Below are 56731 nucleotides of genomic sequence, written 5' to 3'. Positions count from 1 at the left end.
GGAGATTGACTGGCCGCTCGCCCCCACCGAGCTCTCCGCGGCGGATGAGGGGCATCCGATGCTTGCCGACGCTTCCCCGGTACCACCCAAGAGAATCCTGGTCACCGGCGCGAACGGCCAGCTCGGCAGGGCGCTGCGCAAGGTATGGACAGAGCGCGAGGCGCACTTTGCCACCCGCGCGGAGTTTGACATCACGGACATCCCGGAGACCGATTTCTCTCAGTACTGGGCGATTGTGAATTGCGCGGCGTACAACGATGTCAACGGCGCGGAGCAAGACCGTGGGACAGCCTGGGCCGTGAACGCGGACGCCCCGGCGCGCCTGGCCGCGATTGCGAACGCGCACGACCTGACTTTGGTGCATGTGTCGAGTGACTACATCTTTGACGGGAGCGTGGACACGCACACCGAAGCGGAGACCGCGAGCCCCCTGAGTGCGTACGGTGCGTCCAAGGCCGCGGGGGACACGGCTGCGCAGGTGGCGCGGAAGCACTACGTGGTGCGCACGTCCTGGGTGTTCGGCGACGGCGCGAATTTCATGGACACCATGGCGCGCCTGGCGGAGAAGGGCGCGGAACCAAACGTGGTGGCGGACCAGCGCGGGCGTCCGACATGGGCGGAGGACCTGGCCAAAGGCATCGCGCACTTGCTGGCTACGGGCGCGGAGTACGGGGTGTACAACATCACCTCCGAAGGTGATGCGGTGGGGCGCGACGAGATTGCCATGGCCGTGTTCATCGGCCTGGGCGCGGACCCGTCTTCGGTGCACCCCGTAACCACCGAGCAGTACGCGGAACTGGCCGGCCCGGAGGCGCGCCGCCCGGCGGAATCCACGCTGGACCTGACAAAGATCACCGCCACCGGCTTCACGCCCACGAATTGGCGCGCAGCACTCGCGTTGTATCTAGCAACCTATATCTAGCAACACGGCAGGGCGATGGGCTAAAACTATGGGGAGCAACGCGTCTGTATAAGGAGCCCACCATGACCGCAAAGTCCACCTTCCGCACCGCCGCCGCAGCAACGCTGGCGGCCACCATGTGCGCCACCGTCCTGGTGAGCAACGCCGGCGCCGCCACCGAAACCGCCACGCCGGCCAGCGGCGCGTCCAGCGTGACCTCCTCCGCGGCCGCCACGGCGACTAGCTCCCGCCCCACCGTCACCCAGACCGTGACCGTCACACCGACCGTGACCGCGGGCAAGACCACCACCACGGCGGCAACCACCACAACCACCACCAGCGCGAACTCCCAGCTGGAAATCCTCCAGGCGTTCTCTTCCGGGGACTTCTCCAAAGTCCGCACGTCCTCGGTGATCCTGTTCGTGCTCAGCATCATCACCGGCGTGCTCACGCTGATCATGAACCTGGACACCCCGCAGAACCGCGAGATGCTCAAGCAGTTCGGCATTACCCTGCCGTTCTAGCCCATGAAGGGCATCATCCTCGCGGGCGGCTCAGGCACACGCCTGTACCCGATCACCAAAGGCATCTCGAAACAGCTGATGCCGATTTATGACAAGCCGATGATCTACTACCCGCTGACCACCCTGATCGGCGCCGGCATCCGCGAGATCTTGATCATCACCACACCGGAGGACAGGCCCGCTTTTGAGCGCTTGCTTGGCGACGGCTCCCAGCTCGGCCTCATGCTCCATTACGCAGTGCAGCCGTCCCCCGAAGGGCTGGCGCAGGCGTTTCTGATCGGCGAGGAGTTCATCGGCGAGGACGACGTGGCCTTGGTGCTGGGCGACAATATTTTCGACGGCACCGAGCTCACCCGCATTTTGGGCGAGACCCGCGGCGTTGACGGCGGCGCCATCTTCGCCTACGAGGTCTCCGACCCCCAGCGCTACGGCGTGGTGGAGTTCGCTGCCGACGGCACGGCGCTGTCCATCGAGGAGAAGCCGGCGGATCCGAAATCCAATTTCGCCGTGGTGGGGCTGTATTTCTACGACAACCAGGTGGTGGACATCGCCAAATCCATCACACCCAGCGCGCGCGGGGAGCTGGAGATCACCTCCGTGAATGAGGCGTACCTGGAGCAGGGGCGCCTGAAGGTGCACCGCCTGCACCGCGGCGACGTGTGGCTGGACACCGGCACCATCGATTCGATGACGGAGGCCAGCGCGTACGTGGAGGTGCTGCAGAAACGTACGGGCACGGTGATCGGCTCTCCCGAGGTGGCCGCGTTCCGCGAAGGCTTCATCGACGCCGCGGCGCTCGAGCGGCTGGCAGAGCCGATGATGAAGTCCGGCTACGGCCGCTACCTGCTGGACGCGGCGCGGGACTAGGGCTGACGACTAGGGTGGTGCCGGTGACTTCTATCGCGGCATTGATCACCGCTTACCACGGCACCAAAGCGGGCGACTTCGAGCGCGCGCTGAACTCGTTGGCTGCGCAAACGCGACCGGCGGATGAGATTGTGATTGTGCTCGACGGCCCCGTTTCGGATGGGGTTTTGGGCGTGGTGCAAGCGAACGTCGAAAAGCACAATGCCCGGGTGGTGTGGCTTGCGCAGAACGTGGGGTCTGGGCCGGCGTCCCAGGCGGGGCTGGAGACGATCGAGGCGGAGTTCACTGCGCGGCTGGACTCGGACGATGTGGCGAAGCCGGAGCGCTTTGCGGTGCAGGCGGAGTTTTTGGAGCGTAACCCCCAGGTCGGCGCGGTGGGCACGGCCGTGGAGGAGTTCCGGGAGGTGCCCGGGGATGCCGGCAAGGTGCGGGCGCTGCCCGAGGACCCGGCCGGTTACGCGAGGGTGAACTCGCCGATCAACAACCCGTCGGTGATGCTGCGCACGGCGGCTGTGAAGGAGGTCGGCGGGTACCGCGACGTGCACTTTATGGAGGATTATGACCTCTACGCGCGGCTTTTGGCCGGCGGGTGGCAGTTGCGCAACCTGCCGGAGGCGCTGACGTATTTCCAGGTCACCGACGCGCAGTTTCAACGCCGCACCGGGAAGGAAATGTTTGCCGCGGAACGCCAGATGCAGCGCAACCTGGTGGAATATGGCCTGGTGAGCAGGCCGCGCGCGGTGTTCAACTTGGCCGCCCGCACCGCGTACAGGGCGCTGCCAGCTGGGCTGCTTCGGCGCGTGTACGCGCTCTTGTTCCACCGCGAGGGGTAACCTAACGGCTGACATGAGCGGATACGAGGACACTTGGCTGATCGTGCCTTGCTACAACGAGGGCACGGTCATTTTCGACGTGCTCTCCAACGCGCGCCAGACGTTCCCGAACATCGTCGCTGTCAACGACGGGTCCGCCGACAACTCTGCGGAGGCGATCCGCGCGTCCGGGGCGAAGCTGGTGAACCACCCGGTGAACCTGGGCCAGGGCGCGGCGATCCAAACCGGCGTGGAATACGCCCGCAAGCAGCCCGGCGCGCAGTACTTTGTCACCTTCGACGCGGACGGCCAGCACCAGGTGAAAGATGTGGTGGCGATGGTGGGGCGGCTGCGCACCGAGCCCTACGACATCATTGTGGGCACCCGCTTCGCTGGCCAGGACAACTCGCAGGTGCCGTGGATCAAGCGCATGGTGCTGCAGATTGTGGTCATGCTCTCCCCGCGTACCCGCCGGCTGGGGCTGTCGGACGCGCACAACGGCCTGCGCGCCTTTAACAGGAAGGTGGCGGATGAGATGAACATCCGCATGAACGGGATGTCCCACGCCTCCGAGATTGTCACCATGATTGATGAGAAGGGCTGGCGCGTTACGGAGCAGCCGGTGGACATCCTGTACACCGATTACTCCATGTCCAAGGGCCAATCCCTGATCAACGGCGTGAACATCCTCGCGGACGGCATTGTGGCAAGGAGGCTCAAGTGATTCAGCTCGTCCTGATCATCGCCACCGTTGCGCTGGCGGTGTACTTCTTCCAGAACCGCAAGAAGGCCAACGCGAAGGCGTGGGTGAAGATCGGCTTCGTGGTCCTCATCTTCGCAGCCCTGTGGGCCATTTTGCGTCCCGACGATGTGACGGTGCTGGCCAACTGGCTGGGCGTGGATCGCGGCACGGACTTGATGCTCTACATCCTGATCATCGCGTTCTTCTTTACGACGATCTCCACCTGGACCCGCTTCCGCGAGCAGGAGCTGCGCTACGCCCGCCTAGCCCGCGCGGTGGCGCTGCAGAACGCGGAGGCGGAGGACCTGCGCGCGGGGGATTCGCGCTAGGACGTTTGGCGCGCGGTGCCGCAGGCGCGCGCTAGGACGCCGCGATCACGCCGGCGACGTGCTGGTGGCCGCGCGCGTTGACGTGGATGGGCAGGTTGCCCGGGCCACCGTAGAAGTCCACCAAGCCAGCCCACATGCGCATGTGGTCCGGGGCGCACATGTTGTTGTTCCAGGTGGATGGCTTGAGGTCCAGGAACTCAACACCCGTTGCCCGCGCGAGGTCAACCTGCGCCCACTGGATCGAATCCTCCCAGCTCGCAACCGCCGGGAACGGGGTGGTGTCGTGCCTGTTCGGCGCGATGTGGAAGAGGCAGACGTTGCCGTTCCAGGTGATCTTGGGGTAGCCGACGATCTGGATGCGCGCGTTCGGCGCGGCGGCCTTGATGCGGTTGATCTCCGGGATCATGGCTGCGACCCAGTCGCGGCGGAAGGCTGCGGCGTCGCGGCCGTCGTTGTGATAGGTGTCGTTGAACCCGGTAGAGATGATGACGCGGGCGGTGTTGCGGTTCAGGCCGCCGTCGTTCACCGCGCGGGTGACCTGGGAGGCGAACTGCGGGCCCTTCTGGATGCTCACGGTGCCGGTGCAGGAGTAGTCCCACGCAGGCAGGCCCAGCTGGTTGGCTGCCTGGCGGCCCCAGTTAGTGGGCGAGGTGGGGCACCACGTGTTCACGTTGGAAGAGCCGCGCGGATCCAGCCCCAGTTTGCCGGCCGCCCATTGCGGGCCGTTCGGGTCCGAAATCACGGAGTCACCGAAGATGACTAGGTTGCGCTGCTGGGCGGATGCCTCCGGCGCAGCGGACACAGCGATTCCGGCGACGGCGCACAGCGTGACCAGCACGGCGGCGGCGACCGTAGCAAGTTTGTTGCGAAGCGCGATAGTTTGCATGAGAAAACCCTTTCCTCCCGAGGGTAAGGCCGCCGCTTAGCGCGACACGCACCCTTGTCACACCAGTAACATACGCAACAGTAACCTCTTTCGCTACTTTGATACCATGCGCCCCACAGAACATCCCGCATTTCTGCTGAAATCGTTCGCCCGCTTCGTGCCGGCCGTCGTCCGCTCCGGCATCGTCAGCGCCGAGGGCGGCCCGCGCGCCGCAGCCGCGCTGCTACCCAACCTGTCCCGCTACTGGTTCACCACCGCCCGCGAAATCGAGCAGGGCGCAGCGGCCGTGCCGGATCGCACTGCCCTGATTGACGATGACGGCGTGCTTTCCTACCGCCAACTCCGCGCCCAAACGCGCATACTCGCGCACTGGCTCTTGGGCGTGCAGCGGGACCGCGGTCTAGAGGAACTGCGCATCGGTGTCATGGCCCGCAACGGCCGCGGCATCATCCTGCCGCTGGGCGCCAAGGGGTACGCCGGCGGCCACATCTTCCTGCTCAACATCGGCTCCTCGCCGGAGCAGCTGCGCGGCATCTTCGAAGAAAACAACATCAACGTCCTGTTCATCGACGATGAATTCGCAGACCGCCTCCCCACCTCCGCACCCGTCATGGACGGCATCACCGTCGTCCGCGCCTTCACTGAGGGCGGAGCGGACGGGCTGTCGATTCGGGATATCGTGGTGCAACCGAACGTCGATACGCAATTGCCCCGAAAGCCCAAGCACGGCAACCTGGTGCTGATGAGCTCCGGAACCACTGGCATCCCGAAGGGCATCGTGCGCCCCGAGCCGCGGATGCCGTTTGTGGTGGCCGGGTACCTGGAGGCGATTCCGTGGCGCGCGGGCGACACCGTGCAGCTCTCCGCATCGATCTTCCACACGTGGGGCTGGTCCGCGCTGCAGGTGGCGCTGGCCACGCGCTCCACAATTGTCACGCGCCGCATCTTCGACGCGGAGGCCTGCTACCGACAGATTGAGGATTTCCGCTGCGACGGGCTGATCTCCTCCCCCATCTTTTTCAAGCAGATGCTGGACCTTGAGGGCAACGAGAGCTTCGACACCTCCAGCTTGCGCTACCTGGCCACCGCCGGCAACGCCGTCACCCCCGCACTGCTGCGCCGCACCACCGCGCGCTTCGGCCCCATCCTGGCCAACATCTACGGCTCCACCGAGCTCGCCCTCGCCGCCGCCGCAACCCCCGCACAGATGCAGGCGGACCCCTCCATCGTGGGCAAGGTACCGCCGGGCACGATTCTCAAGCTTTACGACGATGACGGCAACGTTGTCCCCCAAGGCGAAACCGGCCGCATCTTCCTGTACAACGAGACGGCGCTGAAGGGCTACACCAACCCCAACACCGAGATGGTGACCATTGACGGGCTGGTGGAGATCGGCGACCTGGGTTACTTCGACGAGGACGGCTTCCTGCACGTGCTCTCCCGCAACGACGACATGATCATCGTCGGCGGCGAGAACGTCCACCCGCAATCCGTGATGGAAGTGCTGGAAGACATGCCGGGTATCGACGACGTGTACGCATACGGCGTGGACGACGACACCACTTTTAAACGCATCGCCGTCTGGGTGGTTCGCGGCGGCGACGAGCAGGGCGAGCACCTGCGTGCCGACGCCATCCGCGAGTGGGTGCGCACCCGCCTGGCGGACCACTCCATCCCGCGCGACGTCCACTTCGTCGACGAGCTGCCCCGCAACGCCGTGGGCAAGGTTGTCCCGCGCTTCCTGCCTGGAGTGGGCAAGTAGAGCCGCGGCCGATAGCGATCCTGGGCGCCTCTGGCCCGGAACGAGTTTGTCATCCCCCTTGCTGTCAGGCTGGTTGTGAACGAGAGACCTGAGGAGGTTTGTTCATGGCCACGTTTGATGTTCCTCGCTTGGTGCCGCAGCCGGTGTCGTTTGGTGCCTGCTCGGATTCGCAGGAGGTAGCGGTGCCGTCTAATGGTGACAGTTCACCGCGCCGGCGTCGGGTGGCGGTGCGGGCTGGGGATGTGCTCGGTATTCCGGTGACGTATTTGGATCCGGGTGAGCTACTCGATGATGCGGTGGTGGTGACACTTGCCGCAGGCTCGTTCGTGTTTGCTCCGTGTGTGAAAAAGGGGTGGGGCCTTGATTTCACCCCAGCCCAGAAGGCGCAGATGGTCGCGATCTACCGCAACTTGCCCTATGGGGCGAAAGGGAAATGGATAGCCCGCCACGGGCTCAGTAACGCCACGATGTTCAAGTGGGGGCAGCGTCTCGGGTTACCGTCTGCGGCTGAGGCCAAACTCGACGCGCTGACAGAAGACATCTCTAGCCGCCTCTCGCCGCGTGCGATGACGTACCTCGTGCGCAGTTATGCGGCACTTCCTGCCGGGGAGAAGGGTGCGTTTTTGGTGGCGCTGGGGCTGACGCATATGGAAATGTCGAAATGGATCGCCAAGGTGGCGGACGGATCAATCGAGCAATACGCGCTGAAACGGAAGGCAGATATTGTGGGCTCTGGTACGCATGACGACCCAACGCGCAGTCGTAAGCAGGTTGAGCGGATGCTCGCCGAAAACGACCGGCTGAAGCGGGAGTTGGCGAAGGCCAACCAGAAGCTTCAGCGCCAAGACGCGGAGTTGGATAAGTGGAGGCAGACCAGTGATGCGCTGGGAAAAGCTTTAGCGTCCATGCCCGATCTTCCTGGCGTGGACTACGACGCGGAGGAAAATCCTTATCCGAAGACGAAACACGCCGCTATGAAACTGGTCTCAAGGAAGAACAACGCCTCATCGACGCCCTCGTCTCCTACGGACACTCCCTAACCAAAGCCCAGCAACTGCTTCGCGTCAGCCGCAGCCGGGTGTTCTACGCCCGTAAACCCCGCCCGACGAAGCCCAATCCCACCCCGCACACCGCCCGCAACATCCCCCGTCTGAGCGAGCAGCAAGTCGACGACATTCTGGCGCTGCTCGACGCCAACCCGTATTCAAGCGTCGACGACGCGTACTACAACGCCTACAACCACGGGTTATACATCGCCAGCTTGAGCAGCTTCTACCGCACCGCCCGCCAACACCAGCGCCTGCTTAAACAGCGCTCCCACACCCGCAGACGCAACAACACCAAACGCGGACGCACAACACCCCCACACGTCATCGCCACGGCCCCGGGACAAGTGCTGTGCTGGGACATCACCTTCCTACCTGGACCATGCATCAGTCAGAACTACGCCTGCCTAACCGTGATCGACCTGTACTCGCGAGCCGTAGTAGGCACCAGCATCACCCCGCGCGAACAAACCCGCGCCGCAACCGAGCTGTTCACTCGCATCCTCAGCCAATACCCCGACGTGCACACCGTGCACTCCGACAACGGCCCCTCGATGACCAGCACCACCATCGCCGAGCTGTTTCACTCCCGCGGCATCACCCAATCCTTCAGCCGCCCCCACACCAGCAACGACAACCCCCACATGGAGTCTTTGTTTCACACCATGAAAGGAAGTCCCTACTACCCGCCAGTGTTCGCGTCCATCGACCACGCCACCAATTGGGTCAGCACCTTCACCACCAACTACAACAGCCGGCCAAACAGCGCGATCAACTACTACACCCCACAAAGCGTCCTCGACGGCACCTGGCGCACACTGCAAACCAGCCGCCACCACGCCATCCAGGATGCCCTAGAAGAAGGACGCATCCACACACCACCCAAAACCCCAACCGGACTGCCCAGAGAAGTCACCATCATCCGCACAACCACCACCACACACCCCAGCCCCCAACCACTAACCACCAACCCATAACAAAAACGGTTCACAACCACTTGACACAAAGCGTCCGAAAATGTGACCTGCGGAAACGTGGGCCATCCGGAACGAGTTTGTCAGATCGTTCCGGGCCGGGCCACAGAGCGTGACGGCGGAGGAGGAAGCGTTGTGCACAAGTGGGTCGCGAACCGCCACGGCGACGACAAAGCCCCGCCGCAGGCACCAATATGGCCGCGACGGGGCGAAAAAATGGAGCCACCTGCGATGTCTGGGTTCACGACATATTTGACACGGTGTGCCTGCGGCGATGGTTGTGATGCTTGACAGGTGAGCCGGGACATCCTTGACACTTAGGCCTGCCTCGCTTCGACGGGTGATGGTTGACAGGTGAGTCGGGACATACTTGACACTGCCGTCCGCATTTGGGCCCCGCACACAAACACCCAGACACCCTCTGGCCCGGGTGGGCGTGGCGCGGCAGGAAGACAGATCCGCCGCGCCATCGTTGGCCAATGAACAGCCCCAACCGCAACCTCGCCATCGTCAAAGCCGTGCGCGACCAAGGCGAACCCGTCGCTAAAGTCGCCGCACGATTCGGCATCTCCCGCCAGCGCGTCTACCAAATCCTGTACAAGTACGACGCTGGCGGGCCCGAGGCGATTGCGCCTAAAACCCGCGCCCCGCACACCCACCCACAAGCAGTGCCGAAAACGCTGCGCAACCACATCATCGACATGCGCAAAGAGCTGGTGAAATCCGGCCTAGACGCAGGCCCCGACACCATCGCCTTTCACCTCGAGCAGCAAGGAATGCGAGTGCCGTCCACATCCACGATCCGCCGCATCCTCACCGACGCCGGCCTCGTCACACCGCAACCGAAGAAGAAACCGCGCAGCGCCTACATCAGATTCGAAGCCGCCATGCCCAACGAATGCTGGCAAGCAGACATCACCCACCTCTACCTCATCGACGGCACCCGCATCGAAGTCCTCGACTTCCTCGACGACCACTCCCGCTACCTGCTATCCATCACCGCCAAACACGCCTTCACGGGCACCGCCGTCGCCGCCGAACTCGAGCGCCTCATCACCATCTACGGTCCACCAGCATCCACCCTCACCGACAACGGCCTCGTCTTCACCGCCCGCCTAGCCGGAGCCAAAGGAGGGCGCAACGCCTTCGAAAAAACCCTCAACCACCACCGCATACAGCAGAAAAACGGCCGCCCAGGACACCCCCAAACCCAAGGCAAAATCGAACGCTTCCACCAAACCCTCAAAAAATGGATAGCCGCCAAACCCCCAGCTGAAACCCTGCCCCAACTCCAGCGCTACCTCGATGAATTCGCCGACTACTACAACACCACCCGCCCCCACCGAGCACTCGGCAGAAAAACCCCCGAACAGGCCTACACCACCGGCCCGAAAGCCGAACCCAACGACAACCCCAAAGAAGAATGGCGAATCAGAAACGACATCGTCACCCCAGGCGGCAAAGTCACCGTCCGCTACGCCGGCAAACTCTACCAACTCGGCATCAGCCGCAAATACGCCGGCGAACCCGTCCTCATGGTCATCACCGACAACCACATCACCACATCACTGAAAGAAACCGGCGAGATCATCACCGAGCACTACATCGACACATCCCGCAACTACCAAAAACCATATTGGAAACACGGCCAACCACCCCTGACCTAAAAACAACAAAACCGGCACCCTGGAAAACCAAAAACCAGAGCGCCGGTTTGTCCACCATGTCGCGACTCACATGTCAAGCATGTCGCGACTGATGACAATGGAGCCACCTGCGAGAATCGAACTCGCGACCTTCTCATTACGAGTGAGATGCTCTGCCGACTGAGCTAAGGTGGCCGGCCGCACGCGAAAGCGAGCGTACCGATGCAATAGCTTAACCCAGCGCGGGCGCAGGGAAAAACCGCAGGCTGCAGACCCGCGAGATAGGCAGACCGCAGCGCATCACCGCCCCAGCGCCGCCGGGCAGCTAATCCACCTTGCAGGCGCGGCGCAGGTGGCCAACCATGCCGTTGAACGCCACCAGCGGGGCAACCTGCTGGTGGAGGCGCTCCCGGCATTGGGTGATTGCATCCTGGCAGGCCACCAGGCCGGCTTGATCAACGCGATCGGCGAGCTCGCGGGCGAGGCCCTCGAAGTCCGGATGGGTCAAAGGCACCGTCGGGCCGCTCGGCCCTGCGACTGTGCTCGCGGAGCCACCCTCGCCACCAGTCCCAGCCCCAGCCCCGCTAGCCCCAGCCCCACTAGCCCCAGCGCCGGACTGGATCACCAACGCATCGCGGTAGATGCCTGCAAGGTCCACCAGGACGAGGTCGAACACGTCGCGCTTGCGGCGGGTGCCGCGCGCTTTCTGCTGCGCCTCGAGTTCCTTCAACGCGGTCGCAGCGCCGGACGTCGCCTTGGCGGCACCCTTGCCCTTGGCGCCGACGCCGAAGGCGCGCTCGAGCTTCTCACGCTCTGCGGCATCGGCCTCGGCGTGATCCTCCACAGCTTCCTTCTCCGTCGCTTTCACCAGCGTCGCCACGGCTTGGAAAGCCTGGGAGCCGAAGAACACCAGCTCCGCCAGGTTGATGCTGTTGGCCCGGCGCGCCTGGATGGCCTCGGAGTGCACCAGCTTCCGGGCACGCCCCAAATGCCGCAACGACGTAGCCGCCGCCAGCCGGGCGTTGGACTCGGACGCCCCCTCTTCTTCCATGAGGATGCGCACCACCTCTTCCTCCGACGGGGAGGGAATGTAGAGGTGCCGGCAGCGCGATTTCAACGTCTGGGAGATGTCCTCCGGGTCCGTCGACGGCGCACAGAGCACGATCACGGTGCCCTCCGGCGGCTCCTCCACGGTCTTCAGCAGCGCATCAGCGGCTTCCTCGGTCAAGCGATCGGCGTTTTCGATGATGACAATGCGGTGGGAAGCGATCGTCGGCAAGCGTGCAGCCTTAGCCACGATTTCTTGGCGGACGAACTTCGCCGCGATGGTCAGCTCCTTGGGCACGACGTGCACAAGATCGGTGTGCTGGCCCGCGAGCGCGTCGCGGCAACCCTTGCAGCGGCCGCAGCCGATCTCGGCCGGATCGGTGCACACTAGCGCGGCGGCGAAGGCCAGCGCAGCGTTGGAGCGGCCGGAACCGGGCGGGCCGGTGAACAGCCAGGAGTGTGCAAGCGCGCGCGGATCGGTGCCTTCGAGGCCACGCGCGGCGGCAGCGGCGGCGAGGATGGTGTCGCGGACCTTTGGGGTGTCGGCGAGACGCTCGCTCACGCTGCGGTTAGTCACAGCGCCCAAGCCTACTCGGTCATCGCTGGCGCACCCGTTCGGCGCTAAGGTGATACACCATGGAACGACTCTGGCGCGGCTTGCGGTGGTTGGGGGGCACGTCGTGGCCCCTCTACGCAGCGACCGTGCTGGGCACCAACGTGCTGGGCGCGGTGCTGATCATGCTGTTCGTGCGCTACCTCATCCCCATGCCGGAGGTTGCGGAGCTCAGCCTGAACCACCTTGGCTTGGGCACCATCGGCCTTGTGTACGTGATCCTGGCTGTGGTTGTTGGGGTGGTGGTTACCGCACTGCTGTTCCGGCCGGTGCTGGAGTGGCAGCTGCGCCCGGATGATCATGACCCGAACATGGTGCGCACCCTGGTGCTCCGCCTGCCGGTGCTGCAGACGGTGATTGTGGTTGGGGTGTGGGCGATTGGCATCGCCATCATCACCATCGCGGCGGCGCAGATTTCGGGCCCGCTGGCCCTGGCCATTGGCGTGTCCACGTCGCTGGCGTGCTTCGTGGTGGCGGTGCTGACCTACCTGCAGGCGGAGCGCCTTGTGCGCCCCATCGCGGCATCCGCACTCGCGCGCCGCTTCGAGGATTCGACGCTGGAGCCGCCGATCAAGCACCGCCTGTACATGACGTGGTTCACCACCTCCGCGGTGCCGATGATCGGGGTGCTTCTGCTTTTTGACGCGCAGCGGCGCGGCTTCTTCACCGACACACCAGGCGAGCTCCTGCCCGCTGTCTTCGCGCTTACCATCGCGGCGCTGGTCACCGGCTTGGTGGGCACCGCGTTTGTGATCATGAGCGTGGTGGACCCGATCAAGGAGCTGCAGGACGCGATCAACCGGGTCCGCCGCGGCGAGGCGAACACGCAGGTGGATATTTACGACGGTTCCGAGATCGGCGTCCTCCAAGCCGGCTTCAACGAGATGATGCGCGGCTTGAACGAGCGCCAGCGCGTCCGCGACATCTTCGGCCGCTACGTGGGCACCGAGGTCGCCGCGAAGGCGCTGGAAGAAAAGCCGGAGCTGGGCGGCGAGGACCGCCGCGTCGCGGTGCTGTTCATCGATGTCATCGGCTCCACCACCTTCGCCGTCCACCACACGCCGGAAGAGGTCGTGGAGGAGCTGAACAAGTTCTTCGAGATTGTGGTCGAGGTGGTGCACCGCAACAAGGGCGTGATTAACAAGTTCCAGGGCGACGCCGCGCTCGCCGTCTTCGGGGCTCCCGTTTCGCTTCACGACGCTTCCTCGCACGCCCTCCAAGCCGCACGCGAGCTCAACGACGATCTCGCGGGCCTGGAATTGCAAGCTGGCATCGGCGTGGCTGCCGGCCATGTGGTGGCTGGCCACATCGGCGGTTCGGACCGCTTTGAATACACCGTGATCGGCGACGCTGTGAACGCCGCCGCGCGCCTGACGGAGCTGGCGAAGGACACCCCCGGCAAGGTGCTCACCAACGCCGCGACGCTGCGCAGCGCCAACGAGGTGGAGCAGCAGCGTTGGACTCTGATGAAGTCCGTGGAGCTGCGCGGCCGCAACAAGATGACGCAGCTTGCCCGCCCGGTGCGCTCCACCATGGCGGACCGCTCCTAGCGCCGCGGCCGCGCTGGCCACGGCAGGTGTCGGGCCAGGGCACCTCGCCCTTAGCTCTTCTTCGCGGCCTTCTTGGCCGTCTTCTTCGCCGTGCGTTTCGCGGTCTTCTTGGTCGCCTTCTTCGCGGTGCGCTTCGCAGCCTTCTTGGTGGCCTTCTTCGGGCCATCCTCGGCTTCGCGGGCGCGGCGGGCGGAGAGCAGCTCGTTGGCGCGGGCATCCGTCATGGTCTCCGGGGTATCGCCGCGCTGCAAAGACGCGTTGGTCTCGCCGTCGGTGACGTAAGCGCCGAAGCGGCCTTCCTTGATGCTCATGGGCTTGCCGGAAACGTCGTTATCCCCAAGCATCTTCAGCGGAGGGCGGGCGGCGGCGCGGCCGCGGCGTTTGGGCTCTGCGTAGATGCGGCGGGCCTCCTCCAGCGTCACGCTGAAGATCTGGTCCTCGCTGGACAGGGAGCGAGAGTCCGTACCCTTCTTCAGGTACGGGCCGTAGCGGCCGTTCTGGGCGGTGATCACTTCGCCGTCCGCCGGGTCCACACCAACCTCGCGCGGCAGGGAGAGCAGCTGGAGCGCCTCCTCCAGCGTCACGCTCGCCGGGTCCATCGACTGGAACAGGGACGCGGTGGCGGGCTTCAGCTGCTCCTCCACTAGCGCTTCGATGCGCTTTTCCTTCTGCGCCTGAGCGGTCTTGGTGTCCCAGTTCTTCTTGCGCTTGCCTTCCTCGGCGCGTTGCGCATCCTCGGCTGCGCGCTCTTGGGCAACCACGTCTTCGGCGCGCGCCTCGGCGCGCGTTCTTTCGTCGTCACGCACGAGCTCCGTGACGTAGGGGCCGTACCTGCCCTCCTTGGCCACCACGGCGCGGCCGTTTGCCGGGTTCACGCCTAGCTCTCGGCCGGACTGCGGGGTGGCAAAGAGCTTCTCCGCCATGTCCAGGGTGATTTCGTCCGGTGTGGCGGATTCGGGCAGGTTGGCGCGCTGGTACTCCGGCTCTCCATCTGCGGTCACGCCCACCTGGCGCTCGATGTAGGGACCGTAGCGGCCCACGCGAACGTGGACGGGGCGGTCTTGAGAATCGTCGAAAAGCTTGAGCGAGTTCGCCTCGCGCGCGTCAATGTTCTCCAGATTCGCCTCGATGAGGTGCTTCAGACCGCCGCGGCGCGCCACGGCCTCCGCCATGGAATCATTCGCCTCGGCGTCGCCGAAGTAGAAGCTGGTGAGCCACTGCGTGCGGTCCTCGTTGCCGTGGGCGATCTCATCCAACTCGTCCTCCATTGAAGACGTGAAGTCATAGTCCACCAACGCGTCGAAGTTGTTCTCCATGAGGCCAACCACGCTAAACGCCACCCACGTGGGCACGAGCGCGTTGCCGCGAGTGACCACGTAGCCGCGGTCCTGGATGGTCTTGATGATGCTGGCGTATGTGGACGGGCGGCCGATGCCCAGGTCCTCCATCTTCTTCACCAAGCTGGCCTCGGTGTAGCGCGCCGGCGGGTTGGTGGTGTGGCCGTCCGCCGTGACCTTGGCGGCGTCCAGCACGTCGCCCTCCGCCACCTGCGGCAGGTGCGTCTCCTTATCCTGCGTGTCCGAGTAGGCGCGCAGCCAGCCCGGGAACGTGATGGTGCGGCCGGTGGCGGCGAATTCTGCGGTCTCGCTGCCGTTTTGCCCGCTGGCGGTTGCCTGGAGCGTCACCTTGGTGGAGTTTCCGCGTGCGTCCTCCATCTGGCTGGCCACGGTGCGCTGCCAGATCAGCTCGTAGAGCTTGAACTCCTCCGCATCCAGCGACCCCGCCAGCTGGCCCGGGGTGGCAAAACGCTCGCCAGCCGGGCGAATCGCCTCGTGCGCCTCTTGCGAGTTCTTCACTTTGCGGGCGTACACGCGCGGGGACTTGGACACGTAGTTCGCGCCGTACAGCTCCGTTGCAGCAGATCTTGCTGCGTCTAGGCCCTGCTTGGACAGCGCCGTCGAGTCCGTTCGCATGTACGTAATGTGGCCGTTTTCGTACAACCGCTGCGCGATGCGCATCGTGCGCGCGGACGTGAAGTGCAGCTTGCGCCCCGCCTCCTGCTGCAGCGTCGACGTCATGAACGGCGCGTACGGCCTGCGCGTGTACGGCTTCTCCTCCACCGAAGTGACCGCGAAATCCGCACCGTCCAGGTCCGCGGCCAGCGCCTGGGCCCGCTGCTTATCGACGATCACAACATCCCCAGCCTTCACCCGACCCCGGTCATCGAAGTCGCGCCCCTGCGCAACCCGGGTGCCGTCGAGCGCGGTGAGTTTTGCTTCGAACTCCGTCTTCTCGCCCGCCTGCGGGCGCACGGTGGCGGTGAGGTCCCAGTACTCCGCGGCGATGAACGCCATGCGCTCGCGCTCGCGCTCCACGATCACGCGTGTGGCCACAGACTGCACGCGGCCGGCGGACAGGCGCGGCATGACCTTCTTCCACAGCACCGGGGAGACCTCGTAGCCGTAGAGACGGTCTAGGATACGGCGCGTTTCCTGCGCATCCACTAAGTCCATGTCCAGCTCGCGGGTGTTCTCCGCGGCTTCGCGGATCGCGGACTCCGTGATCTCGTTGAACACCATGCGCTCCACCGGCACGGTGGGCTTGAGCGTTTCCAGCAGGTGCCAAGCGATGGCCTCGCCCTCGCGGTCCGGGTCCGTGGCCAGGAGCAGCTTGTCCGACTGCTTCAGCTTCGCCTTCAGGTCCGCGACCTTCTTCTTCTTGTCCGGGCTGACCACGTAGATAGGGGTGAACGCATCTTCCGGGTTCACGCCCAGTTTCGCCCACGGCTCATTCTTGTACTTGGCCGGGATGTCCGCCGCACGGCCGGGAAGATCGCGGATGTGGCCCACAGAGGCCTCAACGATGTAGTCATCGCCCAGGTACTTCTGGATCTTCTTGGCCTTCGTTGCGGACTCGACGATAACAAGCGTCTTGCCGTTGGCCTTGCCGTTTGCAGCCACGCTGGGTGACACCTCACTTCACAACCCGAAAACTCACTTATTTGTAGCAGACATATTTAATACGGAACTTATGGTGACTCCCCCAACCCGCATTCTCGGGGGGACTACACTCGCGTGAGTGATGTGCAAGGAGGTGGCCCACAAATGGTGGATAGCCTGATTGGGTTCCTGCACGAACTCATGGCGATGCCGGTCTTTTACCCGCTGGTCAGCTTGCTGATCGTGGGCGATGCGTTGATCCCGTTCATCCCCAGCGAGACCGTGCTCAACCTCTCCGGCGCATTCGCCGCGTCCCAAGGGGTACCCAGCATCCGCGGTGTCATGATCGCGGCAATCATCGGCGGCATAATCGGCGACAACCTCTGCTTCGCTTTCGGCGGGCGCCTCATTGGCGTGGTTAACCGCCTCGACCCGGAATCCAAGGCCGGCCAGGCGATTAGCTGGGTGCGCCGCAACATGAAACGCGGCGCCGGCATCACCGTCCTGGTTGCTCGCTTCATCCCGTGGGCCCGCTGGGTGGCAACCATTGTTCTCGGCTCAGTGCGCTACAACTGGTTCGCGTTCTTTATCTACGACACCATCGGTGTCATCATCTGGGCCGTCCTCGGCGTGGGCCTGGGATACATCGGCGGATCCCTGCTTTCACAGTTCCCGCTGCTGGGCATGGCCGCCGGCCTGCTGCTGGGTTCTTTCGTGGGCTTCTTGATCCAGCGCGCCCAAGCCAAACTGTTTGAGTGGTACGACGTGCGCCGCGGCATCTCTGCCGTGTAGGCGGTGGGCTGAGTGGCCGGCCATCTTCCCCGTTATGCGCTATCACGGTGAACTAATAGCGCACAACGCAGCCATCAGGCCCCAAACCAAGCCCGTTCGACCCCGTTATGCGCTATCACCGCCAGCTAATAGCGCACAACGCAGCCATCAGGCCCCAAAATGGGCCCGTTCGACCCCGTTATGCGCTATCACGGTGAACTAATAGCGCACAACGCAGCCATCAGGCCCCAAACCAAGCCCGTTCGACCCCGTTATGCGCTATCACCGCCAGCTAATAGCGCACAACGCGCCACAGCCACCCACCCGTTCAGCCCCCGCACCCCCTAAAACGCAAAATGCCCCGCACAGAGGCGGGGCAGCAAGCGGGCGAAAACCTAAATCGCGCGCACCTGCTGCGCCTGCGGACCCTTAGCGCCCTCGCCGATCTCGAACTCAACCTGCTGGTTTTCCTCGAGGGTGCGGAAGCCGGAGCCCTGGATCTCGGAGTAGTGGACGAAGACGTCAGAGGAGCCGTCGTCCGGTGCGATGAAGCCGAAACCCTTTTCGGCGTTGAACCACTTCACGGTGCCGGTTGCCATGGTGAAGACCTTTCGAAAAATGAAGAACTGTTGCTTTGTAGTAGCCGTCCACCAGGAAAAGACCTGGTGCCCGCGTACACAATCCCCGCGAGCACCTGTTTAAGGGCGCACACAAAAGCTGTGACCGCCCACCAGTCTGCCACGAAACGCCCGCGCGGGCACGACAAAGTTGTGTGCGCTGGCCTACGTTATCTCCCATGGTTGATTACGGGGCCTCACTAGTAGAAACGCTGCGGCGCCACTTTCCCGACTCCGCAATCACTCACCTCGAAACCGTTCCCGCGTCCCCCGCCACCTACGCACCGTGGCCGGAGTGGGTGGAGCCGTCCTTGAAGCACTTGCTTATCGACGCCGGAATCCAACGCCCCTACTCCCACCAAACCGCCTGCGCCGAATTGGCGTGGGCGGGGCGCGACGTGGTGATAGCCACGGGCACCTCCTCCGGCAAGTCCCTGGGCTACCAACTTCCGGTGCTTTCTGCCCTGGCGGCGGACCCGCGCGCATGCGCCATGTACATCACGCCGACGAAGGCGCTGGGCTCGGACCAGCTGGCGGCGACGATGAAGATGGTGCACAGCACCATTGGGCCCCTCGAGGAGATCTACCCAGCGCCCTACGACGGCGACACCCCCACTGAAGCCCGCGCTGGCATCCGCGAACAAACCCGCTTTGTGTTCACCAACCCGGACATGCTGCACGCAGGCATCCTGCCTGGGCATGCCCGGTGGGCCCGCTTGCTGCGGCACCTGAAGTACGTGGTGGTGGATGAGTGCCACACCTACCGCGGCGTGTTCGGCGCAAACGTGTCGCTGGTGCTGCGCCGCCTGCTGCGCATCGCTGCGGCGTATGGCGCGCAGCCCGTGGTCATCTTCGCCTCCGCCACGGCCGCGGACCCTGCGGCGCAGGCTTCGCGGCTGTGTGGCCGTGACGTGGTGGCGGTGACCGAAGACGGCGCCCCAACCGGCGAACGCACCATCGCCCTGTGGGAGCCCGGATTCATCGAGGGTGCGGAGGGAGAAAACGGCGCACCCGTGCGTTACGCCGCTACCACCGAAGCCGCCGCAATCATGGGCACGCTTGTGGCTGAGGGCGCGCGCACCCTCACTTTTGTGCGCTCGCGGCGGGCGGCGGAAATCGTTGCTATGCGTGCGCAAGAGGAATTAGTCATGCTAGGCCGCCCGGACTTCGCGGCGCGCATTGCCTCCTACCGCGCCGGGTACCTCGCGGAGGACCGCTGGGCTCTCGAGCGCGCCCTAGATAATGGCGATTTGCTGGGGATGGCGACAACGAATGCCCTTGAGCTTGGCATCGACGTGGGCGGCCTCGATGCCGTCGTGATGGCCGGGTTCCCCGGCACGGTAGCCTCCTTCCGCCAGCAGGCAGGACGTGCGGGCCGGCGCGGCCAGCACTCCGTGGTGGTCATGGTGGCCCGCGATGAGCCGATGGACACCTACCTGGTCCACCACCCGGAAGCACTGCTCGGCCGCCCGGTGGAAAACAGCGTGTTCAACCCGGCGAACCCCTACATCCTGCGCGGTCACGTGTATTGCGCTGCCGTGGAGCGGGCGCTCACACCTGCAGATGTCGCCGCGTTCGATGCCGCCGACGTGGTGGCCGAGCTGGAAGAAGCCGGCTACCTGCGTCGGCGCGGCGACCGCTGGTTCGCCGTCCCCCAGCTGGAGCGCGAGCCCACGCCGGAGACCGCCCACGCAGCGGTCAGTCTGCGCGGCGGCACCGGGCAAGAAATAGCCATCGTGGACATCTCAGACGGCAGGCTGCTGGGCACCGTCGACGCCGGCAAGGCCATGAGCCAGGTCCACGACGGAGCCGTGTACATCCACCAGGGCGAGTACTTCGTGGTGCAGGAACTGAACCTGGAGGACTATGTGGCACTGGTGGCACCCGAGCGGCCCGACTACTCCACGCAAGCGCGCTCCACCACGGACATCACCATTCTCGGCGACGCGCACGCGCTGGTGAACCCGTCCCCCGGCCTGTGGGTGGCCAGCGTGGACGTGGAGGTGACGGACCGCGTGACCGGCTACGTCGTCCGGCTCAACGACGGCACCGTCAGCGAGCACATCCCACTGGACCTGCCGGAGCAGCGCCTGATCACCCGTGCCGTGGCCTACACGATTGACCCGCTCACCCTCGAGGCGATGGGGATCAGCGCAGGCGAGATCCCCGGGGCACTCCACGCTGCGGAGCACGCCGCGATCGGCCTGTTGCCCCTGCTGGCCACCTGCGATAGGTGGGACATCGGCGGCGTCTCCACCGCCCTGCATCAGGACACCCTCCTTCCTACGGTGTTTGTGTACGACGGGCACCCCGGCGGAGCCGGGTTTGCCGACGAAGGTTTCGCCCGCTTCCACGAATGGATCACCGCAACGTATGAAGCGGTCCACTCCTGCGGCTGCGAGGACGGGTGCCCGTCGTGCGTGCAATCGCCCAAGTGCGGCAACGGCAACCAGCCGCTGGACAAGCACGCCGCGCTCAAGCTTTTGGGCGCGCTGGTCACCATGACGGCGGAAGCCTAGGCCGGCCCGGCGCGGGCAGCGGCGTTGGCCCGGCCCCTGGTGACTTTCACCACCACGTCGCCCGCCACCACCTCGCAGGACGCGAGCTGCGCGCCGTTGAGCGTGGCCGTGGTGTCGGCCACCTGGCACGCATCCGCGCCCGCGTAGTAGGCGGTGGCACCGGCCACGGCCGCGAGATCCGCCGCCACCGCCGCGCGGTGCTGGTCCGCAACACCTGCGGCGATCGTGAGCATGGCAAACGCCAGCGCCACAACAGCCGCGATGATTCCGGCGGAGGTGATGGTGGCGGAGCCGTCGTCGTCACGCAAGCGGCAAAGTGCGGACCTCACCGCGCCTCCGCGGGGACGATGGCTGCGGCCCGCATGGTGCCGATCGCGGCGGGCACGCTCGCGGTCACGGTGACCAGACCGGCATGCTCCGTCACGGAGACGCTGCCCCGGGGCGGCTGGTACACCACACCGATTGCGTGGGAGCGGGCCGCGGCGCCGGCGATGTCCACGGCGGAAATGTAGGCGGCCATGGTGGCAATGCCGGCTACGATCGCCGCGGCGACCGCCACCAAGGTCGCCATGGACAGTGCCGTTTCTACCGTGGTCATTTAGCCGGGAGTGTTGGACAGCGCCTTGGTGATCACGCCCTCGATGGCGGAGGTGACACCGTTGCCGTTGACCACCATGTAGAGCACGCCGGCGAGGGCAGCGGCGGCCAAGCTACCAAAGGCATATTCGATGGTTGACATGCCAACATCTTCGTTCAACTTCAGTTTAACCCGGCGGAGCGATTTCCCAATCACCTCCTCGGCGGCGAGCTGGGCGCGGATTGCAGTGGTGGAGAGGTTGAGGTTCATGATGTGGTCCTTTCAGGATGGTTTCGGTGGGTTAGTGGATAAGGCCTGCACCCAGGCTGATCACCACCGGGGCGAGCCCGAGGGCGAAGAACGCCGGGAGAAAGCAGGCAGTCAGCGGGATGGCGATGAGGACGCCGGCACGCTCCGCTTTCGCGGTGGCGCCGTCGGCGGCCTCTGCTCGCAACCGGGCGGCGATGCGGCCGCAGCCGTCCGCGAGAGCAGCACCCGAAGCATTGGACAAGGTGACAAGGTTGGCCAGGTCTGCGCCGCCTGGGACGGCGGCAAGTTCAAACCAGGCGCGCTCGGGGTCTGCCCCGAGCGCCAACAGCGCAGCGGTGGTGTGCCAGGCGGTGTGCTCCCCGCGGTGGGTATCCGCAACCGCGGCCGCGGCCAGGGCCGAAGGCAAGCCGGCGGTGGCGCAGGCTGCGAAGAGGCTGATGTCGCTGGCGCACCGGTGCGGGTCCGCCCCGCGCGTCCCTGCACGTGAACCTGCAGGTGAACCTGTGCGTGGGCCGTCGCGCGGGCGGTTGCCGGCTTCCGCTGTCACGGCGGTAAGGCGCACCGCTGGTCGCGGCGCCGTGACGACGATTGCAAGGGCCGCCAGCGCAGCAGTTGTCAGCGAGATCATGCGGCGGCCCTCCGGATGATTTCCCCGCTGGCTGCCACGCCCGCGCAGACCAGGGCGGTCCCCACGATCAGCAGCACGGAGCCGAAACCGGGCGCGGTGAGCACACCGATGGGGTCCGCGCCCATCGCGCTCCCCATGCCGATCCCGGCGAGCGGCAGCAGCGCCAGGACCACAGCCGTAGTTTTCGGGCCGGCAAGGGCCGCGTCCGTCGCCGCGCGGTGGCGCTGCGCATGGTCGATGTCGTCCCGCGCCGCGGCCAACAGCCGGGCAACGGGCACACCGCGCGAGGTGGAAAGTTCCCACAGCGCCGCCACGCGAGCCAGCTCCGGGGTGGCAAGCTCCGGCGGGGTGCAACCGCGCTGTGCCGCACCGACAAACTGGGCCACGTCCCGGCGCAGCACCTCCGGCGCGTCGGGCGGGATGTGCTCCGCGGCGCGCGCGGCCGCGTCTGCCAGGGTGGAGCCGGCACCCACACCTTCCGCAAGGTGCCCAATGAAGGTGGCCGCGTGGCGGGTGCGGGCGGTGTCCTCCTTCGCAGCGCGGCGAGCACTGAACACGTGGACGACCGTGGCGCCCGCAATCCCACCGGCCACAACCACGCCCGCGCGCCCCACGGTCAAGGCAGCGAGCACCACGGCACACCCACCAACTGGGATCCACACCGGATTGCGCGGGCCCCGCGCCCGGGCACCCAGCCGGTGCGCCGGGCCCGGTGCGGTGACCAGGCACGCCGCGGCAAGCAGCAAGGCGGCAAGCGGCGCGGTACTCACCCCGGTACTCATTGCAGCGCCTCGTAACCATCGGCCGCACCAGTGTCCGCATCCCACACCACGCGCGCTTGCACAGGTTGGCCCTCCAGAACGCCGATCTGCTGCACCCGGCGCGTGCCGTCCGCTTGGCGCTTGACCACCACAACCATGTCCACCGCTGCGGCAAGCTGGGCATGCAACCCAACTCGGTCCAGGCCGCCGAGCGCGGCCAGCGCCTCCAGCCGCGCGGGCACCTCGTGGATGGAGTTGGCATGCAGGGTGCCCGCGCCGCCCTCGTGGCCGGTGTTCAAGGCCGCGAGCAGGTCAATGACCTCGGCGCCGCGGATCTCTCCCACTACAATCCGGTCCGGCCGCATGCGCAGCGCTTGGCGCACCAGGTCCGCAACCGTGATCGCGCCCGCACCCTCCGTGTTTGCGCCGCGGGTGGAAAGGTTCAGCACGTGCGGGTGCGCCGGCGTGAGTTCTAGCGTGTCTTCGATAGCGATGATGCGGTCCGCCGGATCCGCCTCCGCAAGCAGGGCAGATAGCAGCGTCGTTTTGCCGGACCCCGTGCCGCCGACCACTAGGAACGTGCGTCGCCTAGCCACCATCGCGCGCAGCAGCTCGGCGCGTTCCTCATCCACCGAACCGCGCGCAACCAGATCCTCAAGGCTCGCCGTCGCGGTGCGCAGCACGCGCAGCGATAAGCACGTGCCGGGTTGGGATGTCGGCGCCAGCATCGCGTGGAAGCGCAGCAGGGTGCCGTCGGGTCGGGTGATGTGGCCGTCGCAGAACGGGTGGGCGTCGTCAAGCCTGCGCCCGCAACGCAGCGCAAGGCGGGTGGCCAGGCGGCGCACCTCCTCCTCCGATCCGAACACCTCGCCCGCCACCGCTTCGAGGCCGCGGCCGCGGTCCACAAAAACGTGGTGCGGCCCGTTCACGCACACGTCCGTGACATCCCCGCCAGCCAAAAGCGCCTCGAGCGGACCCGCGCCTGCGGTGTCCTCGCGCAGCTTGCGCATGAGGTCTAGGACGTCGATGTCGCTGATCACCACCGCTTCCTCGCGGATCAGCTGCGCCAGCCGCTCCGGCGTGGGCGGGGTCGGCTCATCGGCCAGGCGGCGCTGGACGCGCTCCAGCACATCGCCGCTCATCGCGCCGCCCCCGCAAACCCAGGTGCCCCGGCTTCAGCTAGCACGGCATTCGCGGCCTGCGCCAGCGGGCGGGGCAGTCGCTCCGGCAGGCCGCGGCGCTCCACGGTGCCGGTCAACCCGCGGCAGTTTCGCACCGTGGTCAGCACCGGTGCACCTGCAACCGTGGCCAATTCCTCGCTAGACAGCGACGCCCACGCGCTGTCCCGCACCGCGAGTGCGTGCGGCACGCCCCCAGTTTGCAGCGCCGCCGCAATCCCGGCCGCGGCAGCCGCAGGACGCAGCTGCGGCGCCACCACAATGACGGCGAGGTCGCACCGCGCCGGCACCAGCTCCACCGGCGCATCCAGCACCGTCACGCCGTCTGCGCCAACGGCAGACACCACCGCCTCCACCGCGTCCCTCCCCGGCGCAGGCGGCTCCACAATCGAGCTGCGGCCGCAGGTGAGCACCGCCACCCCGTCGCGAGTCGTCGGCAGCGCACGCCGCACGTCCTCGCGCGCCACCACGCCCTCGCCCAGCTCAATCTCGCCCCAGCGCGCGCCCGGCACGTCCTCAATCCCCATCAGCAGGTCCAGCCCTCCCGAGCGGGAGTGCGCGTCCACCAGGGTTGCCCCGCGTGACGACGCTCTCTTGCACACCGCCCCCGCCAGAGTCGACGCCCCAACCCCTCCGCCAGCGCCAATGACGGCAATGACGGTGCCCGCATCGCGGCCGGACACGATCCCGCGCTGCGCCAGCGCGCCCAGCGCACGCAACAAGTCCGCAGCCTGGGCAGGAAGGACAAACGCGCCGGGCGCTGCGGCATCCGTGCTCGCCGCCACGACAAATGTGGTTGGTGTTGGATCTGGGGGTGCAAAGGAGGCGTCGACAAGCATGGCCCACGCCCGGCCCCTGACCCGCGAGAGTTGGGAGCGGTCGCTGACCTCAAGGACCGGCCGGCCGCACGCCGCGGCGACATGGAGGGCCTCGGGGAGCAGCAGCGGGTCCTCCACCGCGACAACGATCGGCGCCTGGGTGCGCTGTGGTGATTTCATCTGGTCCATGCCTTCACCCTGCAGGGCGGAGCACCAACGAAACAAGAGGCTTCACAAAAGCTGTGGATAACCCCCGGTTTACGCTGACATGTCACCACAATTTCTGTGGATAACTCGGGTTGCGCACGCGGCTGAAGGTGTGCATAGGGCTACACTCGGGCGACATGGCCCCCCACGCAGCTGCGTTCTTCGACTTGGACAAGACGATCATTGCAACGTCGTCCGCCTTTGCCTTCGGCAAAGAGTTCATGAACAACGGCCTGATCACCCGCCAGGAAGCCTTGGACCTGTACCTGACCAAGGCGAGCTACATGCTGGTTGGCCAGTCCAGCGAAAAGATGGACACCACGCGCGACGCGCTGGCGCAGATGGTGGCCGGCTGGTCCGTGGATGAGGTCACCCGCATCACCACCGAAACCATGCGCACCGTGGTCACCCCCGCGATTTACGCGGAGGCGCGCGAGCTCATCGAGCACCACAAGGCCCAGGGCCACGACGTGATCATCATCTCCGCCTCCGCGGCGATTTTGGTGGAGCCGATTGCGCGCGAGCTCGGCGTGGACACCGTGGTGGCCACCGAGCTTGAGGTGCAAGACGGCAAACTCACCGGCACGGTGACGCGCTACCTCAAAGGCGACGCCAAGGCGGAGGCGGTGCGCACCTTCGCCGCGGAGCACGGCTACGACCTGGCGGCCAGCTACGCGTACTCCGACTCCGCCACCGACATCCCCATGCTTGAACTGGTGGGTAATCCGGTGGCGGTGAACCCGGATAGGGCGCTGCGCAAGCACGCTGAGCAGCATGAGTGGGACATTCGCACGTTCAAGAACCCGGAGCCGTTGATCCAGATGCCGGGTACGCGCGAGGTGGGCATTGGCGCAGGCGTGATCGCCGGCGTAGCCGCCGTTGTGACCGCCGGGGTGCTGCTCGCGCGCTCTTTGAAGCGAGACAAACGCTCCGCCTAGCGGGGAGTTGTAGGCACAAACTTCAAATTGTGGCTAGTGTTATCTGGGATAGACGTTATAACGCACCCGGAAGGTACGAACAGTGAGCAAAGAAGGCCTCTACACCAGCGGTTCCACGGCTGTGTCCGCGAAGGTGGACTCTATTCCGCTGCGTGATACTGGCGTGACGCAGCCGGGCCAGGACTCCATTGGCACCCTCATCTCCAACGCCACCGAGCAGGTTTCCACCCTCGTGCGCGGGGAGATTGAGCTGGCGAAGGCAGAGATCGTCGGCGAGGTGAAGAAGGGTGCCATGGGTGGCGGCATGTTCGCCGCCGCCGGCGTGATCGCCCTCTACTCCACCTTCTTCCTCTTCTTCGCCCTGGCGGAGATGTTCGCTTCCTGGATGCACCGCGGCTGGGCATTCCTGCTGGTCTTCCTGATCATGCTTGCCCTGGCCGGCCTGCTGGCGTTCCTGGGCTTCCGGAAGGTGCGCAAGATCAAGGCGCCGGAGAAAACCATCGAGAGCGTCAACGAGCTGAAGAACCTGGTCCCGGGCCAGGCCCAGGCGAACCTGGCGAAGGATGAGTCCGGCCTGTACAGCACCGCACCGGTTGCAGCACCGCGCGCGGAGGCACGCCCTGCCACCGCCGCCACCACGCGCACCACGACCACCCGCACCACCACGCAGCGCCCAGCCAACACCGCTGCCACCCGCGGCAACGTCACCCGCGTGTCCACCACCCGCCCGGCCAACGGCGGCTCCACCGCGGTGACCCGCGACTAACCGGGGCCACCCCAAAACCCGGAAACACGGCACGCAACATGGCTGCGCACCGCACGCGGCCGAACCCGCCAAGTGTTGTTGAGCTTGGCGGGCCTTTTCGTCACCGCATGCTGCACACCCGCGGCATCCGCCTCCACGCAGCAGAGGCAGGCGAGCAGGACGCGCCGCTGGTGCTGCTTTTGCACGGTGCGTTCGGCGGCTGGTTCGACTTCAAGGACACCCTCGCCCCGCTGGCGGAGGCCGGTGCCCACGCCGCTGCGCTTGATCTGCGCGGCTACGGCATGTCCGACAAACCCGCGCCCCGCGCCGGCGACATCCTGCACATCCTCGCCGGCGACGTTGCGGGGGCGATCCGCACCCTAGGCCACACTCAGGCACTGGTGGTGGGCGCGGATACCGGCGGCGTGATCGCGCGGGCGGCCGCGCAGCGCTACCCGGACCTTGTGCCGCGCGCGATCGCGCTGCCCACCTCCCGCGGTCTTGCCACCACCGCGTCGCGCATCCACCCGGGTGTGCTGAGCCGCAGCGAACGCGCCCTAGACGCACTGTGGCGCTCCAACCTGCTGGCGGATACCACCGAGGCATTCCACACGGACCCGCGCTTCAACGAATTCCTCGAGCTGCGGCTGGCCGCCCGCCGCATCGACAACGCCCTGCCCCACATCGTGGCCACCTCGCGCCTGCGCCCCCGCACACCCCACGCGGGCGACCTCCCGGAGCTTGACCCCCGCCGGCTACCGCACGTGGAGGATGCTGGGGCGTTCGCTGCGGTCGTCGTCAAGCAAGTGCCCTAAGCGGCACCAACGCAGGCTTGCGTGTCCACGTTGCCTTCCAACCTCCGAATGTCCCCCACCCGCGCCTTGACCTGGTCAGCCGTAAGCGCGTAGCCAGTGTCCGTGGAATCGAGGGACGCGCCGAAGATCATGCCCACCACGTCGCCCTGCGTGTTCAAGAGCGGGCCGCCGGAGTTGCCCTGGCGGATCACGCCGCGGATGGTGTAGGCCTCCCGGCTCACGCGGCCCTTGGCGTAGATGTCCGGGCCGGAGATGTTGAGCTTGCCGCGCACGCGGGCCGGCGCCGCCTCGAAGGGGCCGGAGAGCGGGTAGCCCATCACCACGGCATCATCCGCCGTTGCCAACGGCACCTGCGCCCACGCGATGGGCGCAATGCCCAGCTGGTCCGCGTGCAGGACGGCGATATCCACGTCCGGGTCGTAGAACACCACGCTCGCTTCCTTGATGCCCAGCACGGTGTCCAGCGCCACGACGTCGGTGCCGGCAACCACGTGCGCGTTGGTCAGCACGTAGTCCTCCTCGATGACAAAGCCGGTGCCCATCAGGCGGCGCTGGCAGGAGCCGGAATCCCCCATCACCTGCACCACCGCGGGGCGCACGCGTTCCACCATCGCCGGGTCCACCGCCGCCGAGTCCGGCGCGTCCACGTGCGAGCCGCGCGGCGTAGCAAAGGGGGAGACCAGCGGCGGCAAGCCGGTCTCATCCAACAGCGCGGCTATGCGGGCGGGCAGCTGCGCCAACACGTCCGGCGAGGCCACGTCAATCGTCGCGAGCACGCGGGATTCACGCACCGCGTCGCCCGCCTTGCCCGGCACCGACGCCGCCAGCGGGATGGAAATGAACCACATCACCAACGCCATGGCCAACGCCTGGAACAGTGCACCCGCCAGCGAATCCAGTGTGCGGGCAGAGGCGCGACGCACCCCGTCGCGCAGCTGGGACCCCGCCGCTGAGCCCACCGCGTTGCCGATGCCTACTAAGAGCACCACCACCGCCACCAGGAGCAGCACGCGCAGGGACTGCGTCTGCGCCAGCCCCATGGCTACGGGCGCCAAGGCTAGGCCCACAACCAGGCCGGCGATCACGCCGATTGCGGAAACCACGGAGGAAAGCGCACCTTGGCGCCACCCCGCGACCAGCGCGAGGACAATGACGGCGACCAAAGCCAGGTCTAACGCAAGCTGCACGCGCCCACCTCCCTAGTGCGATTTCTCGTCGTTGCAGGAGCCTTCAAGAACCTCTGCAAGGCCGCGCGGGGTCTCGTCCCACGGCACAGCCCACCCAGCAAGGTCTAGCAGCACCGAAACCAATACGCCCGTAAACCCCCACACCACGTAGCACCCGGCCCAAAACGCCGGACCGGACCAGCCGCGCCACCCCACAGTGAGGCGGTTCGCCGGGTCGATCAGCTCGGACACGGGGACGAAGAACACATCGTCCGTCTCTTCCTCGCTGGCCGGGTGCACCTCACCTGGGTCCGCGGCGTAACCCAGCACGGGGCGCACGCGACGGCGCGACCCGCCCGTGGTCACCGGCGCCAGCACCGCAAGCGGCGTCACGCGGCCCCGGTCCAAGCCCGTTTCTTCCCACGCCTCGCGCAACGCGGCATCCACCGGACCGCCGTCCGCATCCTCGATGTGCCCGCCCGGAAACGCCATTTGGCCGGAGTGGCTGCGCAGGTTTGGGTGGCGGTGCGTGATCAACAGCCCCGCATCCGCCGGCAGCGTCTCCGCATCCGGGTTGCCTGTGAACAGGATCAGCACAGCGGACTGGTCTTTGCCGCCTCGCTGCGGCACGCGCGTGGCCAAGAGCTCCCGCGCACGCCCGGCGTGCGTCTCGTTCCCAAGCTCCGCCACCAGCGGGCGCAGCCAGGCCGGGGCCAGCTCCGGGCGCAGCGCAGTGTCCTGCCCGTGTGCGTCCGCCACGCTAGAGCACCCCGCTCACGGCGTTTTCCAGCTCTTCCAGGGAGTTGAACGCGTGCGGGAACATCCCCACCGGCTGGCCGTGCTTGTACACCAGGAGAATCGGTACCACGCCCGGCAGGCCGAGCAGGCCGGCGAAACGGTTCACATCGTCCTGGTAGCTGGGGAAACGCACGTCCAGCTCATTCATCAGCGCCACACCGTTGGCCGCGTTCTGGTCCGCGTGCACACCCACCACGCTGATCTCCGGATGCGCGTCCGCGAACGCCTGCATAATAGGCAGCTCGCGCCGGCAAGGGTCACACCACCACGCCCACAAGTTCACCACGGTCACGTCCGCGTGCTCGCCCGGCACCGTCTTGCCGCCCAGGCACGGCAGGTCAATGCCGCCCACGCCGCCGGCCACGCAGTCCGCGCGCTGCTCCGCGCCGGGGATGAACTGCCGCACCGCGTCACCCTCCGCGGGCGCAGGGCTATTGCTTATCGACGTCTCCTGCGCAACGTCTGCGCCTCCCCCACGCAGCAGCACCACGGCACCGGCAATGACCGCCACGGTGACCAGCACAATCGCGACCACACTGCCCGCAACAGACTTCTTCACTTACTCCCCGTCCTTCGCCGTCTCGATGCCGACCATCCGCAGAATGTGCTCCCGCTCCTCGCCCGTCACCAGCGCCGCCGCCTCCGCGGGATCCGTCGGGCCGACCTTGCCGTAACTCGGGCAGTCGAACGCTATCGGGCACGCCCCACACGCCGCCTTCCGCGCATGGCACACACGCCGGCCGTGGAAAATGATGCGGTGCGAAAACATCGTCCACTCGCGCTTCTCCAGCAACTCCCCCACCGCGTGCTCGATCTTCACCGGGTCCTTCTCCGCGGTCAGGCCCAGGCGGTGCGCAAGGCGCTGGAAATGGGTGTCCACGGTCAGCCCCGGCAGACCAAAAGCATTCCCCCGCACCACGTGCGCCGTCTTGCGCCCCACCCCAGGCAGCCGCACCAAATCCTCTAAGGCCTCCGGCACTTCCCCGCCGTAATCGCTTACCAGCACCTGACCGAGGCCGATGAGGTTGGCGGCTTTCGAACGGAAAAAGCCCGTGGGACGAATAATTTCTTCCACTTCTGCTTGGGACGCGGTGGCGTAATCAGCTGCCGTCGGAAAGCGGCGAAAGAGCTCCGGCGTCACCGTATTCACCCGCACGTCCGTGGTCTGGGCGGAGAGCACGGTGGCGACGAGCAACTCTAGCGGCGTAGAAAAGTCCAGCTCAGCGTGCGCGTCCGGGAACGCCTCCGCCAGCGTGCGGTTAATGCGACGCGCGCGGCGGACCAGCCCCAGCCGGGTCTCCGTCCCCTTAGCCGCAGGGTGGGAACCCGGGCGGCGGACACGGTGAGTTGGCTGCGGAGAAGAAGGCATGCAGCCCATGGTAGTGGCCCGTTTGCCTAGGATGAGCACCATGATGATTCTGGTGACCGTCCTCGTCCCCATCGCCCTGGGCCTGTTCACGGTGGGCATGGAGCGATTGGAACGGACCGTTGTGGGGGTTACCGGCAACGAGAAGTAGCATTCTCGGGTGGCGGGGGCGCGCGGGGTGGTAATGTCGCGTGAGACCGGACACATGTGACAAATTCGTCAAAAACCAGGTCGCGTGATTGATCGCACTGAGGAGGATCAATGGATGACGTGCAGGAGACCCTTGCTCGCGCGGGCATTTTTCAGGGGGTTGACCCGGACGCCGTCTCGGCGCTGATCGCCGATATGGAGACGGTGACCTTTCCGCGCGGCACCACGATCTTCGACGAAGGGGAGCCGGGCGACCGCCTGTACATCATCGTGGACGGCAAAGTGAAGCTTGCCCGCCACGCCCCGGACGGCCGCGAGAACCTGCTCTCCGTCATGGGCCCGTCCGACATGTTCGGCGAGCTGTCCATCTTCGACCCGGGCCCGCGCACTTCCTCCGCTGTGTGCGTTACCGAGGTCACGGCGGCGACGATGGACTCCACCATGCTCAAGCACTGGATCGGCGACCACCCGGAGATCTCCCAGCAGCTCCTGCGCGTGCTGGCGCGTCGCCTGCGCCGCACCAACGCGTCCCTGGCTGACCTGATCTTCACCGACGTTCCGGGCCGCGTGGCCAAGACGCTGCTTCAGTTGGCCAACCGCTTTGGCACCCAGGAGGGTGGCGCGCTGCGCGTGAACCACGACCTCACCCAGGAAGAGATCGCCCAACTTGTCGGCGCGTCCCGCGAGACGGTGAACAAGGCGCTGGCGACCTTCGCCCACCGCGGCTGGATCCGCCTCGAGGGCAAGAGCGTCCTGATCGTGGACACGGAGCACCTGGCCCGCCGCGCGAGGTAGTTGGCTCGCGCGGGATGGCTTGAGCCGCCACGTTATGCGCTATTAGCACGTTGTGCGCTATTAGTTTTCGGTGATAGCGCATAACGTGTCGAAACGGGCCGGTTTTGGGGCTTTCGGGTGCCGTTGTGCGCTATTAGCTTTCTGTGATAGCGCACAACGTGTCGAAACCGGCCAGTTTTGGGGCTTTCGGGTGCCGTTGTGCGCTATTAGCTGCTCGAAATAGCGCATAATGGGTTGAACGGGCCGGATTCGGGCGATCCCAGGCGAATCGGTCGCCGGCCACGGCCGAAAACCGGCTGGCCACAAAGGGGCTGACCACGGCCGAAAACCGACCGACCCGACCGACCCGACCGGCCGCGCCCGGCCGCGCCCCTACCTACTGGTTCCGCAGGTAGCGCAGCGCCACGCGGGTGGACTGCTCGGCGGCGCCGCGGAGGACGGGATCGACATCGTCGTAGATCGCATCGACCAGCGTGTTGATGTCCACGTCGTCCCCGTGCACCTTCAGCGCCTCACGGATCTGGTCCAGGCGCTGGTTGCGGCGGTCGATGTACTTGCGGGCAAACGCAGAAAGGTCCTCGCCCTCCGGGCCGTGCCCCGGAAGCAGCGTGATGTCCTTGCCGTCTTCCTCCAGCTTGGCCAGCGTCTCCATGTACGCGCCCAAGTCACCGTCGGTCTCGGAGATCATGGTGGTGTGGCGGCCGGCAATGGTGTCGCCGGTGATGATGCCCTCCAGGCCAGACTCCCGGTCCGCGCCCTGCTCTACATCACCCGGGTACACGTAGAAGCAACCCGGGTACACGTAGAAGCACACAGAATCGCTAGTGTGGCCCGGTGCCGCCACAACCTTCAAGGTCGGGGTGACGCCTTCGAGGCTGATAATTTCACCGTCGACAAGCGGCTCGCCCCCGATGCAGTACTGCGGATCGAAGGCGCGAACCGGGGCGCCGGTGAGCTGGCGGAAACGCTCCGCGCCGTCGGCGTGGTCGTGGTGGCGGTGGGTGAGCAGGATAAGACCCACCTTGTCCGCCTTGGAGGACAGGACGTTCAGGTGCCCCTCATCCTCCGGGCCCGGGTCCACCACAATGCTCACGGCATCTTCCGGGCCACGGATCACCCAAGAGTTCGTACCCTCGAGCGCCGCGTAGCTGGGGTTCGGTGCCAGGACAACGGCGGCGGAGGCCGTTACCGGGCGCAACTGACTGTAGGCGGGGTGTTTCATACCCCCCACTCTACCGCTTCAGCTCAACGACCAGCTCAACCTCAACCGGCGAATCCAGCGGCAGCACCGCAACGCCAACAGCGGAACGGGCGTGTTCGCCTGCCTCGCCGAAGACTTCCTGCATCAGCTCGGACGCGCCGTTAATCACACCCGGCTGGCCGGTGAACGCCGGATCAGAAGCCACGAAGCCGACAACCTTGAGCACGCGCTCCACGTTATCAATGCCCACCAGCGCATCCACGGCGGCAATCGCGTTCAGCGCAGCCTGGCGGGCGTAGCCCTGCGCATCCTCCGCGCTGACCTCCGCACCAACCTTGCCGGTTGCCGCGAGCTCACCGTTAGCAAACGGGAGCTGGCCGGACGTCCACACCTGGTCCCCCGCCTGCACCGCAGGCACGTATGCAGCTACCGGCTTTGCGACGGCAGGAAGCTCAATCCCAAGCTCCTTCAAGCGCTCAGAATGCAGCATTACTCCGCCTCCCGCTTCATGTAAGCGACAACGTTATCAGGGTTCGGACCCGGAACAACGCTGACAAGTTCCCAGCCGTCCTCGCCCCAAGTGTCAAGGATCTGCTTGGTGGCGTGGCTGAGCAGCGGCACAGTGGCGTATTCCCATTTCGTCATGGGCACCACATTAGCGAAATCACGGCCTAGCCGGTCCGCACCGCAACCCCCGGCGCAAGCGGCCTGGCCGGCCCGGGCCTAGAGCCCCTCGATCTCCCCGCCGGAGGCCAGGTGTGCAGCCCAGTCGGTCACATGCGGGTTCTTCCGCAGCACCGCGCGGCGCTGGCGCTCCGTCAAGCCGCCCCACACGCCGAACTCCACCTTGTTATCTAGCGCGTCTGCGCGGCACTCCATCTGCACCGGGCAGCGGCGGCACACGGCAGCCGCCTTGCGCTGTTCCGCCCCGCGAACGAAGAGGGCATCCGGATCGCCGGAGCGGCAGTGTGCCTGGGTGACCCACTCCCCTCGATCAAAGACCAGGTTGCCGGCGGCGTTGCACTTCCGCGTGGTGGTCGGTGCTGCTGCGTACGCGTTGCGTCCTAGCGTGGCGGTCATCACATCCCCTTTCAGGAGGTCTCCACCCAAACGGGCGGATGCTTGCGGCTTGAACTCGCCTGCAGCGCCAGCTGCCAGGGATTTCTTTCACCGCAACGGTGAGTGCGTTACGCCTGTAAGTGTATTCACACCCCTTGACATCTGTCGAATGGATCACAAAAGCGGGGGGAGTGACTGATTCCCCCACGCCGGCGAATCCTTTACTGTAAGGACGTGTCTGCTGTGAGGTCCCTCGGTAACTTGCTGGCTGCGGTGGTCGCAGCCGGCATCGCGATCGCGCTGTGCATTGCCCCCATCGCGGGGCTCGGGGGCATGGCGGTTGCGCGCACCAACGAGACGATGCAGTCCAACCTCTCCGACATGTCAGGCGGAGATGTCCCCGGCGTGACCACCATCACCGACATCAACGGTGAGCCAATGGCCTGGATTTACAGCCAGCGCCGCTACGAAATTGCCAGCGAGGACATCTCGGAGCACGTCAAGCACGCGCTTGTATCTACGGAGGACCGCCGCTTTTACGAGCACGAGGGCGTGGACATGCAGGGTTTCGCCCGCGCCATGGTCACCAACATCCTCGCGGGCGGCGTGGAGCAGGGCGCGTCCACCATCAACCAGCAGTACGTGAAGAACTACCTGTGGCTGATCGAGGCGGAAGATGATGAAGCCGCCCGCGCCGCCACGGAGCAGTCCATCCCCCGCAAACTGCGCGAGATGCGCATGGCGTCGGACCTGGATAAGACGCTGGAGAAGGACCAGATTCTCACGCGCTACCTCAACCTCGTCTCCTTTGGCAACCACGCCTACGGCATCGAGGCCGCGGCGCAGACGTACTACGGCATTCCGGCGCGCGATTTGAACCCCGCCCAGGCCGCTCTGCTTGTGGGCTTGCTCCAATCCGTGGAATGGCTCAACCCCTACACCAATCCGGAGGGCGCCACGGAGCGCCGCGATACGGTGCTGGCCAACATGGCGTCGGAAGGCTACCTGCCCCAGGAAGAGGCGGAGCGCGCGATGGCGGAGCCCTTGGGTGTGCTGGAGCAGCCCGCCCTGCTCCCCGACGGCTGCATCACCGCCGGCGACAACGGCTTCTTCTGCGACTACGCCCTGGGCTACCTGGCGGACAAGGGTCTACCGCAAGAGGAGATAGAGCGCGGTTCCTACACCATCACCACCACGTTGGACCCCCAGGTGCAACGGGCCACCGTCGATGCGGTGCGCCGCGGCGTCGCCCCGGAAACCCACGGTGTGGCCCAGGTGATGGACGTGGTGCGCCCAGGCACCGATTCGCGCGACATCAGCGCCATGGCCACCTCCCGCTACTACGGCCTCGACCTGGAGCAGAGCCAGACGATCATGCCGCAACCGGCGTCCCTGGTGGGCAACGGCGCCGGCTCCGTGTTCAAGATCTTCACCGCCGCTGCCGCGCTTGAGCAGGGGTACGGGCTGGACACGATGTTGGAGGTGCCCGCCCGTTCCGTCGTCTACGGCATGGGCAAGGGTGGCGCGGAGGACTGCCCGCCGGACGCGTACTGCGTGGAAAATGCCGGCACCTACGCCCCGCGCATGACGCTGCGCGACGCGCTGGCCCACTCCCCCAACACCACGTTCATCGAGCTCATGCAGCAGGTGGGCGTGGCGCCGACGGTGGATCTCGCCGTCCGCCTTGGCCTGCGTTCCTACCTCAACGAGGGCTCGTTCGGGGACGGCCGCTCCATCGCCACCGCGGCGAAGGAGGAAAACATGGGCGCCTTCACCCTGGGCCCCCTCGCAGTGAACGCGTTGGAGCTGGCCAACGTCGGCGCCACCCTGGCCTCCGGCGGCCGCTGGTGCGAGCCCAACCCCATCGCGTCCGTGACCGACAAGCACGGCCAACAGGTCTACATCGACCGCCCCGCGTGCGAGCAGGCCATCGACCCGGAGATCGCCGCCGCGCTGGCCAACGGCATGAGCCAGGACACTATCGACGGCACCGGAGCCCGCGCCGCAGCCGCAAACGGCTGGACCGCCCCCATCGCCGCCAAGACAGGCACGACAGAGTCCCACCAGTCTTCCGCGTTCCTGGGCTTCTCCCTCGGCATGTCCGCCGCCAGCTACATCTTCAATGACGGCGTCCAGACCGCCCCGCTGTGCGGCGGCCCCGTGCGCCAGTGCGTCAACGGCGACCTGTTCGGCGGTGCCGAGGCCGCGAACACCTGGTTCCAGGCCGCGGCACGCATCCCCGGCTCCGCGGCTGGCCTGCCGCCGTCCGCCGCCGCCTACAACCAGGGCACCCGCCGCGCGATGTTGGATGAGACGATCGGCATGGCCTCCGCCGCCGCCCGCGCCAGCTTGGAGGCCCAGGGCTTCACCGTCACCGTGAACACCGTCTTCGGCGACGGCGCACCTGCCGGCACCGTGGTCTCGGCCATCCCGTCGGACCCGAACCTCTCCCGCGGCAGCGTGATCACCCTGAACGTTTCCGACGGCAGCCCAGGCAGCACCACGGCAACATCAACCACGGCCACCACCACCGCGCCCACCTCGCCGGGTGCCGCGCCGAGCGGCGAACCGTCCCCCACCGGCGAGCCCCAACCCGAGCCGGAACCGGGTGCGGACTTGGGCGACATTCAGCGCCAGTTCAACGACATGGCCAACGGCCTCGCCGGACTGTTGAACAACGGCTAGTCGTGTGGCCAGCTAGCCGCACCTAACCACGCGACCTGCGCGCAGCCGCGTGACCTGCGCTTAGCTGCTCAGGCGCGCCTTCACCGCAGCGGAGAGGCGCTTGCCGTCGGCGCGGCCGGCGGCCTTGGCGGTGGCCCCCTTCATCACGGCACCCATCTGGGCCATGGAATCGGCGCCGAGGTCGGTGACAACGCCGTCCACAAGCGCGGCAAGCTCCTCGTCGGTGAGCTGTTGCGGCTGGTATGCCTCGAGGATCGCAGCCTCGGTGAGTTCCTGCCCGGCGAGGTCCTCGCGGCCGTTGGCCTGGTAAATCTCCGCGGATTCGCGGCGCTTTTTGATCTCGCGGGCGATGATCTTCTGAATCTCATCGTCGCCAACCTCGTGCTTGGTGCCCTCGGTCTCGGCGGTCTGGATCGCGGCCAGCAGCATGCGGATCGTGCCTGTGCGCTCCTTCTCCTTCGCCTTCATGGCTTCCTTGAGGTCTGCGCGGATCTGCTCTTTCAATGCACTCATACGCCCAAGGGTACTTGGGCTAGGCTCGGGCGAATGAAGAAGTCGCTGGTCGGTCTCGGAGCCCTTGGCTTATCGACGTTCACTTACGCCAACCTGCAAACCCGCAACTTCACCCTCCAAGAGTATGAGCTGCCCCTGCTCGCACCCGGCGTGCTGCGGGGCAAGGCCTCCTTTGACGTGCTGCACGTGTCTGACCTGCACATGATCCCCGGGCAGCGCGCCAAGGTGGAGTTCGTGTCCGGCCTGGACGCGCTGGAGCCGGACCTGGTGGTGAACACCGGCGACAACCTCTCCGACAAAGCCGGCGTGCCGTGGGTGTTGGAGGCGCTGGGCCCGCTGCTGGACCGCCCAGGCGTGTTCGTCTTCGGCACCAACGATTACTGGGCGCCGCGGCCGGTGAACCCGCTGAAGTACGTCACCGGGGGCAAGCGCGAGCCGTCCTATGAGGATCTGCCGTGGGAGGGCATGCGCGCCGCGTTCATTGAGCGCGGCTGGCGCGACGCCACCCACCAGCGCCTGGAGTTCAAGGCTGGCGACGTGCGCCTGGCGCTGGCGGGCGTGGATGACCCGCACCACGATCTTGACGATTACTCGACTGTTGCCGGTGCCCCCAACCGCGACGCGGACCTGGCGATTGGCGTACTCCACGCCCCCTACCGGCGGGTTTTGGACGCGTTTGAGGCGGACGGCTACCAACTCGCCCTTGCCGGCCACACGCACGGCGGCCAGATCCGCCTGCCCGGCGGCCGCGCGCTGGTGACGAACGCGGACATCGACCGCAAGCGCGCCTCCGGCCTGCACCGCTACGGCGACATGTGGCTCGAGGTCTCCCAGGGCCTGGGCCAGTCCAAGTACGCGCCGGTGCGGCTGTTCTGCCCGCCCGCGGCTTCGCTGATCCGCGTGACCGAGCGCGCGGGGTAGGGGGCAGGGTGCGGCGCAGGCAGCGTGCGCACCCAGCGCATGCCCAGAGCGCACACAGTAGCTGAGCTGGCGTTTTGGCCAAGTGCGCGCGCCGGAGTACAGTGTTTCGAGTACGCGGGCAAGCCCACGATACAACCGGGATATGGCGCAGCTTGGTAGCGCGCTTCGTTCGGGACGAAGAGGTCGCAGGTTCAAATCCTGTTATCCCGACCATGAGAACCCCGCGGGTCAATGGCCTGCGGGGTTCGCCGTTGCGCGGGGCGGTGGCGGATTCTAGGGGTCGTTGCAGCATTTCCTAGCTTTCAGCTAAACCTAACAGCTCCGCCATCCGCTCCGCAGGAGTAGCAAAACCCAACGTCTTACGCGGCCGACAATTCAACCGATGAGCAACAAGCTCCAACTCCTCCCGCCCATAAACACTCAAATCCGCACCTTTCGGAAAATACTGACGCAACAACCCATTAGTGTTCTCATTCGTCCCCCGCTGCCACGGCGACCCCGGATCACAGAAATACACCGGACAATCCGTCGCAATGCTAAACGACCTATGACCAGCCATCTCTGAACCCTGATCCCAGGTCAACGACCCCCGAAGATGCTGCGGCAACGTCATAATCGCCTCCACCAGCGCATCACGCACCGCCACCGCACCATGCCCATCCGGCAAATGCAGCAACATCACATACCGCGTCGTCCGCTCCACCAACGTCCCAATCGCAGACCTTCCACCTGCACCGATAATCAGATCACCCTCCCAATGCCCCGGCACAGCCCGATCCTCAACAACAGCAGGACGATCGGCAATCATGATCATCGGATCAATAAACCGACTCCTCGCAACACGCTGACCACGCGGTTTACGCCGCGTCCGCCCCGTACGAAGGGCATGGGCCACCACCTTCTTCAACTCGCCTCTGGCCTGGCAATACAGCTCTTGATAGATCGTTTCATGACTCACATGCATAGTCTCATCGCCAGGGAATTCCCTGCGCAACCGGCCAGCCACCTGCTCAGGGGAAAACTCCATCCGCAACCACTGCCACACCTGCTGTTTCAACCGCGGATTCGCCGCAATCTTCGACACCTTCGGCCGAAACCTCCGAAGCGTTGACTTCCGGTGCACCTCATACGGGCGATAAATGCCATCATCACCACTATTGCGACTAATCTCGCGCGAAATCGTCCCCGGATCACGCCCAAGCTCACGCGCAATCGCCCGAACCGATAAATTCCGATTCACCCGATCCGCGATGCGCTCCCGCTCCACCAACGACAAGTACCGCCGGTCAATCACCTTCTCCACCGCAGCCTGCGGCAACACCTCCACCGGAACACTGACCCGGCCATCAACATACGCAAGAACCTGCATTGAAGTGTCCTGGGTTTAGTTCCGATCGTTTCTAGAGGAGGATTGGACCATGCCTAGGAAGTTCAGTGACGAGTTCAAGGACAAGGCGGTGCGGTTAGCCGAGGAGCTCGTTGAGCTTGAGGGGTGCTCGAAGTGGGCGGCGGCGGAGGAGATCGGCGAGAAGCTCGGTGTCTCGGCGCACACGCTCAACAACTGGTTGAAACCTGTCAAAGCGTCCCCCGACGTTCAGCGGAGCACTGGCGAGTCGGTCGACGACGAACTGAAGCGTCTGCGGCAAGAGAACAAAGAGCTGCGCAGGGCAAACGAGATCTTGAAGACCGCTTCAGCTTTTTTCGCAGCGGAACTCGACCGTCCCACCAGAAGATGATCGAATACATCGACACGTATCGCGATCGCTTCGGGGTCGAGGCCATCTGTCGCACGTTAAGGCAGACAGAATGTGGGTTTATCACCTCTCGTGGCTACCGAGCAGCGAAAACACGAGCCCCGTCGGCCAGGAGCTTGTCAGACGCGCTGCTTATCCCCGAATTGGTGAAAGTCTTCGAGGACAACTTCAGCGTGTACGGGGTACGCAAGATGTGGAAGGCCATGCAGCGCGCCGGCTGGGACATCGGTCGTGATCAGACGGCACGGTTGATGAAACTCGCCGGCATCCAAGGCCGCAGAAGGGGCCGCACTCCGATCACAACGCTTCGGGCTGATGTCCCGGATTGTCGTCCTGATCTGGTCAATCGTGACTTCACCGCGTCAGCGCCGCACCGGCTGTGGGTCGCTGACATCACCTACGTGCGTACCCTGTCGGGGTTTGCGTACACCGCGTTCATCACCGATGCGTACTCCCGCAAGATTGTCGGGGTTGCCACCAGGGCGAGCATGCGCACCGATGAGCTGCCTCTTGAGGCTTTTGAGCATGCTCTTTATCACGCAGGTGATCTCCGTGCTGAAGGACTTGTCCATCACAGCGATCGCGGCTCGCAGTACGTGTCCATTCGTTACAGTGAGGCGCTTGCTCACGCTGGGATTGATCCGTCCGTTGGCACCGTCGGCGATTCCTACGACAACGCGTTGGCGGAAACGGTCAACGGTCTATACAAGACCGAGCTGATCTATCCCCACCGGCCGTGGGCGTCGGTTGGGGAAGTCGAGATCGCGACCCTTCGCTGGGTGTACTGGTGGAATAACCATCGCCTGCACGAGTCATTGGGATACATCACTCCACAAGAGATGGTGTGAGCGCTCTTCGAAATGTAGCCCACTGGCGCTCTTTGAAAAGTAGCCCAGTGTGGTCGTTGGTTATTGTGCCTGATGTGGTTGCGGGGCGGGGGTTGTTGCGGGGATTTCTCTTCCTTTGATGCGGTGGCTGGTGCCGCGGTGTTGGAAGATTTTGGCGTGGTGGACGATGCGGTCAACCATGGCGGTAGCCACGGTGACGTCGCCGAAGCATTGTGCCCATTGGGAAAATGCCAGGTTGGACGTGACAATGATAGAGCCGTGTTCGTACCGGCGGGAGACGAGCTGGAAGAACAGGTTCGCGGCGTCGGCCTCGACTGGGATGTAGCCGAGTTCGTCGATGATGAGCAGGTGGTAGCCGCTTAAGCGTTTCAAGGTTGGTTCTAACCTGCCCATCGCGTGGGCTTCGGTCAGCGTGTTGACCCACCCGGCGGCGGTGTCGAACAAGACCCGGTAGCCTTGCTGGGCTGCTGTGACGCCGAGTGCTGTGGCGAGGTGTGTTTTGCCGGTGCCGGGCGGGCCGAGGAGGACGACGTTTTCGGCGGTGGCGACCCACGCGCCGGTTTCAAGACGGGCGATCTCTGCCCGGTCGATTGCGGGTTGGGCGGTGAAGTCGAAATCGGCGATGGTTTTTATTGAGGGGAAGCCGGCGCGTTTGACGCGTTGGTTGGCGCCGGATTCTGCTCTGGCGGTGGCTTCAACCGATAACACGGCTGCGAGGTACTCCTCGTGGGTCCAGGATTCGGCGCGGGCTTGTTCAGCGATGGTTGCGTGGATGCTTGCGATGCGGGGTGCTTTGAGCTGCCTGGCGTAGCGGTTAATTGTTGCGGTGGTGTCGTGTGCTGGGGTGCGGGTCATGCGGTGGTCCTTTTCGAAAGCGTTGAGGTGATGCGGTCGTAGACGGTGAGGTCGGCGGCGGCGATGTCGAAGCTGGGTTTCGGTGCAGGCGTGGTTGCGCGCTGCTGGCGCATTGCTTTGGCTGCGGCCTGGTGGGCGGGGTCGGTGATTGTGCGGCCTTTCGCCCAGATTCTTTGGTGGGTGGCGATTGTTTCCCCGCCTGGGCCGGTCACGGTGACGTGGTGCAAGGTGGTGTGCACCGTGACGAGTCGGTCGACGTAGGCGGGGTCGACGCTGTAGTGGTTGGTGTCGACGGTGACGTAGTAGTTGCGGGGCAGCCGCACCGCGGGGCGGGTGCCGAAGGTCGGTGTGTCTGATCTGATGTAGTTGGTCCAGTTCGTCTTGGGAAGTAGGCCGTGTTGGCGGCCTGTTTTGGTCCGTTTCAGCGCGGAAAATTAGGCCACTTCCCCATGTGGCTGTGACTGGTGTGGCTCCTTTTTAGAAAGGGAAGGGCCATGCCGATAACCACCCCCAGTAGGTTTCTGTTCCTGAGAAATGTCCCATCTTCGTTTGGCCGCGAGGTCCGGGACTTGGGTTTTCAGGAAGGGACCAGAAAGTAGATGACGATCAGCATGACCACGATCGAAACTATCAGACAGCTCGATGACGAGGGAATGTCCAGACGAGCGATTGCCAAGGCGGTGAACGTGTCGCGCGCTACGGTCGATAAGTACGTTAACCAGGACGATTTCAGCCCAACCGTGCCGGTGAAGACACGCAAACCAGGCTCAATCGTGCTGGGTGAGGCGTTGTGCGCTGTGATTGATGGTTGGCTCGAGGATGATCAGCGCATGCCACGCAAGCAACGCCACACTGCGCAACGCATCTGTGACCGGCTGATCAACGAGCATGGCTATACGGGCTCGTATTCACCGGTGCAGCGCTACGTCAAGCAGTGGAAACAGGACCATAAATCCCCGGGGGATGGGTTCATGGAGTTGGAATGGTCACCGGGGGTCATCCAGGTCGATTTCGGCCAGGCAGAAGTCATCATGGCGTCAGCCGCAAGGGTTGTGCACCTTCTGGTGGTGACGTTTCCGTATTCAAATATGAGGTTTTGCAGGGCCTTTGCCGGCGAAACCGCTGAGTGCGTCATTACCGGGCTTTTAGATGTCATCGACACCGCCGGCGGGGTGCCGACTGAGATGGTCTTCGATAACGCGACCGCCGTTGGGCGCCGTGTCGGCCCGAAAGTGGTGGAATCGGAGCTTTTCGCCGCGTTCAAAGCGCACTATAGGACGAAGGCTCGGTACTGCAATCCGTACTCGGGCCATGAGAAAGGCAATGTGGAAAACGCGGTCGGCTTCATCCGCCGAAACCTGCTTGTGCCTGTGCCGGAAGTAGCCTCCCTAGCGGAGTTGAACACCATCTTGGAGTCCGGGTGCGCCGCGTTTGCTACCCACACCCACTACAAGAAGGCAGCCACGGTCGCTGAACTGTTCAAACAGGATCAGCAAGCGCTCAAAGCGTGCCCGTCGGTGCGGTTTAACCCGGTGCGTTTCGACGTGCGCCGCACCGACAAAACCGGCGTTGTCACCCTAGACGGCAACCGTTACCTGGTCGGGCCTGCCTGGGCGAACAGGCAAGTCACGCTGGAGTTGTCCCACGACACCGTCACCGTTTTAGACGACGACACCAGACGCATCATCGCATTGCCGAGAGTTTTCGGTACCGCAGACTCGACGGTGATCAACCCGATGAGTTTGCTGCCTGGGTTAGCGAAAAAACCCGGGGCGTGGACGAACTCACCGCTTCGCCATCACCTGCCGGACGCTGTCGTGGGCTACCTCGACGGGGCGGATACCGCTACACGCCGGGAGTTTTTCACCCACGCGCAAACCACCGCCACAGAATGCGGATTCGACGCCACCGTCACCGCAGCCGCCGCACTCTTAGAGACCAACGCCCAACCAACCGGGCCTCATCTGGGTATCGCCGCACGCTACAGCTCCCCACCACCACAACACACACGAGCGAACCTCACCACCTATGACCAGCTCCTTGCCACCACAACCACCTCACAGCATGCGGAGGTGACCTCACAGTGAGCACCGATACCACCAACAACAAAGACCGCGTGGTGGCTCTTGGCCGCCAGCTCTACCTCACTACCGCCGTGTTACGCCAGTGCGCAGACCATGCCACCCCACGCCAATGCGACATCCTCATTGAGCTCTTCGAAGCGGAGCTTTCTTCCAGGGCCGCATCAAGAGCGCGGCGCCTGATGCACCGCGCGCGTGTCCCGGTACGCAAAACCCTCGACAGCTACGACTGGTCCCCGGTCACCTTGCCCGCCGACATCACCCGCGAACACCTCACCACACTCGACTTCCTCAACGGGTGTGAAGACCTCGTCTTCTACGGCGACGTCGGAACCGGCAAAACACACCTCGCCATCGCACTGGTCACCGCGGCATGTCTCAGAGGCATCCCGGCACGGTTTTTCACCGCCGCAGGACTCGTCGACCATCTACGGAACGCGAAACACGCAGGCAAACTCGACAAAGAGCTCGCATCCCTAGGCAAAAACGAACTCCTCGTCATCGACGAACTCGGCTACATCCCCATCGACACCGACGGGGCAAGACTTCTGTTCCAAGCAATCGCCGACGCGTACGAACAACGCAGCCTGATCATCACCACCAACCTTGCATTTTCCCAATGGGGCCAAGTCTTCGGAAACGACGACATGGCAGCCGCCGCAATCGACCGCATCGTCCACCACGGCCGCATGATCACCTTCACCGGCCAGTCCTACCGCATGGCAAACGCCCTCATGAAATAGCCCCGAAACCCCAGCAACGCTCACACGGCCCAAAACCGTGCAGACCTGGCCTAAAAAACCGAGCCGAAATGGCCTACTACAACTTGACAAAACACAGGTCGGTGTGTATGGCGGCAGGGGCCGCATCCCGGCCCGGTCTGTGGTGAAGGCTTCAGCTGGTGAGGTTTTCAACACCGCGTGTGTTCTCACGTTGGCAACGGTGGTGAACCAGTCGTCGAGCTGGGTTTGCACATCTTTTGGGCTGGTGAAGCGCCGAGCCGGGAAGAACGAGGTTTTCATGTACCCGTTGGTGCGCTCAACGATGCCCTTGGATTCCGGGTCCCTTGGTGGGGTTTGCACGATTTTGCAGCCCAACGCGCCGGCGAACGCGATTACCGGTTCGCACAGTCTGGCTCTGCCGATGCCGGGTTCACGGTCCCACACCAGTCGGGTGGGGACTGCTGAAAACGTGTGCTCGAGGAGATCCCACATCCCGGCCAAAAGGTCGTCGGTGGTGCGCGACGGCAAGATCCGCGCCCCGGCGAAGCGGGAATGGGAAGCAACCATCACCAAAACCGGCAGCGTGCGCCGCACGCCGGTGTCATCGGGCAACCCGCCCGGGGCGAACGTCAGATCACACTGGATTTCATAGCCCGGCAGGTGGTCCAAGGTGTCGACTGGGTCCGGTGGGAGATACTCCGGGCGGATTTTGGCTACGTTTTTGCGGAACCAGGATTCTGATCCTTCCCAACCGACGCGCTGGGCGATGACCTTCGCATTCAACCGGGGCGACTCGGCCAACAGGGCGCGCACCGCCGGCTCATAAGCGTCGAAACTCGTTGGCCTTGCCGGGCGTGGGGAATACTCCGGCGGCGAATCACACGCCAGCGCGCGTTCGACTGTCTTTTTCGCGCAGCCGACTTCCTCAGCGATCTTCCTGATTGACAGTCCCTGCCCACGCAGGAACCGGATTTGAGCCCATTGATCCAAAGAAATCACCCATCCAATCTTTTTCGGATGGGCTACTTTTCGAGGAGCGTTTTGGGCTACTTTTCAACGAGCGCTGACAGATGGAAGACGCCTACTATCAACAATCACACGCCCACCCGTTGGGCGTTCAATAAGCGGAACGAAAACCAGGACGCTTCAGCATAAGCCGTTTATAGCGATAAACTGCCTGGCCATCAGGCACAAACGGCACACGCCGACCACGTGTTTTAATCACCCCCTTATCAACATCAAGCGCACCACGTAACCCCATCCCACACGCAGCTGCAGCAGAACGACGATCCAACCCACAGGCCCGAAGCTCCAAATACTCCACTCGCCGCGCCGTAGCCACAGCCCGCCGACCCTCAGGAGCAGGACGGGGCCGCGCACCAATCGATATCCCCACCCGGTATACCGACGAAGGATTCACACCCAACCGCCGCACAATATCCATTGGCGCGACATTCTGGGCAAACAACGCAACAATCTCGTCAACCACCTGTGACGACAACGTCTTATTCCGCAGTGGTAACCCATCACGATGCGCAATCCGATACGCCGTAGCTAACGACCATCCCAGATCCAGCCCAGCCGCACGCACCGACAAACCATCACCCACCACCAACTGGTGGAACCGAGTGATCTCCTCAACCGGTGGATCCCACCGTGACACCGTCATCACCAACACCAACCCTTCAGATCAGTGTTGCAACGACCACTAGAACTTAAGGGTCATTCTTGGCACGGAAGGCAACCTCTACCCGTTGGACCGCATCGTAAACAAGGGTGCTCATTTTCCGGTCGAATTCGTAAAGCGCGACCACCTGACCGAACGATGCCCCCGGTATGAAATGGTCAGTGGGTTTGCCGCCATGGGAGTCACGAAATGGGTAGCTGTATCCGCTCAATCGGTAGTAGTTCACGACTCGGAGCCACTTTTCTGCTTCAGCCCGGTCAAGGGTTAGACCCCGTGTCTCAAGTATTTCGATCTGCTCTTCAACTGTGGTGAATCGCTTTACCGGCCTAGGCATAGGCATTCTCCCCCTCCAAGAGAACTCCAGCCCACTCCGGAACATAGTTCCGGGCGGGCTGAATTGTTAGCCCCAAATATAGTTGGCTTTCCCTGGATTCGCTACCCAGGTTCTCCACACCACCCCACAACCCGTCCCACCCGTAACCCCGGCGCGCCTCCGACCGTTCTAATAGATAGGCAATCCCCAAGCCTGGGCGACGGCGCGGTGGCGGCAGCCTAGGCGGCGGCGCTGCTGAGCGACCGCGTTGTGCGCTACTTCCGAGGCCAGGGGCCAGCAGGGTTGCCGTGTTGTGCGCTATTTCGGCGGCCCGGGCCCCGTCGGGTGGCCGTGTTGTGCGCTATTTCCCCGTTGTGCGCTTTTAGCTGGCGGTGAAAGCGCACAACGGGTCAAAATCTGGCCCGGATTGGGTGGTTCTGGTTCTGTTGTGCGCTATTGGCCAATGGTGATAGCGCACAACGCGCGGATGGGAGGGGTTAGGGCGGCTCGAGCTGCATACAGTGTGCTATCTCCGGAGCCAGGGGCCAGCCGGATGGCCGCGTTGTGCGCTTGTGCGCGCTATTTCCCCGTTGTGCGCTATTAGCTGGCGGTGAAAGCGCACAACGGGTTGGAGTCCTGCCCGGATTGGGTGGTTCTGGTTCTGTTGTGCGCTATTGGCCAATGGTGATAGCGCAGAACGCGGGCATAGCGCACAACGCGGGAGGGTGCGGCTGCGCTGCGGGGCGGCCTGGGCGGCGGCGGCGCTGCCGAAGCTACTACCCGGGGGCGACAGCGCACCCACCCGTAACCCCGGCGCGCCTCCCACCGTTCTAGTAGGTAGGCAATCCCCCAAGGCAATCCCCAAGCCAATCCCCCAAGCCGTTTCCCAGGAGGCCACATGTCCACGTCCCGCATTCGTCTCGCCGCAGCCACCACGGCCGCGTTCTGTGCTCTCGCAGGGGTTGGAGCGCCGGCGCAGGCTGCGACCGTCGGCACGCGTGCTGCGGACAACACCTGCAGCCTCACGCTCACCGCGGGCGAGCGGGCGTACGCCACCGAGCTCGCGAAAGGTCCCGAACTCAACCCCACCACGGGTTTCATGGGTGACCAGGCGCTGGCGATTGAGCGGGTGTTCCCCACCGCCAAGCCGATCGGCGAGGAGCTGGTCAAGGACCTCACCCCGGAGACGCCGGCCGCGGAGCTCGCCGCCGTCAAGCTCACCGACACGCAGCGGGACGCGCTCAAGGCCGCGGGTATGCCGGACGCGCTGATCGCGCAGTACGTCGACGCCAAGATCGGCCGGGACAATCTCAGCCCGAAAATTCCGCTGCTCAGGGCCGCACCCGCAGTCAAACCCAACCGCATCCCCGCCGACGCGCGTGAGTCCCAGCGCCCGGCCCCGGTGCAGTTCCCGCTTGCCGACGCTTCCTTGAACAACGTCCTCCACCAGCAGCTCACCAACGCGTGGTTGGAGACGCCCTCGGGCAAGCGCGCCGTGAAGTGGCACGACTACAACACGGCGCAGTTCAACGCCCGGATGGCGTGCGCGAAGGGCGAGACGCAGGTGAAGTTCCCCGCGCTCAACGTGGTCACCGAGCCGCTGCCCACCAACGACCTCTCCTCCAAGCTGAGTTCCGACGGCGGCAACCGCGTCGACGTAGTCCTCGGTGCCGTGATTTCCGTGGTGGCTGCGCTGATCGGCCTGATCGCTGCCGCACCGAAGCTGGGCATCAAGCTGCCGTTCTAAGCTGCGGCGGCCCCGGCGCGCACACGGCCAAACGCAAGGACCCGCGAGCACCTCCCAGAAAGGGAGGCTCGCGGGTTCTTTGCAGTTCACGCCCGGGTCCCGGGCACGGTTACGCCGTAGCGCCTAGTACGGCGCTAGCGCTTAGAACTTCGGCAGCATCTGCATGAACTGGTTCACCAGTGCCTGCATCTGAGCCTGGAAGAAGAAGCCAGCAGCGGCGAAGACGGCAGCCAGGGCGGCGAGCACACCAGCGGTAGCCAGGCCGGCCTTGGAGGAGCCGTCCGAGGAACCGTCAGAAGAGCCCTCGGAGGAACCTGCGGAGGAGCCATCCTTGAACTGCGGCTCAAGGTTGACCTTGGTCTTAGCAACGTCGATGCCAAGTGCGTTGGTCACGGCGAAGAAGATGTCGGTCTGGTCGATCTGGCCGGTGATGTTCGCGGCACCCGGGCCGGAGGCGGCGATGCGCACCTGCGCACCGGTGTGGGCCTGGCCGCCGAGCGCGTCCTTGTCATCGTTGGACTTCGCGTTGGCGAAGTTGATGGTCATGTCGGAGCCGTCGGCGGTGATCAGCTTGGTGGTGCGGCCCGCGGTCTGGGTGCCGTTGTAGGTGATCTGCGCGGTGTGGGCGTGATCGGCGGTGGCGATGATCAGGGTCTCTTCGCCAGTCTTGGCAACCCAGTCCTGCACAGCCTTGACGGCCTCGTCGAGCTGGTCAACCTCGCCGATGACACCGCAGGCGTCAGCGTCGTGGTCTGCCTTGTCCGGGGATGCGGACTCAACCTGGAGCACGAAGCCCTTGTCGTTCTGGAGCAGCTCGAGCGCCTTGGTGGTCATCGCTGCCAGGCGCGGGGTCTCAGCGGTGAAGGCCGGGTTGACCTCGCACTTGGTGGCTTCCTTTAGCGCGCCGTCAACCGTCGGAATGGTCTTCTTCATCGCGCGCGGCATGTTGCCCGGCGCGAAGAGGCCCAGGACCGGCTGATCGCTGTTCGCCACAGTGAGAGCATCGAGCTCGGCGGCGTTGGTCACAACCTGGTAGCCGTTCGCCTTAGCGTTCTCGAGGACGGTGGTGCCCTTCTTCCAGGTGTTCTCGCCCCACTTGCCGCCCTGGACAACCTTGGCATCGAAGTACTTCGCGCCGCCGCCGAGGGTGACGTCCGCGCGCAGGTCAACGATCTGCTCGGTGATGGAGCCGAGGCCGCCGTTCTCGCGCAGCTGCTCACCCTTGGCCGGCTTGGTGTCGCCAGACGGCGCGTAGTAGCCGCGGTTGAGTGCGTGCGCTGCGAAGGCAGCCGGGGTGGCGTCCTGGATCTCGGAGGTGGTGACGTTACCGATCTTCAGGCCGTTTGCCTTGGCAATCTCGCCGAGCGTTGCCACCGGCTTGCCCTTCACGTCCACGCCGACAGCGCCGTTGTAGGTCTTGACGCCGGAGTTCCAGCCGGTGCCGGACGCGGCGGAGTCGGTGACGTAATCCGGCAGGCCGGTCTCCTTGTTCAGTGCGAAGGTGGTCTGGTAGCCGGTGTACTCCAGGTTGTCCAGGCCAGCCATGCGGCCGTGGGAGCCGTGGAGGTAGTTGCGGGCCATGGTGAGCTCGGAGTCGCCGGTGCCGTCGCCGATCATGACCACAACGTTCTTCGCCTTGCGGTTGTCAATCTGCTGGCCCTGGGAGCCGAACTGAGCACAGTCGCCGACCTTCGGAGCAGCGTCCTTGGACACGAGGTAGCAGAGCTGGTCGCCGGGCTTTGCTTCACGACGGTTAGCCAGGTTCATGCCCTTGCCGTCGTTCACAGCCCAAGCTTCCTGGCCGCCCTTGGTGCCGCCGTTGAGGCCCAGGGCGTTCGCCATGACGTAGAAGGCGTCGGTCTGGTCGATCTGGCCGTTGACGTTCTCGGAGCCCGGGCCGTAGCCCGCGATGCGGACCTGGGTGCCGGTGTGCTGCTGGGAGATGCTCGGCGAGGTCTGGGTGCCGAAGGCGACAGCCATGATCGCGTCTTCCTTAAGGGAACGCAGGCGGGTCACCGGGGAGACGTTCTTGCGGTTGTCCGGCACGATCTCAGCGGTGTGGGCGTGGTCTGCGGTGACCACGACGAGGGTGTTGCCGTCCGCCTTAGCGAAGTCGAGCGCTACCTTAATCACTTCGTCGATCTGCTCGGTCTCGCCGATCAGGCCGCAGGCGTCAGCGGCGTGGTCAGCCTTGTCGATGGAGGCGGATTCAACCTGCAGGAAGAAGCCCTTGTCAGAAGCCTTGTCGTCCAGCAGCTCGATGGCCTTCTTGGTCATCTCTGCAGCGGTCGGCTCATTGCCGGTATCCACTACCTTGCACTGCTGCTCCTCCTGGGTCGCAGCGTCGCCCGGGACGGTCTGCTCGAAGCGGCGGGTCATGTTGCCGTCGTGGAACAGGCCCAGCACCGGGGTGTCCTGGTCCGCCTTGGTGATGGCGGCGAGGCCAGCCTTATCGTCAACGACCTGGAAGCCCTTGGCGATGGCGTTCTCGCGGACCGTCTTGCCGGCCTCCCAGTCCTTGCCGCCGTCGTTCTTGTTCACCAGGAACGGGTTGCGGTTCTCGCCGCCGCCCTTGACCTCGGTGTTGAAGTACTTGCGGCCGCCGCCCAGGGTGACGTCTGCGCGGGTGTCAATGATCTGCTCTGAGATGGAGCCGAGGCCGCCGTTCTCACGGGCCTCTTCGCTGCCAACAACCTTCTTCTCGCCGGACGGCGCGTAGAAGCCGCGCTGGGAGATGTGGGAACCCAAGGCACCCGGGGTGGCGTCCTGGATCTCGGAGGTGGTGACGTTACCGGTGCGCATGCCCGCGTTCTTCGCCATCTCGATCAGGTTCTCGTGCGGCTTGCCCGCGATGTCCACGCCCAGCGCACCGTTGTAGGTCTTGACACCTGAAGCCCAGCCGGTTGCGGATGCCGCGGAGTCGGTCACGTACTGGCGCTTGCCGTCCTTGCCGATGGCGAAGGTGGTGTACGCACCGGCCGCGGTCAGCTCGTCCAGGCCCTCGAAGCGGCCGTTCGCACCCTTGAGGTAGTTGCGGGCTGCGGTGATCTCCTGGTGGCCCATGCCGTCGCCCAGGATGAAGATGACGTTCTTAGCCTTGGCGGCGGAGTTGCCCGGGCCGCCCTTGCCAAACTGGGTGCAGTCGCCCGGCTGGGGTGCGCGGACGTTGCCCTGAGCGTCAATGGAGTAGCAGGTGTCCTTGTTGTCGAAGGTGGCGGTCTGTGCGGCCGCAACCGGCAGGTTGGCCAGCGCCAGCGCGGAGACGCTGACGATGGAAGCTGCTGCCTTAGTAGAGAAGCGCATGAAGCTGTCCTTTGAGCATGAGGAGGAGGCGTTGAGTGGTCTATCAACCAACGCGAACGCTAAGCCCAGGGTGTTGCCAGCAATTTACAGTTAAGTTAACAACAAACGGCGAATTTAACATCCCAGCTAGAACCCATTAGATTCACCACTCTTGTGTGAAACGTTTTCCATTAAGACTAGAAATGGCTGTGAACCGCCCCTACTTCGGCTGGATCTCGCTCTCCACGACCCACTTGTGGCGCTTCATGGTCATGTCCGGGGTGTCGATGTCCACCATGTACACCGTCTCGTCCGTGGAGGACTCGATAGTCGCCTCTGCACCCTTCATCCCGCTCATGTGCTCGGCCAGGATGACTGCGGTTGCGCCGTCGGCAAGCCGCTGCGTGCCCGCGCCCTCCAGCTCCTCCTGCACCACCCACTTGTGGTTGACCACCGGCTCGCCGCCATCGGTTGGCGTGTAGGTGACGGCGTAGGTGTAGGTCTTGAACGCGCCGCTGATGGTCGCGGGCGCACCTTCCATGCCCGGCATGTGGTCCGCGGTCAGGATCACCTCGGTGCCCACCGGGAACTTCGGGTCCGCCGCCTCCTCGATACCCTCCGGAGCTGGGCCGCCGTCCTCGGGGTGGTCGTGCCCGCCGTGCCCGCCGTGGCCCTCCCCGCCCGGGACGCTGGTGCCGGTCACCGGGGTGGACGGCTCCGCGCTTTCCGACGCACACCCAGCAATACCAATAACGGACGCGGCCGCCGCCGCAGCGACCATGGCAATGGTTCGAATCTTTGTCATACCCCCGTTCTACCACCACCTCCCCACCCCTTCCCCGCGTTAACGCTCCCGCAACACGCCCCCAGGCACCATCCAATGTGACACGTTCCACCCACCTACTGAAGGGAGCCCAATGTCCACCCGTCGCATCATCGCCACTGCCGCCACCGCAACCATCGCCGCGACCGCCCTCGCCCCCGCGCACGCCGCGACCATCGGCCCGCGCGCCGCGGACAACACGTGCAAGGTCACGCTGAGCAAGGCGGAGCAGGCCTTCGGCTACACGCTTTTCGACGATTCCAAGAAACTCGGCGACCACGAACACGCCCGCGACATCATCAGAGCCGTCGAGACGGTCTACCCCAACGCCGCGAAGGACCCCGCCGCGCTCCCCGAGGGTGTGAAGGCCACCTACGAGCAGGCCCGCGCCACCTTTGCCGCCACCTCGCCCACGGACAAGATCACCCTCGAGGGCCGGGACTACACCCACAACTACCGCGTCGAGGCGGATCCCAAGACCGAGACCTCCGCGGTGCCCGACGCCACCTTCCAGCTCGCCAAGGACTCCACCGCCGATGCCGACACCCTGACCAAGCTCACCGCCGCGTGGCTTGCCACCCCTTCCGGCGACGTGGCCAAGCGCCAAGCGGCATTCGACAAGGCGGAGCGCCAGGCCAAGGAGGCGTGCCGGCTGAAGACCAGCACCGCGGTCGCCTACCCCGAGGCCGCCACCGCAAGCACCCTCGACCTTTCCTCCAAGCTCAGCTCCGCGCCGAGCAACTTCGACAAGGTGGCCAGCGCCGTAATCGGCGTGCTGGTTGCCCTGTTCGGCGTGTTCACCGCGCTTCCGAAGCTGGGCATCAAGCTCCCGTTCTAGGGCTTTCTTGCTTTACGACGAAAAGCCGCCACCCTCCCGTATTTCACAGGTGAGTGGCGGCTTTTGCCGCGCTACCGCCTACTTGTTGCGGTTAGCCAGGTTGGCCCACTGATCGGTACCGATCGCGGTCCAAGCCTGACCCGGCTCGTTGGAGCACCAGTCATACATCACGGCGCCAGCTGCGGTGACGGCCAAGATCGCACCGGCGGCCTTACCCGCCATCTCCAGCTGCGGCTGGTACTGGGCGGCCAGGCGAGCGGCCTGCGCGTTGATGTCGTTCACCTGGTTCGCAATGCGGGCGAAGTCCTGGTTCTCCCACAGGCGACGGTTGAACTCGTTGCCCACGCGGCCCAGACCGAACGGATCCTCCGGCAGGTACTGGCGGGCGATCTCGTTCGCACGCGCGTTGAGCTGGCCGTTGATCCGGTTCAGCGCATCCTGGTACGGAGCCGCTGCCTGCTGAATCACCGGACCCGCAACCTCGTTGAGGCCGTAGCCCAGCAAGCTGAGCGGGATCAGGTACAGCAGCGGCGACTGGACCGCGTTCTGCACACAGCGCTCCACAACCTCGGCTGCGTCCGGGGTGTCCGTCGGAATCGCCGTCGGCGTAGCGACGGTGGACAGACCACCCGTCGGCTTCCCACTCGTCGTGGTTGCCGTCGGAGCCACCGGAGTGGTGACCGTCGTCGGCGTGCCGTTGATGGTGGTCACAACCGGTGTAGCCGGCACAACCGTCGTGGTCACCTTGCCGTCAACCGTCGTGGTCACCGTCGCGGACGGCTTCGACTCCGACGTAGGTGCGGACGAGGTCGGCGACTTCGGCGTCGACGGCTCACCCGGGTGGCTCGGGTTGGACGGCTGGCTCGGCTCCGGATTGGAGGACTCCACCGAAGACGGGGCGGACGGCTCCGGATCAACCGACGGGTCAACCGGGTTCGGGTTCGACGGCTGGTTCGGCTCCGGGTTGGACGGGCTCTGCGGAGAGGAAGGCTCCGCGGGGTTGGTCGTCGGGCTCGGCTCACTCGACTGCGCAACCGACGTCTGCGGCGTGGAAGATTCCGGCGTGCTGGACTCCGGCGTGCTGCTCTCCGGAGTAGACGGCTTCGGAGTCTTGCAGCCGCAGTCGTTGTAGTGACCGATCACCGTAATCGGCGTGACGACATTGGCGCGATCCGTGCGGGTGTAGTCGATCTGCACCACCGGGACGTCGCCCGTAAAGTCCGGCTCCGGCGTGAAGGTCACCGTGCCCTCATTGTCCACGGTGTAGAAGCCCTTTCCCGGCAGGGTCAGCTTGCGGCCACCGTCATCCAGCTTGGCATCAGCGATACCGTCCGGTAGACGGAACTTCAGAGAGTCACCCTTCACCTTCTCGTCGCGGATCTCGATGGCGATCGACTTGCCCTTGGTCTGCCAGTACTCGATCGTGGAGCCGTTGACGTGGACCTCAGGATCCTTCTCGCTTACGACGGTCTGGGTCGCGGTGGTGGTGACGTTGTTGGTCACCGTCGTCGGAACGGCATTCGTGACCGTAGTGGTATTTGTCACCGTAGTCGGAACCAGGGACGTCACCGGGACATCCTTGGTCTCGGTGATCGTCGTCGCCACACCCTCGACCGTGGTAGGCACAAAAACAGTGGTCGGCACAGTGACCGTTGTCGGAACTTCCTTTGTTTCCGTGGATACAACCGTCGTCGGCTTAACCACAGTGGTCGGCTCCGTGACAGTGGTCGTCGACTGCGGAACAACGCTCGTGACTGTGACCGTCTCCGTTGTGGTAGCCGTCTCAGTGACCTTTTCGGTCTCCTTGACCGTGGTCGGAGCAGGCTCAGTTGCCGTGGTGGTGGCCGTGGTGGTCACCGGCTTGGTGCCCACGCGGATGATGGCCTTCTTCGGCTCCTGGGTGTCCCGGGTCATCTTCGGCTCACCGACTGGCTTACCGTCCTTGAACTCCTGGGTGGACGTGATGGTCTCCAGACCGTTCTGACCCTGCTGCTCAACCTTCTGGGTTCCAGCAGGCAGAGTGTCATCGAGAACAAACTCTGTTTCGTACGGCAGCAGGTGAGACTCAACGGTCTTCAGGGTCTGGTCAGCGATCGTCGGGCCGTACTCGATGATCTGCTGGACCGGTTCCTTGGTTACCTCCTCCTTCGTGGACTCCGTGGAGTTGCCGTCAGCTACGGAGAAGTCGGCGGTGAACTTCTTCTCACCGAACTCGCCCTTTTGGACAGTCTTGATCTCACCAGGCTTCAGATCAGTGTTCGGACGCACGATCGTGTCGTACGGCAGCGGCGCAACCCATTCCGTCTTGTAGGAAGCCTCTGCCGGCTTGATGCCGACCGTGACGATCTGCTCCTCCGGCGCCTCAATGACCTCCTCAGTCACGGTCGCTTCACCCACAGGGTTGCCATCGACCACGTTCTGGGAAACGGTCACCCGCTTCTTGCCCGGCTTACCTTCCTGAGTCACCTTAGACTGGCCAGGTGCCAGGTTCGGGTCGTAGACAATTCGGACCGGGAACGGGGTCTCAACTTCAGTGGACTTCTTGATCGGGGCAACGCCCTTGGTGCCCACCTTGATGATGTGCTCCACCGGCTTGATCTCCTCGGTGGTGCCATCAGTCTTGTGGATGACCTGGCCGGGCCTGCCCTGCTGAGCAACTACGTACTTGCCGGCCTCGAGGTTCGGGTCCTCTTCAACCTTCACGGCATACGGAGTTTCCTCGGTCCACTCGACGTCGTCTGCCGGCTTGCTGCCGACGCGAATAACGCGCTGGACCGGCTCCTTGGTTGTCTGAGCCGAGACCTCCCCGTTGGTGAAGGATACGGTTACCTCGCCATCGACGCCCTTGACATCCTCGACCTCCTGACCCGGTTCCAGAGTCGGATCGAAGATGATCTTGGTGGTGAAAGGCAGCCTTACTGTCTCAGAACCGGTGTCCGGAATTTCCTTGACCGTTGTCGTGGCGACAGCAGTAGTTGTCTCCCTAACGGTAGTCAGCGGCGGAGTCACGGTCGTCGGAACCGTGGTCGGCACCGTAGTTGGAACCGTTGTGGTGATCGTCGTCGGGACTTCCTTCGTGGTCGTCAACGTCGTCGGCGTACCCTCCACCGTGGTCGTCGACTTCTCCGTCGACGTCAACGTCGTCGTGATCGTCGTCGGAACATCGACCCGAGTCGTCTCGGTGGTCGTCGACTTCTCCGTCGTGGTGGCGGTCGCAGTCGACGTCTCCTTCACCGTGGTCGGCACAGTGGTGGTGATCGTTGTGGGAACCGAAGTCTTTTCCGTAACCGTAGTCGGGGTGCCCTGGGCGGTCGTCACAGACGTGACTGTCGTCGGCACCGCCGTCGTGATCGTCGTTGGGACCTCAACGCGGGTCGTCTCGATCGCCGTCGACTTCTCCGTCGTGGTTGCAGTCGTCGTCGCCGTCGACGTCGTGGTAGCCGGCTTCGTACCGACGCGGATGATCGCCTTCTTGGCCGGCTTGGTCACCTCGGTGGTGATCTTCGGCTCGCCAACCGGCTTGCCGTCCTTGATCTCCTGGGTGGAGGTGATCTTCTCCTCGCCGTTCTCACCCTGCTGCTTCACTACTTGCTCACCGGCCGGCAGCGTGTCGTCGAGGACATACTCGGTCTCAAACTCGATCGG

51 protein-coding genes, 2 tRNA genes and 2 pseudogenes (2 of these 55 only partly in view) are annotated in these 56731 nt (G+C 64.9%); 26 read left to right on the top strand and 29 right to left on the bottom strand.

Going from position 1 to position 56731, the window contains the following annotated elements:
* The 6 genes from JZY91_RS00535 to JZY91_RS00510 form a co-directional block, all read left to right on the top strand.
* Nucleotides 1–922, top strand: partial view of a sugar nucleotide-binding protein gene (locus JZY91_RS00535; RefSeq protein WP_234948065.1) — the 3' portion only. Its footprint begins 404 nt before the window's first position; only the last 922 of its 1326 coding nucleotides appear in the window; its start codon lies beyond the left edge, outside the window; its stop codon occupies nt 920–922.
* Nucleotides 923–984: 62 nt separating this feature from the next.
* Nucleotides 985–1425: a hypothetical protein gene (locus JZY91_RS00530; protein ID WP_234948064.1), complete on the top strand. Its 441-nt coding sequence runs from the start codon at nt 985–987 to the stop codon at nt 1423–1425.
* 3 nt (nt 1426–1428) lie between these two features.
* Nucleotides 1429–2292, top strand: a complete 864-nt coding sequence (gene rfbA, locus JZY91_RS00525; protein ID WP_234948063.1) for a glucose-1-phosphate thymidylyltransferase RfbA — start codon at nt 1429–1431, stop codon at nt 2290–2292.
* Nucleotides 2293–2315: 23 nt separating this feature from the next.
* Nucleotides 2316–3125: a glycosyltransferase gene (locus JZY91_RS00520; RefSeq protein WP_234948062.1), complete on the top strand. Its 810-nt coding sequence runs from the start codon at nt 2316–2318 to the stop codon at nt 3123–3125.
* A 13-nt stretch (nt 3126–3138) separates the two neighbouring features.
* Nucleotides 3139–3828: a glycosyltransferase family 2 protein gene (locus JZY91_RS00515; RefSeq protein ID WP_234948061.1), complete on the top strand. Its 690-nt coding sequence runs from the start codon at nt 3139–3141 to the stop codon at nt 3826–3828.
* Nucleotides 3825–4175: a DUF2304 domain-containing protein gene (locus JZY91_RS00510; protein ID WP_234948060.1), complete on the top strand. Its 351-nt coding sequence runs from the start codon at nt 3825–3827 to the stop codon at nt 4173–4175. Before JZY91_RS00515 ends, JZY91_RS00510 begins: the two co-directional genes overlap by 4 nt.
* Before the next feature lie 31 nt (nt 4176–4206).
* Here JZY91_RS00510 and JZY91_RS00505 read toward each other — a convergent pair whose 3' ends face one another.
* The gene (locus tag JZY91_RS00505; RefSeq protein WP_234948059.1) at nt 4207–5061 is read right to left on the bottom strand and encodes a GDSL-type esterase/lipase family protein; all 855 of its coding nucleotides are present in this window, start codon (nt 5059–5061) and stop codon (nt 4207–4209) included.
* A gap of 106 nt (nt 5062–5167) precedes the next feature.
* Here JZY91_RS00505 and JZY91_RS00500 point away from each other — a divergent pair, with 106 nt between their 5' ends.
* The 4 genes from JZY91_RS00500 to JZY91_RS00485 all read left to right on the top strand — a co-directional run bounded on the left by JZY91_RS00500 (nt 5168) and on the right by JZY91_RS00485 (nt 10510).
* Complete coding sequence (locus tag JZY91_RS00500; RefSeq protein WP_234948058.1) at nt 5168–6823, top strand: AMP-binding protein; 1656 nt, start codon at nt 5168–5170, stop codon at nt 6821–6823.
* A 104-nt stretch (nt 6824–6927) separates the two neighbouring features.
* Nucleotides 6928–7863 (top strand): guanine nucleotide-binding protein subunit gamma, encoded by a 936-nt coding sequence (locus JZY91_RS00495; RefSeq protein WP_234947688.1) that lies wholly within the window; start codon nt 6928–6930, stop codon nt 7861–7863.
* 38 nt (nt 7864–7901) lie between these two features.
* Complete coding sequence (locus JZY91_RS00490; RefSeq protein ID WP_234948057.1) at nt 7902–8846, top strand: DDE-type integrase/transposase/recombinase; 945 nt, start codon at nt 7902–7904, stop codon at nt 8844–8846.
* A 476-nt stretch (nt 8847–9322) separates the two neighbouring features.
* Complete coding sequence (locus JZY91_RS00485) at nt 9323–10510, top strand: IS481 family transposase (RefSeq protein ID WP_234948002.1); 1188 nt, start codon at nt 9323–9325, stop codon at nt 10508–10510.
* A 98-nt stretch (nt 10511–10608) separates the two neighbouring features.
* Here JZY91_RS00485 and JZY91_RS00480 read toward each other — a convergent pair.
* Both JZY91_RS00480 and JZY91_RS00475 read right to left on the bottom strand, forming a co-directional pair.
* A tRNA-Thr gene (locus tag JZY91_RS00480) sits at nt 10609–10684 on the bottom strand.
* A gap of 130 nt (nt 10685–10814) precedes the next feature.
* A complete protein-coding gene (locus JZY91_RS00475) occupies nt 10815–12113 on the bottom strand; it encodes a DNA polymerase III subunit delta' (protein WP_234948056.1) in 1299 nt (432 codons plus the stop codon).
* Between the two features lie 59 nt (nt 12114–12172).
* Here JZY91_RS00475 and JZY91_RS00470 point away from each other — a divergent pair, with 59 nt between their 5' ends.
* Entirely contained in the window at nt 12173–13699 is a 1527-nt protein-coding gene (locus JZY91_RS00470) for an adenylate/guanylate cyclase domain-containing protein (protein WP_234948055.1), read from the top strand.
* A 50-nt stretch (nt 13700–13749) separates the two neighbouring features.
* Here the strand turns inward: JZY91_RS00470 and topA are convergent, their stop codons facing one another.
* Nucleotides 13750–16659, bottom strand: a complete 2910-nt coding sequence (gene topA / locus JZY91_RS00465) for a type I DNA topoisomerase (RefSeq protein WP_234948054.1) — start codon at nt 16657–16659, stop codon at nt 13750–13752.
* Nucleotides 16660–16803: 144 nt separating this feature from the next.
* On the opposite strand from topA, the gene JZY91_RS00460 reads away from it, so the two are divergent.
* Nucleotides 16804–17430, top strand: coding sequence for a DedA family protein (locus JZY91_RS00460; RefSeq protein ID WP_234948053.1), 627 nt, complete (start codon nt 16804–16806; stop codon nt 17428–17430).
* Nucleotides 17431–17804: 374 nt separating this feature from the next.
* On the opposite strand, the gene JZY91_RS00455 is transcribed toward JZY91_RS00460, so the two are convergent.
* Nucleotides 17805–18008: a cold-shock protein gene (locus tag JZY91_RS00455; protein WP_042409175.1), complete on the bottom strand. Its 204-nt coding sequence runs from the start codon at nt 18006–18008 to the stop codon at nt 17805–17807.
* Nucleotides 18009–18205: 197 nt separating this feature from the next.
* Between JZY91_RS00455 and JZY91_RS00450 the strand changes: the two genes are divergently transcribed.
* Nucleotides 18206–20545: a DEAD/DEAH box helicase gene (locus JZY91_RS00450; protein ID WP_234948052.1), complete on the top strand. Its 2340-nt coding sequence runs from the start codon at nt 18206–18208 to the stop codon at nt 20543–20545.
* Here the strand turns inward: JZY91_RS00450 and JZY91_RS00445 are convergent.
* From JZY91_RS00445 to ssd, 7 genes are read right to left on the bottom strand one after another with little or no spacing between them, the layout of a single operon-like run.
* Nucleotides 20542–20853 carry an Rv3654c family TadE-like protein gene (locus tag JZY91_RS00445; RefSeq protein ID WP_234948051.1) on the bottom strand — a complete coding sequence of 104 codons (312 nt, stop codon included), beginning with the start codon at nt 20851–20853 and terminating at the stop codon, nt 20542–20544. The two genes, JZY91_RS00450 and JZY91_RS00445, sit on opposite strands and share 4 nt — an antisense overlap.
* A 17-nt stretch (nt 20854–20870) precedes the next feature.
* Nucleotides 20871–21143, bottom strand: a complete 273-nt coding sequence (locus JZY91_RS00440; RefSeq protein WP_234948050.1) for a hypothetical protein — start codon at nt 21141–21143, stop codon at nt 20871–20873.
* A complete protein-coding gene (locus JZY91_RS11780) occupies nt 21144–21392 on the bottom strand; it encodes a DUF4244 domain-containing protein (protein WP_370639231.1) in 249 nt (82 codons plus the stop codon).
* Between the two features lie 31 nt (nt 21393–21423).
* Nucleotides 21424–22020, bottom strand: coding sequence for a type II secretion system F family protein (locus JZY91_RS00430; protein WP_234948049.1), 597 nt, complete (start codon nt 22018–22020; stop codon nt 21424–21426).
* The gene (locus JZY91_RS00425; RefSeq protein ID WP_234948048.1) at nt 22017–22802 is read right to left on the bottom strand and encodes a type II secretion system F family protein; all 786 of its coding nucleotides are present in this window, start codon (nt 22800–22802) and stop codon (nt 22017–22019) included. The genes JZY91_RS00430 and JZY91_RS00425 overlap by 4 nt, the downstream gene beginning before the upstream one ends.
* Nucleotides 22799–23923, bottom strand: coding sequence for a TadA family conjugal transfer-associated ATPase (locus tag JZY91_RS00420; protein ID WP_234948047.1), 1125 nt, complete (start codon nt 23921–23923; stop codon nt 22799–22801). Before JZY91_RS00420 ends, JZY91_RS00425 begins: the two co-directional genes overlap by 4 nt.
* Nucleotides 23920–24957 carry a septum site-determining protein Ssd gene (gene ssd / locus JZY91_RS00415; RefSeq protein WP_234948046.1) on the bottom strand — a complete coding sequence of 346 codons (1038 nt, stop codon included), beginning with the start codon at nt 24955–24957 and terminating at the stop codon, nt 23920–23922. The genes JZY91_RS00420 and ssd overlap by 4 nt, the downstream gene beginning before the upstream one ends.
* Before the next feature lie 164 nt (nt 24958–25121).
* On the opposite strand from ssd, the gene JZY91_RS00410 reads away from it, so the two are divergent.
* The 3 genes and pseudogenes from JZY91_RS00410 to JZY91_RS00400 all read left to right on the top strand — a co-directional run bounded on the left by JZY91_RS00410 (nt 25122) and on the right by JZY91_RS00400 (nt 27482).
* Nucleotides 25122–25922, top strand: a complete 801-nt coding sequence (locus JZY91_RS00410) for an HAD family phosphatase (protein WP_234948045.1) — start codon at nt 25122–25124, stop codon at nt 25920–25922.
* Between the two features lie 82 nt (nt 25923–26004).
* Nucleotides 26005–26532, top strand: a pseudogene (locus JZY91_RS00405) (phage holin family protein); the annotation flags it as partial.
* 263 nt (nt 26533–26795) lie between these two features.
* The gene (locus tag JZY91_RS00400; RefSeq protein WP_234948044.1) at nt 26796–27482 is read left to right on the top strand and encodes an alpha/beta fold hydrolase; all 687 of its coding nucleotides are present in this window, start codon (nt 26796–26798) and stop codon (nt 27480–27482) included.
* Here the strand turns inward: JZY91_RS00400 and JZY91_RS00395 are convergent.
* Genes JZY91_RS00395 through nth form a run of 4 tightly spaced genes read right to left on the bottom strand, consistent with a single transcriptional unit; the run spans nt 27479 to nt 30815 of the window.
* Entirely contained in the window at nt 27479–28669 is a 1191-nt protein-coding gene (locus JZY91_RS00395; protein WP_234948043.1) for a MarP family serine protease, read from the bottom strand. The two genes, JZY91_RS00400 and JZY91_RS00395, sit on opposite strands and share 4 nt — an antisense overlap.
* Nucleotides 28670–28681: 12 nt before the next feature.
* Complete coding sequence (locus tag JZY91_RS00390) at nt 28682–29407, bottom strand: CoA pyrophosphatase (protein WP_234948042.1); 726 nt, start codon at nt 29405–29407, stop codon at nt 28682–28684.
* A gap of 1 nt (nt 29408) precedes the next feature.
* Nucleotides 29409–30005, bottom strand: a complete 597-nt coding sequence (locus JZY91_RS00385; RefSeq protein ID WP_234948041.1) for a TlpA disulfide reductase family protein — start codon at nt 30003–30005, stop codon at nt 29409–29411.
* Nucleotides 30006–30815, bottom strand: coding sequence for an endonuclease III (gene nth / locus JZY91_RS00380; protein WP_234948040.1), 810 nt, complete (start codon nt 30813–30815; stop codon nt 30006–30008).
* Between nth and JZY91_RS00375 the strand changes: the two genes are divergently transcribed.
* Both JZY91_RS00375 and glxR read left to right on the top strand, forming a co-directional pair.
* Entirely contained in the window at nt 30814–30963 is a 150-nt protein-coding gene (locus JZY91_RS00375; RefSeq protein ID WP_234948039.1) for a hypothetical protein, read from the top strand. The two genes, nth and JZY91_RS00375, sit on opposite strands and share 2 nt — an antisense overlap.
* A gap of 110 nt (nt 30964–31073) precedes the next feature.
* The gene (gene glxR / locus JZY91_RS00370; protein ID WP_234948038.1) at nt 31074–31757 is read left to right on the top strand and encodes a CRP-like cAMP-activated global transcriptional regulator GlxR; all 684 of its coding nucleotides are present in this window, start codon (nt 31074–31076) and stop codon (nt 31755–31757) included.
* Between the two features lie 376 nt (nt 31758–32133).
* Here glxR and JZY91_RS00365 read toward each other — a convergent pair whose 3' ends face one another.
* The 4 genes from JZY91_RS00365 to JZY91_RS00350 all read right to left on the bottom strand — a co-directional run bounded on the left by JZY91_RS00365 (nt 32134) and on the right by JZY91_RS00350 (nt 34038).
* Complete coding sequence (locus JZY91_RS00365; protein WP_234948037.1) at nt 32134–32979, bottom strand: MBL fold metallo-hydrolase; 846 nt, start codon at nt 32977–32979, stop codon at nt 32134–32136.
* 10 nt (nt 32980–32989) lie between these two features.
* A complete protein-coding gene (locus JZY91_RS00360) occupies nt 32990–33448 on the bottom strand; it encodes a RidA family protein (protein ID WP_234948036.1) in 459 nt (152 codons plus the stop codon).
* Complete coding sequence (locus JZY91_RS00355) at nt 33448–33603, bottom strand: DUF4177 domain-containing protein (RefSeq protein ID WP_234948035.1); 156 nt, start codon at nt 33601–33603, stop codon at nt 33448–33450. The genes JZY91_RS00360 and JZY91_RS00355 overlap by 1 nt, the downstream gene beginning before the upstream one ends.
* A gap of 78 nt (nt 33604–33681) precedes the next feature.
* A complete protein-coding gene (locus JZY91_RS00350; protein ID WP_234948034.1) occupies nt 33682–34038 on the bottom strand; it encodes a WhiB family transcriptional regulator in 357 nt (118 codons plus the stop codon).
* A gap of 213 nt (nt 34039–34251) precedes the next feature.
* Here JZY91_RS00350 and JZY91_RS00345 point away from each other — a divergent pair, with 213 nt between their 5' ends.
* On the top strand, nt 34252–36702 hold the full coding sequence (locus JZY91_RS00345; protein ID WP_234948033.1) for a transglycosylase domain-containing protein: 2451 nt from the start codon (nt 34252–34254) through the stop codon (nt 36700–36702).
* A 60-nt stretch (nt 36703–36762) separates the two neighbouring features.
* Here the strand turns inward: JZY91_RS00345 and JZY91_RS00340 are convergent, their stop codons facing one another.
* Nucleotides 36763–37215 carry a GatB/YqeY domain-containing protein gene (locus JZY91_RS00340; RefSeq protein WP_234948032.1) on the bottom strand — a complete coding sequence of 151 codons (453 nt, stop codon included), beginning with the start codon at nt 37213–37215 and terminating at the stop codon, nt 36763–36765.
* A 33-nt stretch (nt 37216–37248) separates the two neighbouring features.
* On the opposite strand from JZY91_RS00340, the gene JZY91_RS00335 reads away from it, so the two are divergent.
* Nucleotides 37249–38136, top strand: coding sequence for a metallophosphoesterase (locus JZY91_RS00335; protein WP_234948031.1), 888 nt, complete (start codon nt 37249–37251; stop codon nt 38134–38136).
* Between the two features lie 136 nt (nt 38137–38272).
* Nucleotides 38273–38349 (top strand) — tRNA-Pro (locus JZY91_RS00330).
* A gap of 82 nt (nt 38350–38431) precedes the next feature.
* Here JZY91_RS00330 and JZY91_RS00325 read toward each other — a convergent pair.
* Nucleotides 38432–39505 carry an IS30 family transposase gene (locus tag JZY91_RS00325; protein WP_234948030.1) on the bottom strand — a complete coding sequence of 358 codons (1074 nt, stop codon included), beginning with the start codon at nt 39503–39505 and terminating at the stop codon, nt 38432–38434.
* A 49-nt stretch (nt 39506–39554) separates the two neighbouring features.
* On the opposite strand from JZY91_RS00325, the gene JZY91_RS00320 reads away from it, so the two are divergent.
* Nucleotides 39555–40738, top strand: a protein-coding gene (locus JZY91_RS00320) for an IS3 family transposase (protein ID WP_234948029.1) whose coding sequence is annotated in 2 segments (ribosomal slippage) — nt 39555–39831 and nt 39831–40738 — 1185 coding nt in all. Because the reading frame shifts where the segments join, the coding sequence is not laid out codon by codon here.
* Between the two features lie 60 nt (nt 40739–40798).
* On the opposite strand, the gene istB (JZY91_RS00315) is transcribed toward JZY91_RS00320, so the two are convergent.
* Both istB (JZY91_RS00315) and JZY91_RS00310 read right to left on the bottom strand, forming a co-directional pair.
* Nucleotides 40799–41593: an IS21-like element helper ATPase IstB gene (gene istB, locus JZY91_RS00315; protein ID WP_234948028.1), complete on the bottom strand. Its 795-nt coding sequence runs from the start codon at nt 41591–41593 to the stop codon at nt 40799–40801.
* Nucleotides 41590–41916 carry a hypothetical protein gene (locus JZY91_RS00310; protein WP_234948027.1) on the bottom strand — a complete coding sequence of 109 codons (327 nt, stop codon included), beginning with the start codon at nt 41914–41916 and terminating at the stop codon, nt 41590–41592. Before JZY91_RS00310 ends, istB (JZY91_RS00315) begins: the two co-directional genes overlap by 4 nt.
* A 276-nt stretch (nt 41917–42192) precedes the next feature.
* Here JZY91_RS00310 and istA (JZY91_RS00305) point away from each other — a divergent pair, with 276 nt between their 5' ends.
* Nucleotides 42193–43680, top strand: a complete 1488-nt coding sequence (gene istA / locus JZY91_RS00305) for an IS21 family transposase (RefSeq protein ID WP_234948026.1) — start codon at nt 42193–42195, stop codon at nt 43678–43680.
* Nucleotides 43677–44417 (top strand): IS21-like element helper ATPase IstB, encoded by a 741-nt coding sequence (istB, locus tag JZY91_RS00300; protein WP_234947519.1) that lies wholly within the window; start codon nt 43677–43679, stop codon nt 44415–44417. The genes istA (JZY91_RS00305) and istB (JZY91_RS00300) overlap by 4 nt, the downstream gene beginning before the upstream one ends.
* 120 nt (nt 44418–44537) lie before the next feature.
* Here the strand turns inward: istB (JZY91_RS00300) and istA (JZY91_RS11775) are convergent.
* Nucleotides 44538–45395: pseudogene (gene istA / locus JZY91_RS11775) on the bottom strand (IS21 family transposase); the annotation flags it as partial.
* A gap of 716 nt (nt 45396–46111) precedes the next feature.
* Entirely contained in the window at nt 46112–46417 is a 306-nt protein-coding gene (locus JZY91_RS11770) for an Abi family protein (protein WP_370639230.1), read from the bottom strand.
* Nucleotides 46418–47294: 877 nt separating this feature from the next.
* Between JZY91_RS11770 and JZY91_RS00295 the strand changes: the two genes are divergently transcribed.
* The gene (locus JZY91_RS00295) at nt 47295–48143 is read left to right on the top strand and encodes a hypothetical protein (protein WP_234948025.1); all 849 of its coding nucleotides are present in this window, start codon (nt 47295–47297) and stop codon (nt 48141–48143) included.
* A 141-nt stretch (nt 48144–48284) separates the two neighbouring features.
* Here the strand turns inward: JZY91_RS00295 and JZY91_RS00290 are convergent, their stop codons facing one another.
* Nucleotides 48285–51446 (bottom strand): alkaline phosphatase, encoded by a 3162-nt coding sequence (locus tag JZY91_RS00290; protein WP_234948024.1) that lies wholly within the window; start codon nt 51444–51446, stop codon nt 48285–48287.
* A 199-nt stretch (nt 51447–51645) separates the two neighbouring features.
* Nucleotides 51646–52230, bottom strand: coding sequence for a YdhK family protein (locus JZY91_RS00285; protein WP_234948023.1), 585 nt, complete (start codon nt 52228–52230; stop codon nt 51646–51648).
* Nucleotides 52231–52342: 112 nt separating this feature from the next.
* On the opposite strand from JZY91_RS00285, the gene JZY91_RS00280 reads away from it, so the two are divergent.
* Entirely contained in the window at nt 52343–53086 is a 744-nt protein-coding gene (locus JZY91_RS00280) for a hypothetical protein (protein WP_234948022.1), read from the top strand.
* A gap of 78 nt (nt 53087–53164) precedes the next feature.
* Here JZY91_RS00280 and JZY91_RS00275 read toward each other — a convergent pair whose 3' ends face one another.
* On the bottom strand, nt 53165–56731 hold the 3' portion of the coding sequence (locus JZY91_RS00275) for a G5 domain-containing protein (RefSeq protein ID WP_234948021.1). The gene runs 3468 nt beyond the window's last position; the window shows 3567 of its 7035 coding nt (coding positions 3469–7035); its start codon lies beyond the right edge, outside the window; it ends in the stop codon at nt 53165–53167.

The organism is Corynebacterium sp. CNCTC7651 (assembly GCF_021496665.1).
Classification (GTDB): Bacteria; Actinomycetota; Actinomycetes; order Mycobacteriales; family Mycobacteriaceae; genus Corynebacterium.
The sequence above is the reverse complement of the archived record's forward strand: the minus strand, read 5'-3'. Positions and strand labels throughout refer to the sequence as shown.

What these genes read in the sequence shown, in the direction of transcription:
- JZY91_RS00530 (WP_234948064.1), top strand. Translation starts at nt 985, where the DNA reads ATGACCGCAAAGTCCACCTTCCGCACCGCCGCCGCAGCAACGCTGGCG.
- rfbA (WP_234948063.1), top strand. Translation starts at nt 1,429, where the DNA reads ATGAAGGGCATCATCCTCGCGGGCGGCTCAGGCACACGCCTGTACCCG.
- JZY91_RS00515 (WP_234948061.1), top strand. Translation starts at nt 3,139, where the DNA reads ATGAGCGGATACGAGGACACTTGGCTGATCGTGCCTTGCTACAACGAG.
- JZY91_RS00505 (WP_234948059.1), bottom strand. Translation starts at nt 5,061, where the DNA reads ATGCAAACTATCGCGCTTCGCAACAAACTTGCTACGGTCGCCGCCGCC.
- JZY91_RS00500 (WP_234948058.1), top strand. Translation starts at nt 5,168, where the DNA reads ATGCGCCCCACAGAACATCCCGCATTTCTGCTGAAATCGTTCGCCCGC.
- JZY91_RS00495 (WP_234947688.1), top strand. Translation starts at nt 6,928, where the DNA reads ATGGCCACGTTTGATGTTCCTCGCTTGGTGCCGCAGCCGGTGTCGTTT.
- JZY91_RS00485 (WP_234948002.1), top strand. Translation starts at nt 9,323, where the DNA reads ATGAACAGCCCCAACCGCAACCTCGCCATCGTCAAAGCCGTGCGCGAC.
- JZY91_RS00470 (WP_234948055.1), top strand. Translation starts at nt 12,173, where the DNA reads ATGGAACGACTCTGGCGCGGCTTGCGGTGGTTGGGGGGCACGTCGTGG.
- JZY91_RS00460 (WP_234948053.1), top strand. Translation starts at nt 16,804, where the DNA reads ATGGTGGATAGCCTGATTGGGTTCCTGCACGAACTCATGGCGATGCCG.
- JZY91_RS00455 (WP_042409175.1), bottom strand. Translation starts at nt 18,008, where the DNA reads ATGGCAACCGGCACCGTGAAGTGGTTCAACGCCGAAAAGGGTTTCGGC.
- JZY91_RS00450 (WP_234948052.1), top strand. Translation starts at nt 18,206, where the DNA reads ATGGTTGATTACGGGGCCTCACTAGTAGAAACGCTGCGGCGCCACTTT.
- JZY91_RS00440 (WP_234948050.1), bottom strand. Translation starts at nt 21,143, where the DNA reads ATGACCACGGTAGAAACGGCACTGTCCATGGCGACCTTGGTGGCGGTC.
- JZY91_RS11780 (WP_370639231.1), bottom strand. Translation starts at nt 21,392, where the DNA reads ATGAACCTCAACCTCTCCACCACTGCAATCCGCGCCCAGCTCGCCGCC.
- JZY91_RS00430 (WP_234948049.1), bottom strand. Translation starts at nt 22,020, where the DNA reads ATGATCTCGCTGACAACTGCTGCGCTGGCGGCCCTTGCAATCGTCGTC.
- JZY91_RS00425 (WP_234948048.1), bottom strand. Translation starts at nt 22,802, where the DNA reads ATGAGTACCGGGGTGAGTACCGCGCCGCTTGCCGCCTTGCTGCTTGCC.
- JZY91_RS00420 (WP_234948047.1), bottom strand. Translation starts at nt 23,923, where the DNA reads ATGAGCGGCGATGTGCTGGAGCGCGTCCAGCGCCGCCTGGCCGATGAG.
- ssd (WP_234948046.1), bottom strand. Translation starts at nt 24,957, where the DNA reads ATGAAATCACCACAGCGCACCCAGGCGCCGATCGTTGTCGCGGTGGAG.
- JZY91_RS00410 (WP_234948045.1), top strand. Translation starts at nt 25,122, where the DNA reads ATGGCCCCCCACGCAGCTGCGTTCTTCGACTTGGACAAGACGATCATT.
- JZY91_RS00400 (WP_234948044.1), top strand. Translation starts at nt 26,796, where the DNA reads ATGCTGCACACCCGCGGCATCCGCCTCCACGCAGCAGAGGCAGGCGAG.
- JZY91_RS00375 (WP_234948039.1), top strand. Translation starts at nt 30,814, where the DNA reads ATGCAGCCCATGGTAGTGGCCCGTTTGCCTAGGATGAGCACCATGATG.
- nth (WP_234948040.1), bottom strand. Translation starts at nt 30,815, where the DNA reads ATGCCTTCTTCTCCGCAGCCAACTCACCGTGTCCGCCGCCCGGGTTCC.
- glxR (WP_234948038.1), top strand. Translation starts at nt 31,074, where the DNA reads ATGGATGACGTGCAGGAGACCCTTGCTCGCGCGGGCATTTTTCAGGGG.
- JZY91_RS00365 (WP_234948037.1), bottom strand. Translation starts at nt 32,979, where the DNA reads ATGAAACACCCCGCCTACAGTCAGTTGCGCCCGGTAACGGCCTCCGCC.
- JZY91_RS00360 (WP_234948036.1), bottom strand. Translation starts at nt 33,448, where the DNA reads ATGCTGCATTCTGAGCGCTTGAAGGAGCTTGGGATTGAGCTTCCTGCC.
- JZY91_RS00355 (WP_234948035.1), bottom strand. Translation starts at nt 33,603, where the DNA reads ATGACGAAATGGGAATACGCCACTGTGCCGCTGCTCAGCCACGCCACC.
- JZY91_RS00350 (WP_234948034.1), bottom strand. Translation starts at nt 34,038, where the DNA reads ATGACCGCCACGCTAGGACGCAACGCGTACGCAGCAGCACCGACCACC.
- JZY91_RS00340 (WP_234948032.1), bottom strand. Translation starts at nt 37,215, where the DNA reads ATGAGTGCATTGAAAGAGCAGATCCGCGCAGACCTCAAGGAAGCCATG.
- JZY91_RS00335 (WP_234948031.1), top strand. Translation starts at nt 37,249, where the DNA reads ATGAAGAAGTCGCTGGTCGGTCTCGGAGCCCTTGGCTTATCGACGTTC.
- JZY91_RS00325 (WP_234948030.1), bottom strand. Translation starts at nt 39,505, where the DNA reads ATGCAGGTTCTTGCGTATGTTGATGGCCGGGTCAGTGTTCCGGTGGAG.
- istB (WP_234948028.1), bottom strand. Translation starts at nt 41,593, where the DNA reads ATGACCCGCACCCCAGCACACGACACCACCGCAACAATTAACCGCTAC.
- istA (WP_234948026.1), top strand. Translation starts at nt 42,193, where the DNA reads ATGACGATCAGCATGACCACGATCGAAACTATCAGACAGCTCGATGAC.
- JZY91_RS11770 (WP_370639230.1), bottom strand. Translation starts at nt 46,417, where the DNA reads ATGCCTAGGCCGGTAAAGCGATTCACCACAGTTGAAGAGCAGATCGAA.
- JZY91_RS00295 (WP_234948025.1), top strand. Translation starts at nt 47,295, where the DNA reads ATGTCCACGTCCCGCATTCGTCTCGCCGCAGCCACCACGGCCGCGTTC.
- JZY91_RS00290 (WP_234948024.1), bottom strand. Translation starts at nt 51,446, where the DNA reads ATGCGCTTCTCTACTAAGGCAGCAGCTTCCATCGTCAGCGTCTCCGCG.
- JZY91_RS00285 (WP_234948023.1), bottom strand. Translation starts at nt 52,230, where the DNA reads ATGACAAAGATTCGAACCATTGCCATGGTCGCTGCGGCGGCGGCCGCG.
- JZY91_RS00280 (WP_234948022.1), top strand. Translation starts at nt 52,343, where the DNA reads ATGTCCACCCGTCGCATCATCGCCACTGCCGCCACCGCAACCATCGCC.